Here is a 57,101-nt window from a genome sequence, read left to right as displayed (position 1 = left end):
CTTGGTGGAGACGATGCTCGCGTAGTCGACGCCGGGCGGCATCTTGTACGAGGAGATCGGGGCGCCGTCGGCCGGGTTCAGGGCCTGGATGACGAGTTGCGGGTCGTCGTACTTGCCGCAGGAGCGGACCACGGCGAGTGCCTCGCCGCCGCCGTAACCCCGGTCGAAGCAGCCGTCGGTGCTGGCCTTCGGCTTCCAGAGCTCGGCACCGGTGTTCAGGTTGAAGGCGGCGCCGCCCTCGCTCCCGCCCGCGGCGACCGTGGTACCGCTGACCGTCACCTCCTCGAACCTGACCGGTGCGTCGCCGCTGGTGGCGGCGTTCACGGACTTGCTCCACAGCAGTTTGCCGGTGCTCAGGTCCAGCGCGGCGACCTGGTTGCACGGCTGGTACTTCTTGGCCTTGGTGGGCTTGCCCTGTTCGAAGACGATGGCCGTCTTGTAGTCGGCGGTCATGTGCCGGGAGGCGGCGCAGAGCTGTCCGGCGAGCGGGATGGACCAGAGCTTGGTGCCCTTGACCGCGTCGTAGCCGACGATCTCGTTGATGCCGGTCTTCACGTACGCCTTGTCGGTCAGCCAGGAGCCGGAGAGCGTGGTGACCTCGGTGACCTTCGGTATCGGCATCTGGAAGGCGACCTTGGACCTGGGGTTGTCCGGTGCCTTCTCCTTGCCCGCGCCGTCGGGCGCGCTGCCGCTCTCGCCGCTGTCCTTGCCGTCGGAGGTGCCGCCGCTGGACTGGGACGCCTCTTCCTTCTTCTTGTCGTCGCCGCCGCCGCTCTTGGCGTACCAGATGCCCCCGCCGACGATCAGCACCACGGCGACCGCGGCGGCGACGATGATCTGCATCTGGGTACTGAACTTCTTGCCGCCGTTCCCGTTCCCGTTCTGCTGCGGCGGGTACTGCTGCTGCATCGGGGTGGTCGGGTAGCCGTAACCCTGCTGCGGCGGCTGGCCGGGCGGCATGGCGTGCGGGAAGCCATAGCCCTGCTGCGGCGGCTGGCCGGGCGGCAGTCCCTGCGGGTAGCCGTAGCCGGGCTGGGTCGGCTGCCCCTGCTGCGGGTAGCCGTATCCCGGCTGGGCCGGCTGTCCCTGCGGGGCGCCGTAACCGGGCTGGGTCGGCTGATTCTGCGGGGCGCCGTAACCCGGCTGCGGGGGCTGACCCTGCGGGACTCCGTGGGCCGGGCCCGGCTGCTGCGGCGGACCCGCCGGCGCAGTGGTGTCGGCGGGCGGCGGGGTCGGGGCACCGAAGCCGCCCTGCGGCGGACCTTGTGGGGCGCCGAAACCGCCCTGGGGCGGATCCTGCGGGGCACCGAAACCGCCCTGGGGCGGTTCGTTGGGCGGCTGCTGGGGCGGCTGCGTCATGGCGTACGTACCTCTGGGGGGAAGGGAGGGAAAAGGAGTGTCGGTGGGTCGAACGGGGCCGGCGGCGGTGGCGGATGCCGGGCCGCCGCCGGTCGTGATCCGGCGGACGCCGACGGCCCGATACCGCCGGACGCCCTCGTGATCCGTCAGTTGCCGAAGGCCATCATGGTCTTCGTCTCCAGCTCTTCCTTGTCGTTGCGCGCACTGACCCGGCCGCTCGCGATGAAGCAACGGCCGTTCGCGTAGAGAACCTTCGAGTTGTAGAAGGTGCTCTCGATCTGGGACGTCGACTCCGGGTGCTGCAACAGCATCTTCGGGGTGCCGCCGGTCGGGGCGAGGGTGGCGATCCCGCCGCCCTTGTTGTATCCGGCCTCCACGTAGAGCAGCACGTCGCCGCCCTCCATGCGCAGCGGCTTCACCACCCGCTCGGCCGGGGCCGCGGCCTTCCACTTGGTCTTCCCGGTGTTCAGGTCGAACGCCACGACCTTGTTCGTGCGGGCGAGGCCGCTGCCGTCCGACGCGGTCGCCATGTAGAACGTGTTGGCGTCGGCGGCGACACCGGTGCAGCCGTCCAGGGACTTGCCGAAGACCGCGAAGGTGCTGCCGCAGTCCGGCGCGAACTTGTCGTCCTTGTCGCTGTTGAGTCCGGAGCGGAGCGTGCCGTTCTCCCTGAGGGAGAGGATGCTCCACTCCTTTTCCTTCTTCAGGGAGACGACCAGCGGGCTCACCGAGTAGACCCGGTCGATCTCCCAGCCGCGCTTGGGCTGGTACGTCCACCGGGGCTTCCCGCTCACCGGGTCGAGTTCCTGGATCTGCTGCTGCGGGTTCTCGACGTCATTGGTGCGGCAGTTGGAGGCGGCGATCAGTTTCGTCCCTCCGGCGAAGGCGAACGGCTGGCAGTTGCCCGGTTGCTTGCCGAACAGCTCCTTCCCGTCGCTGACCCGGAAGGCGTTGGAGTTGCCGGTGCGGCCGACGGTGACCGTGTCGCCGCTGATGGCGAGCGAGATGTCCGACATCAGGTCCCAGATGCCGTTCTTCGTGATCGACTTCTTCCAGCCGGCCTTGCCGGTCTTGAGGTCGATCATCTGGAGGTCCGAACAGTCCGCCTTGCTGGTGGTGCCGTTCTTGACCCCGACGACGATCTTGCCGTCGGTGGTGGTCTGCGCGGGGGCGGCGCACAGGTCCGCGGGCAGCTGCACGTTCCACTTCGGCTTGCCGTCGGTGGCGGAGTAGCCGGATATCCCGCGGTACATGCCCTTGACGATCATGTCGCCGACGATCCAGGGACCGTACACGTCCGAGCCGTTGCGCGGCAGGTCGACGTCGTTCTTCATCAGCCAGAGGACCTTCGCCTCGCCCTCGCGGCGTCCGACGTTGAGGTCCTCGTCGACATCGCGGCCGTCACCGTCGCCGCCGCCCTGGTCGACGGAGGCCGAGCCGCTCGGCTTGACGTCCTCGCTCTTCCCCGCGACGGGCTTCTTGTCGTCGTCGCCCGGGTTCACGGCGAAGAAGACGCCGGTACCGACCACCAGCAGCGCGGCGGCCGCGGCACCGATGATCACCGCGGGCTTGCGCTTGGCCCCGCCGCCCCCGCCCGGGCCGTCGGGAAGCGGTGCGCCGGGGTACTGCTGCGGGTAGCCGTAACCGGGCTGCGCGGGCTGACCGTACGGGCCCGGCTGCTGGTTGTACGGACCCGGCTGCTGACCGTAGGGACCCGGCTGCTGGTTGTACGGACCCGGCTGCTGACCGTACGGGCCGGGCTGCTGGTTGTACGGGCCGGGCTGCTGGCCCGGCTGCTGCGGGTAGCCGTAACCGGCGGCCTGGCCCGGTGCCTGGCCGGGCGGCTGCGGGTAGCCGTAACCGGGCGGCGCGGACGGCGGAGCCTGCGGCGGCTGCGCGGGAGGCGGGGTCTGCGGCGGGGTCTGCGGTGCCGAGGGGGCCTTCGAGAACGAGGGCGCCTGCGGCGGCTGCGCGGGCGGCGGGCCCTGGGGCGGCTGAGGACTCCCCTGCGGCGGCTCCTGCGGCGCGCCGAAGCCTCCCTGCGGCGGTTGCTGACTGGGCGGCTGGCTCATCAGCACGTCCCCCTTCGTGCGGTCCGGTACCCGTTCCGGTCTCCCCCGCGATTCCGGGGCGCACAAAGAGTCCGACAAGACCCCCTGAACTCCACGGAAAGGAGCGAATCGGGCATGGATCCCGCGGTGTTACGACAGTCGAGCGGGGCTTCTTTGTACCACCCTCAACACCTCGGCCACCGGGTCGGTCCGCTCCCTGTTCCCAAGGGAGAACCGCCCTGTGATGCCCCCGTTACGCCTCGGACGACGCCCCGGTCGCCTCCCTCGTCACCGGCCGGTCATGTTCCGGACCGTCAGTTCCCGAAGCCCGCCATCGACTTCACGGACATCTCCTCCGGGTCGTCGATACCACTGATCCTCGCGCGCACGAGGAGGCTGTGTCCGTCCCGGTGGGCGACCCCTGAATCGAGGAAGCCCCGCTCGACCGCGACCGCGGCCACCGGGTGCCGGAGCACCGTCCGCGGCGTTCCGCCGCCCGTCGGGAGGGACATGATGCCGCCCGCCCCTGCCCTTCGCCGCGGTCGGGCACATCAGCAGCCGTCCGTCCTCCACCCGCATCGGCAGGGCCCGGCCGGTGCCGGACCGTACGGGCCGGGGTACCGGCCGGGCGGCGTGGGCGGCGCACCGTACGGTCCGGCGGGTGGTCGCGCGGGCGGGCGCCCAGGACCCGAGGGACCCGAGAGGTCTCGCCCGTGGGACGTGCGACGGCTACGACGGTCAGGCGTCCTCGGCCAGTTCCAGCCAGCGCATCTCCAACTCGTCGCGCTCCGCGACGAGTTCCCGCAGTTCGGCGTCGAGCTTGGCCACCTTCTCGAAATCGGTGGCGTGTTCCGCGATCTGGGCGTGCAGCGCGGTCTCGCGCGTCGACACCTTGTCGAGCTGCCGCTCCACCTTCTGCAGTTCCTTCTTCGCCGCGCGGGCCGCCTGCGGGGAGAGCGCCGCGGCCGGGGCGGCCTGCTCACCGGCCTGCACCGGGGCGGCGGCGGAGGGGGTCGCGGACTCCTCCATCCGCTGCCTGCGCTCAAGGTACTCGTCGATGCCGCGCGGCAGCATCCGCAGCGCGCGGTCGCCGAGCAGGGCCATCACCCGGTCCGTGGTGCGCTCGACGAAGAACCGGTCGTGCGAGATCACGATCATCGACCCGGGCCAGCCGTCGAGGAGGTCCTCCAGCTGGGTAAGGGTCTCGATGTCGAGGTCGTTGGTGGGCTCGTCGAGGAAGAGGACGTTCGGCTCGTCCATCAGCAGGCGCAGGATCTGGAGCCGCCGTCGCTCACCGCCCGAGAGGTCGCCGACCGGAGTCCACTGCTTCTCCTTGGTGAACCCGAACTTCTCGCAGAGCTGCCCGGCGGTCATCTCCCGGCCCTTGCCCAGGTCGACCCGGTCCCGTACCTGCTGCACGGCCTCCAGCACCCGCAGGTCCGGGTCGAGTTCGCGGACCTCCTGGGAGAGGTAGGCAAGCCGGACGGTCTTGCCGACGACGATCCGCCCGGCGGCGGGCTGGGCCTCGCCCTCCGTGCGGGCCGCCTCGGCGAGGGCCCGCAGCAGCGAGGTCTTGCCCGCGCCGTTGACCCCGACCAGACCGATCCGGTCACCGGGGCCGAGCTGCCAGGTGAGATGTTCGAGCAAGGTCTTGGTGCCCGCCCGGACGGTCACGTCCTCCATGTCGAAGACGGTCTTGCCGAGCCGGGCGCTGGCGAACTTCATCAGTTCGCTGGTGTCGCGCGGCGGCGGGACGTCGGCGATGAGCTCGTTGGCCGCCTCGATGCGGTAGCGCGGCTTGGACGTGCGGGCGGGGGCGCCGCGGCGCAGCCAGGCCAGTTCCTTGCGCATCAGGTTCTGCCGCTTGGTCTCCTCGGTCGCGGCGATCCGCTCCCGTTCCGCCCGGGCGAAGACATAGTCGCTGTAGCCGCCCTCGTACTCGTGGACGGTGCCGCGCTGGACGTCCCACATGCGGGTGCAGACCTGGTCGAGGAACCACCGGTCGTGGGTGACGCAGACGAGCGCCGAGCGGCGGGCCCGCAGATGCCCGGCGAGCCAGGAGATGCCCTCGACGTCGAGGTGGTTGGTGGGCTCGTCGAGGACGATCAGGTCCTGTTCGGCGATGAGCAGCTTGGCCAGTGCGATGCGGCGCCGCTCGCCGCCGGAGAGCGGGGCGATGACGGTGTCCAGGCCGTGCTCGAAGCCGGGCAGGGCGAGCCCGCCGAAGAGGCCGGTGAGCACGTCGCGGATCTTGGCGCTGCCCGCCCATTCGTGGTCGGCGAGGTCGCCGATCACCTCGTGGCGGATGGTCGCCCGCGGGTCGAGCGAGTCGTGCTGGGTGAGGACGCCCAGGCGCAGCCCGCCACTGTGGGTGACGCGTCCGCTATCCGCGTCCTCCAGCCTGGCGAGCATCCGGATGAGGGTCGTCTTGCCGTCGCCGTTGCGGCCCACGACACCGATCCGGTCCCCCTCGGACACCCCGAGGGACACCCCGTCGAGCAGGGCACGGGTGCCGTACACCTTGCTGACCTGCTCGACATTGATCAGATTGACGGCCATTTCGCTCCTGCCCCGGGGACTCGTTCGGCTTCCCAGGGTACGGGGCCGGGGCGGTACGCCGTCCGCGTGCCCTCGCCTCCCTGCTCACCCCGGACGGATCAACACCTTGCCCCGGGACGGAATTCAGGTGTTCCGCTTCCGGTCCCGACGGATCGCTGACGAGCACCGTCCGGTCCGCGGGGTCGAGGGCCGGGAGGTCCGCGTCGCCGCCTGCCGCTGCCACTACAGTCGGTGAACGGCGGTGATCTCGGTCGGAAGGCGACCGGACGCTCAGAGCCTGTCGGATGGCCTTCGGCCGGAAAGCGGACGTGGCATGGTGCGTGCGGTTCCAGGGCGCCGGGACGGCCCGGTAGCGCGGAGCTGCTCGGTCATGCCGGCAACGCCGGAAACGTGCGTGCCCGGACGTGACCGCCCGGTCAGAGGTCACACGACAGGCTCTCAGGGGCAGGGGAACTCATGAGGAACTCGATCGGGCGCGGCACTGTACGGAATGCCGTCCGAAGACCGTGGCGGCGGGCGGTGGCCGGGACGGTGCTCGCGGCGGCCGTGCTGACGGGCTGCTCGTCGGAATCGGGGGACGCCGGGACGGGGTCGTCGGGTGACGGGGCCGGGAGCGCGAAGCTGTCCGGTGAGCGGGCCGAGAGGACGGGGGCAGCGGCGGGAACGGGGACGGGGACGGCCGGGAAGGTCGCCGCGAAGGGCGGCACGGTCGGCGGTTCCGGTGCGGCGTGCAGGCTGCCCGTCACCTTCGACCTCGCGGCGTCCTGGAAGCCGAAGGCCGTCGACGTCGATCCGGGCTCCGAGCTCGGCGCCGCGCTGGGCGTGCAGGGCGGGATCACCATGGTCTGCGAGATCGACGCGAAGCCTGCCGGGCACATCGGGTTCCTGCGGGTCTGGAAGGGCGAGAAGTCCGACCGCACACCGCGCCGGGTCCTGGAGGCGTTCATGGCCGAGGAGCGCGGGGCCGAGAAGGTCACGTACACCGAGGGCACGGCCGGTGACCAGCCCGCGACCGAGGTCGGTTACACGGTCGTCAGCGAGCTTCTGGACGAGCCGAAGAAGGAACGGGCCTTCGCCGTCTCCACCCCGGACGGGCCGGTCGTGATCCACCTGGGCGGGCTGGACACGAAGGAGCACGAGGCGATGCTTCCGGCGTACGAGCTGGCGAGGAAGAGCCTGCGCCTGGGCTGACGGCCCGCCGTGAACCCGGGGGCCGCACCCGGTCCGGGCCGCATGCGCCGTGCCCCGGTCCGGGCGGGACATGCCCCGGTCCGGGGCCGGGTCGGGTCGGGTCGGGTCGGCACAGTGGCGCCCGGGGGCCAAATCCGGGTCGGGCCGGCAGGGTGACGCCCGGCGCCCGGGTCCACATCCGAGTCCGGGTCAGGCCAGCACGGTGGCGCCCGGTGCCGGGGACACCGCCGGCCGGGCGTCACGGCACGTCCCCGAGGCGAGCAGCGCCTCGGCCACCTTCCGCGCCGACTCCTCGTCCGCCGCCAGGAACGCGGTGGTCGGTCCGGAGCCCGAGACCAGGGCGGCCAGCGCACCGGCCGCGGTGCCCGCGGCGAGCGTGTCGGCGAGTGCGGGGCGCAGGGAGAGCGCGGCGGGCTGGAGGTCGTTGCCCAGGGCGCCCGCGAGGGCGGTGGCATCACCGGACCGCAGTGCGTCCATGAGCGCGGGGGACGCGGCGGGGGCCGGGATGTCGGTGCCGGCGGTGAGCCGGTCGAACTCGCCGTAGACGGCCGGGGTGGAGAGCCCTCCGTCGGCGACCGCGAAGACCCAGTGGAAGGTGCCACCGACCTCGACGGGGGTCAGCCGCTCGCCCCGGCCGACGCCGAGCGCCGCGCCGCCGACCAGGCTGAACGGGACATCGCTGCCGAGCTCGGCGCAGATGGCGAGGAGTTCGTCCCGGTCGGCGCCGGTGGACCAGAGGGTGTCGCAGGCGAGCAGCGCGGCGGCGCCGTCGGCGCTGCCGCCCGCCATGCCGCCCGCGACGGGGATGTCCTTGGTGATGTGGAGGTGCACGTCGGGCGCGATGCCGTGCCGTTCGGCGAGGGCGATCGCGGCGCGGGCGGCGAGGTTCGTCGCGTCCAGCGGGACCTTCGCCGCGTCCGGCCCGGTACAGGTGACGCGCAGCCGGTCGGAGGGGGTGGCGGTGACCTCGTCGTAGAGACCGACGGCCAGGAAGACGTTGGCGAGGTCGTGGAAGCCGTCGGGGCGCGGGGCGCCGACGGCGAGCTGGACGTTGACCTTGGCGGGTACACGGACGGTGACGCTCACTCGGCGCTCCCGGAGGCAGGGTTCCCGGCCGACCGGCCGGGCTTGTGCTCGGCGATGGCGGCGAACTCCTCGACCGTCAGTGCCTCGCCGCGTGCCTGCGGCGAGATCCCGGCCGCGACCAGGGCCGCCTCGGCGGCGGACGCGGAGCCCGCCCAGCCGGACAGGGCCGCCCGCAGCGTCTTGCGGCGCTGGGCGAAGGCCGCGTCGACGACCGCGAAGACCTCGGTCCGGCTCGCTCCGGTCGAGACCGGTTCGGCGCGCCGGACCAGCGAGACCAGGCCGGAGTCGACGTTCGGGGCGGGCCAGAAGACGTTGCGGCCGATCGACCCGGCGCGCTTGACGTCCGCGTACCAGTTGGCCTTCACCGACGGCACGCCGTAGACCTTGTTGCCGGGCCGGGCGGCCAGCCGGTCGGCGACCTCGGCCTGAACCATCACGAGGGTCCGCTCGATGGACGGGAACCGCTCCAGCATGGTCAGCAGCACCGGCACCGCGACGTTGTACGGCAGGTTCGCGACAAGCGCGGTCGGTGCCGGGCCCGGCAGCTCCCGGACCAGCATCGCGTCGGAGTGCACCAGCGCGAACCGGTCGGCGCGCTCCGGCACCCGGGCGGCGATCGTGCCCGGCAGGGCCGCCGCCAGCACGTCGTCGATCTCGACGGCGACGACCCGGTCCGCCGCCTCCAGCAGCGCCAGGGTCAGCGAGCCGAGCCCCGGGCCGACCTCGACGACGACGTCGTCCGGGCCGACCTCCGCCGTGCGCACGATCCGGCGGACCGTGTTGGCGTCGATGACGAAGTTCTGGCCGCGCTGCTTCGTCGGGCGTACGCCCAGCGCGGCGGCCAGCTCGCGGATGTCTGCGGGGCCCAGGAGGGCATCGGGCTCAGTGGTGCTCACCCGGTAAGCGTAAAGCGCTTCGCGGCGCGTGCCCGACGAGCGGCGTCCGTCAGCGGTCACCGGCGTCCGTCAGTAGTCGAAGGCGCGCGCGGTGTTGTCGGCGACGGCCGCCGCCAGGGTGTCCTCGTCGAGGCCCTTCACCTCCGCCATGGCCCGCAGCGTGACCGGGACGAGGTAGGGCGCGTTGGGCCGCCCGCGGTAGGGGGCGGGGGTCAGGAACGGCGCGTCCGTCTCGACAAGGACCAGCTCCGTCGGGGCGACCGCCAGCGCGTCGCGCAGCGGCTGGGCGTTCTTGAAGGTGACGTTGCCGGCGAAGGACATGAAGTATCCGGCGTCCGCGCAGATCCTGGCCATGTCGGCATCTCCGGAGTAGCAGTGGAACACCGTCCGCTCCGGCGCGCCCGCGTCCGCGAGAATGCGCAGCACGTCCGTGTGGGCCTCGCGGTCGTGGATGACGAGCGCCTTGCCGTGCCGTTTGGCGATCTCGATGTGGGCCCGGAACGACTCCTCCTGGGCCGCCATGCCCTCCGGGCCGGTACGGAAGTAGTCGAGTCCGGTCTCGCCGACTCCGCGTACGTGGTCGAGTGCGGCGAGTGCGTCGATCTCGGCGAGCGCCTCGTGCAGCGCGGCGGTGCCGCCGCCCTCCCGTACCCCCTGGCGCGACCGGCCGACCGGATCTCCGTGCACGATGCGCGGTGCCTCGTTGGGGTGGAGGGCGACCGTCGCGTGCACGTTCGGGTGCGCGGCGGCGGTCTCGGCGGCCCACCGCGAACCGGCGATGTCGCAGCCCACCTGGACCACGGTGGTCACGTTGACCGCGGCGGCCCTGGCCAGGCTCTCCTCGACGGTCCCGTCCTGCATGTCCAGATGGGTGTGCGAATCGGCGACCGGTACCCGGAGGGGTTCGGGCAGCGGCGGGGCTTCGGTACGGCTCATGCCGACGATCGTACGAGGACGGCGCCGGGTGCCCGTGCGGGGCCGGGCCGCGACCGGGCGGGGGCGCTACTTGCGGTGGAAGGGGTGCAGCAGATCGGACAGGTGCCAGTGGCGCTCCGCACCTGTGGACGCGGCGGTCGCGGCAACGACCCCGTCCTCACCGGGGTCGGCGTTCCCGGCCGCCGACGGGGTCGGCTGGGCGTGGCGGAGGAGCTGCTGAACGGTCGACACCCGGCCGGCCCGCATGATCCGGACCACATGGCCGCCGCAGTTCGTGCAGGTGGGCCTGGAAAGGGGGGAGGGCACCTGTTCCCCGTCCGCCTTGTAGATGATGAAGGGGTTGTGGGAACCGTCGACGTGATGCTCTATCTCGTACGCCTGTTCCCAACCGTATCCGCACCTCATGCAGGCGAAGGCATACGCCTCGTGCACGGTGGTTGCTGCGATCTCACTCATGCCTGCTCCTTTGTCCGCCGGACAATCACCCCTGAGAGTGCGTCCCCGAACCAGTGGACGCCCGCACCGGCGGGAGCGCACCAGGCCCTGTCGAGTGTTGGAGCGTTTTTGGCCTTCTCGTGGCAGAAAGGCCCTGTACGCGGCTTGCGCTTTCCTTCTTTTACGATAGTCCTTTGCTTTACGCGGGGCTGGTCCACAGCGCCGAGCGATACGCGGAGCCGTTCACGCGGAGCCGTTCCGCGCCCCGCCCTTCTCCGCATCCTCCGCCGCGCCCTTGCCTGCCCCCTTCGCCGCGCCCTTCCCTGCACCCTTCGCCGCGTTCTTCGCCTCCACGACCGCGTCGAAGACCTCGCGCTTGGGCAGTCCCGCCGCCGCGGCGACGGCCGCGATCGCCTCCTTGCGTCGTTCACCCGCCTCCTCGCGCACCCGCACCCTGCGCACCAGTTCCTCGGCGTCGAGTTCCTCGGGACCGGTGTCGGGGGCGCCCTCGACGACGACGGTGATCTCGCCGCGCACGCCTTCCGCCGCCCAGGCCGCCAGCTCGCCCAGCGGGCCGCGCTTCACCTCTTCGTACGTCTTGGTCAGCTCCCGGCACACGGCCGCCCGGCGGTCGGCGCCGAAGACCTCGGCCATCGCCGCGAGGGTGTCGTCGAGCCGGTGCGGGGCCTCGAAGAACACCATGGTGCGACGCTCGTCGGCGACCTCCCGGAGCCTGCCGAGCCGCTCCCCGGCCTTGCGCGGCAGGAAACCCTCGAAGCAGAACCGGTCGACGGGCAGCGCGGACAGGGCGAGCGCGGTGAGCACCGCGGACGGGCCGGGCACCGCGGTCACCCGGATGCCCTGCTCCACGGCCGCGGCGACGAGCCGGTAGCCGGGGTCGGAGACGGACGGCATCCCGGCGTCCGTGACCAGCAGCACGCGGGCGCCGCCGGTCAGGGCCTCGACGAGTTCGGGGGTACGGGCCGACTCGTTGCCCTCGAAGTAGGAGACGACACGCCCCGTGGTGTGGACGCCGAGCGCCTGGGTCAGGCGGCGCAGCCGTCGGGTGTCCTCGGCGGCGACGACGTCGGCCGACCCCAGTTCGGCGGCGAGGCGCGGCGGGGCGTCCGCCACGTCACCGATGGGGGTTCCCGCGAGTACCAGCGTTCCAGTCATTCCAGTCGTTCCAGTCACATGAGTCATCCTCGCAGCACCGGCGACAGCGCCCGCACAGACGCGTTCCCTACGATGGCGCGGTGACGAGTACTGCGCCCGAGGCCCGGCCGGGCCAAGACGCCGGGAATCCGCACGGCGAAGAGCCGCCCGCATGGCAGCGGCGGCTGCGCCGCTTCGGCCATGTGCCACAGCCCGGGATCGGGCTGCGCGAGCGGCTGGTCCCGCCGTACACCCGGCCCGGCCCCCAGCTGTGGGCGGTGCTCGGAATGTCCCCGAGGACGGCCGACCGTCTGGTGCGCTGGTCCGCGTGGGGCGGTCCGCTGCTGGTGGCGCTGGTCGCCGGGGTGCTGCGGTTCTGGAAGCTGGGCAGCCCGCACGCGCTGATATTCGACGAGACCTACTACGCCAAGGACTCCTGGGCCCTGGTCAACCAGGGCTACGAGGGCAACTGGCCCAAGGACGTCGACAAGCTGATCCTCGCCGACCCGTCACAGGTGCCCGTCCCGGCGGACCCGGGCTATGTGGTGCATCCGCCGGTCGGCAAGTGGATCATCGGCTTCGGTGAGCAGCTCTTCGGCTTCACACCGTTCGGCTGGCGATTCATGGTCGCGGTCCTCGGCACGCTGTCGGTGCTGATGCTGTGCCGGATCGGGCGGCGGCTGTTCCGTTCGACGTTCCTGGGGTGTCTGGCGGGCACACTGCTGGCCTTCGACGGCCTGCACTTCGTGATGAGCCGCACCGCGCTGCTCGACCTGGTGCTGATGTTCTTCGTGGTGGCGGCGTTCGGCGCGCTGCTGATCGACCGCGACTGGGCACGGCGCAGGCTCGCCGCCGCACTGCCGGTGGACGAGGAGGGCGTAATGCGCCCGGACGCCGAGGTCGCGGAGCACCTGCGGCTCGGTCTGCGCCCGTGGCGGCTGGTCGCCGGCCTGATGCTGGGGCTGGCCTTCGCCACCAAGTGGAACGGCCTGTACATCCTGGTCGGCTTCGGCCTGATGACGGTGCTGTGGGACGTGGGCGCGCGGCGCACGGCGGGCGCGGTCCGCCCGTACGCGGCGGTGCTCAGGCGGGACCTGCTGCCGGCCTTCGTCTCGACGGTCCCGGTCGCGATCGGCACCTACCTCGTCTCCTGGACCGGCTGGATCGTCACCGACCGCGGCTACTACCGCGACTGGGCCGAGGGCGACGGCAGGGGCGGCAACTGGACCTGGCTGCCGGACTGGCTGCGCAGTCTGTGGCACTACGAGTACCAGGTCTACGAGTTCCACGTGAACCTGACCTCCGGCCACACGTACCAGTCCAACCCGTGGAGCTGGATCGTGCTCGGCAGGCCGGTCTCGTACTTCTGGGCGGAAGAGCCGGGTTGTGCGGCCTCGGCGACCGGCAAGTGCTCCCGCGAGGTGCTGGCCATCGGGACGCCGCTGCTGTGGTGGGCGGCGTGCTTCGCCCTGGTGTACGTGCTGTGGCGGTGGATCTTCCGGCGCGACTGGCGGGCCGGTGCGATCGCCTGCGGCGTCGCGGCGGGCTGGCTGCCCTGGTTCCTGTACCAGGAGCGAACGATCTTCCTCTTCTACGCGGTGGTGTTCGTGCCGTTCCTGTGCCTGGCGGTGACGATGATGATCGGCGCGATGCTGGGCCCGGCGGCCGGTACGGGACCGGCCCGGGAGATCGGCCTGATGACCGGCGACCCGTCCGGCGAACGCAGACGCACGCTCGGGGCGGTCGCCGCGGGCGTCCTGGTCCTGCTGATCGTCTGGAACTTCATCTACTTCTGGCCGATCTACACCGGCAGCCCGATCCCGGACGACTCCTGGCGCGAACGGATGTGGCTGGACACCTGGATCTGAGGGCGAAGATCGCCGCCCGGCGTCTTCACCGCGGCGGGAGGAAGAAGGTGGAAGGGGCGAGGCCACGTGAGCCCACGGCATCGCCCCGAGCGTCTTTCGAGCACGACGGTCGCGAGTGCGGCGAGCACATCCGTGAGACCGTCCGAGGAGATACCGCGTGACCCAGAAGGAAACCATCGCCGTCGAACGCCTGGACGGGCCGGCCACCGCGCGGGCCGAGGACGCTTTCATGCTGGTCTACGCCGAGGCGTTCGCTGAGCCGCCCTACAACGAGACCGCGGACGACATCGCGGCCGCGTTCCGGCGCTTCCGCTCGCAGACCCGTAGACCTTCATTCGTCGGTGCCCTTGCCCGCACCGGGGAGGGCGAGCCGGTCGGTATGGCGTACGGCTGCCCGCTCGGGCCCGACACGGAATGGTGGAACCAGCTCACCCGGCCGGTGCCCGACGACATGAGTCGTGAGGACGGGCACCGGACCTTCGGCCTCATGGAGATCGCCGTGCGTGGACGGTGGCGCGGTCGGGGCATCGCAGGCCGGCTGCACCGGACCCTGCTCTCCGGCACCGAGGCCGAACGCGTGCTGCTCAACGTCCACCAGGACAACACGTCGGCGCGGGCTGCGTACCGGGCGTGGGGGTATCGGACGGTCGGCGAGGCACATCCGTGGGAGGGTGCGGACGTTCACGACGTGATGGTGCTCGATCTGGGTCGGACGACCCCATGGGCGGTGCCCCGAGCGGCAATCCCCGAAATCGACCGAAGTGAAACGGTACCGAGCAATCGATCGAAGTGAACGGCACCGAGCAAACAGCAGAAATAAATCGGTACCGAACAATCGATCAGCGCAAATCGGTACCGGAGGGCACCGCGCACCGCGCGCATTTCCCGCCGCACGGGCAAGGGGCAAGAAATTCCCGCGACGCGAAATCCCGGGATCACACTCCGTACCACCCGGCATTTCGCTCCGTACAGTGATAATCGCGCCACGGCCATTCCCACGCACTGCACGGGAGGCGGACCCGGACCCGTCCCGGCGACGTAAGCAGACGCCCCGGCCGTCGTGGACCGTCAGCACCCGCCCCCTCACCTCGGACGAAGCATCCTGGTCAGACGGGCCCGGAGGCGGCAGAGCGCGGCGCGGACACGGAGAAACCGTCGACACCGCGGTGACATGAGTCACAGAAGAATGCAAACCTTCCGAACAACCATCCTTATTTGCCCCTTTTATCTGCTCACGCGCCCCCTGCGCGGAACCGCAGGACGGAAAAAGCAGCGGGTCATTCTCTGGCCGAGCTATAAAATCGGCGCCGTTCGGGCCTGCTCACACACACATCGGAGCGCCCGTTCCTCTATTCTCCGGTCAGAAAAGGAACCACGTGAGACTTTGCCGTTCCCTTGCCGTCGCAGCCGTCGTCGCGGTGTCCGCTCCGGTCGCGTTGTTCGCCACCGCTCCGGCATTCGCCGCCACCGGACCCGCCGCGGCGCGGTCACAGGACCGGCCCACGTACGAGGAGCTGGTGAAGGCCGCCGCCGAGGCGAAGAAGGCGCACGAGGGCGCCGTCGTCGCCAAGGAGGAGGGGTACAAGGAGCTCATGGCCGCCTTTGCCGCCCTGGACTCCGACACGCATCCGCTGAAGGCGGCCACCGCCGCCGCGGACAAGGCGGCCAAGGAGGCGGCCGGCACCAAGGAGGCGGCCGAGAAGGCCGTCGCGGACGCCGGGGCCACGCTCGAAGCCGCCCAGGGCGACGCCGAGAAGGCCGAGGCTCAGCGGGCCCTCGATGTCGCCGAGGCGGAGCTGACGAAGGCGGTCGGGGCCAAGAAGGAGGCCGACACCGCGGCCGAGGCGGCCTCCGCCGCGTGGATCGACGCCAGGGTCGCGGCGGTCCGCAAGTACAGCCTGGTCCAGGACGCGCCCGCGAAGGCGCTCAAGGCCAAGGAGGCCGCCGATAAGGCACTCGCCATCGCCAAGGAGTGCGTCAGGGAGACCGGGTTGACCTCGCACCTGGTGGGACTGCCGTCCCAGGTCGTCGTCGGAACCACCGTCGACTTCACCCTGCGGGTGACCAACGGGACCGGGCGCACTCTGGCCGTGGACCCCCTGGTGTTCTTCCACGCGGTCCAGCAAGGCAGCAAGACCGAGGGGCCCTTGAAGGTGGAATGGTCCAACGGCTCGCAGTGGCAGGCCCTCAGCGGCTACGGGTCCGAGCACATCGCGCACATCGACACCATGAAGCCGGGCGAGCACAGTGATGTGAAGTTCCGGATGCGGGTCGACCCCGCGGCCAAGAAGGGCGACGCCTTCGCCCTGTTCGCCGGCGACGCCTCCGACGCGTACAACCCGTGCGTCCTGGGCCCGATGAAGCGCTACGACTTCGAGCTGCTGCCCGCGGGCAGCAAGCCCGGCACCGACGAGGCCGAGCCCGGCCTGCCCGGCAAGGACGACGACGAGCGGCCGCAGACCACGAAGCCCGGCACGAACACGGGTACGGGCCCCTCGGCGCAGGGCGGCGCCTCCGAGCAGACGGTACGGACGGCGGCCACCGGAACCGGGACCGGTACGGACGGCGGCCTCGCCGCGACGGGTACGTCCTCCGCGACGGCGCCGCTCGCGCTCGCGAGCGTCGCCACGGTCGCGCTCGGCGCCGGAGCGGTGTTCGCCGCCCGTCGCCGCAGGGCCGCGGGCGGCATCTGACCCCGCGGAGCGCCACGAGCGGTAACGGGGAGGCCCGTGGTCGACGACCACGGGCCTCCCGGGCGTCGTTCCGGGACGGCCGGGCGTCGATCCGGACTCACCTCATGTGTTCAGACCACACACATCCCGTTCCGATAACGACGGGCCCGGCTGTCACCGGGGTCCCGTAGTGTGCCCAGCGGCATTCGTTTGAACATGTTCAAGAGGGACTCCTGGGGAGGGGACTGCAAGACATGCGCAGTGGAGCGAAGGTCGCGATAGTCGGCGGGGTGTTCGCGGTCGTGGTCGGCGGGGTGGGCTACGGGGCGTACAACATCCTGGGCGCGCTCAAGGACGGCGGCGGCGGTGGCGACACGGGAACCACGTCCGCCTCCGCCGAGGTGAAGACGGGCCCGGTCACCGAGGCCGAGATCGCCGACGTGTCGAAGAAGTTCCTCGACGCCTGGGCGAAGGGCGAGGCCTCCGTCGCCTCGCAGCTCACGAACAACGCGGCCGAGGCCGAACCGGCCCTCGCCGGGTATCAGGAGGAGGCCCACGTCACCGAGGCGGTGATCACTCCGGGCCTCGCGGTCGGCGCGAAGGTGCCCTACACGGTGAAGGCGACGGTGTCGTTCGAGGGCACGTCCAAGCCCTGGTCGTACTCCTCCGCACTGACCGTGGTGCGCGGCCTGACCACGGGCAGGCCGCTGGTCGACTGGGCCCCCACGGTGATCCACCCGGAGCTGAAGCCCGGCACGAAGCTGCGGACGGGCGAGGCGTCGACGCCGTCGATCGAGGCCGTCGACCACAACGGCAAGGTGCTCACCAAGGAGAAGTACCCGTCCCTGGGCACGATCCTGGACGCCCTGCGCGAGAAGTACGGGCAGAAGGCGGGCGGCAGCGCGGGCATCGAGACCGTGATCGAGAGCGCGGACGCGGGCAGCCCGGACAAGAGTCTGCTCGTCCTGAGCAAGGGCAAGCCCGGCAAGCTGCGGACCACACTGGACGCGGACGCCCAGGCGGCGGCCGAGACGGCGGTGAAGAAGTTCAGCCAGGCGTCCGTGGTCGCGGTCAAACCGTCCACGGGCGCGATCCGCGCGGTCGCCAACAACCCGGCCACCGGCTTCAACACCGCGTTCCAGGGCAAGCAGGCCCCCGGCTCGACGATGAAGATCGTGACGGCGGCGATGCTGATCGAGAAGGGCTTCGCCTCGGCGAACCAGAAGATCGAGTGCCCGCCCACCGTGATGTACATGGGGCGCACCTTCAAGAACCTCGACGGCTTCTCCATCCCCGACGGGACCCTGACCACCAGCTTCGCCCGGTCCTGCAACACCGCCTTCATCAAGCAGATCGACGACGTGGACGACGACTCGGCACTCGCCAAGGAGGCGCGTGACGTCTTCGGCATCGGGCTGAACTGGCAGACCGGTGTGCTGACCGTCGACGGCAAGGTCCCGGAGGCCGTCGGGGGCGAGGCCGCCGCCCAGTACATCGGCCAGGGCACGGTCCAGATGAACGCGCTCAACATGGCGTCCGTCACCGCAACCGCGCGCACCGGCACCTTCCGTCAGCCGATCATCGTCGACCCGGACCTCGACGGCAGGCCCATCGCCACCGCCGCCCGGTCGCTTCCCCGGTCCGTCTCCCAGCAGCTCACCAACATGATGCGGCAGACCGCGAGCTGGGGTACCGGCAGGGCGGCGATGGCCTCGGTCGGCGGCGACAAGGGCGCCAAGACCGGCTCGGCCGAGGTGGACGGCCAGGCCACGTCGAACAGTTGGTTCACCGGATTCAGCAACGACCTGGCCGCCGCGGCGGTCGTCCAGGCCGGCGGCCACGGCGGCGACGCGGCGGGCCCGGTGGTGGCGGCGGTGCTCCGCGCGGGCTCCTGACACCACGAGGTTCATGACGCCGCGCGGTCTCCTGACACCACGCGGGCTCGTAGCAGCGCGCGGGCTCCTGACACCACGAGGTTCGTGACACCGCACGGGCCGATGACAGCACGGGAGGGGCGGGCGGCAGCGGCCGGGAACGTGCCGCCGCCCCTCGGCGTGGGGAACGCACCGCCTTCGGTAGCGTGCGGAGCATGAGCATCCCTGACGCCGCCCCCGGCACCACCGCAGCCACCCCGTCCGGGACCCGTCCCCGATTCACCGAACCCCTCCGGGAGTTGGGCATCGACGTCGAAATACGGCGGACGCGGACGAGGACCCGGGGGCCGGCCGGCCGGGGACTGTTCGGCCGTGACGTGGTGCGGGCGGTGGCGGGCACCCCTCGCACGGTCTTCCCGCTCGGCCCCGAGCCGCTGATCGGGCGGGCCGACGGCACCACTGTGGACGTGCGCGAGCGTTCCGCGTGACGCCGCTGGTCGCCCTCGCCGTACTCGTCGCCGCGGTCACGCACGCGAGCTGGAACGCCCTCGCCAACGCGATCGAGGACAAGCTCGTCTCCCTCACCCTGATCTCCGGGGGCGCGCTGCTGATCAGCGCGGTGGCGGCCTGCTTCGTCCCGTTCCCGGCCGCCGGGGCCTGGCCGTACCTCGTGGTCTCGGCCGTGCTGCACGTGGTGTACATGCTGTTGCTGATGCGGTCGTTCACCCTGGGCGACTTCGGCCAGATGTACCCGATCGCCCGGGGCACGGCCCCGCTGGTGGTGACCGTCCTCGCCGCCGTCTTCGTGGGCGAGCGGCCCGACGGCTGGGCCACGGCGGGGGTCGCGGTGGCCTCGGCGGGACTCGTGGGGCTGGCGCTCTGGGGCATCCGGGGGTCCGGCGGGCGTCCGGACTGGCCCGCGCTGCTGGCCGCCGTCGCGACCGGCCTGGCCATCGCCTCGTACACCACCGTCGACGGGGTGGGGGTGCGGGCCTCGGGGACCCCGCTCGGCTACATCGCCTGGCTGATGATCCTGGAGGGGCTGGCCGTCCCGGCCTACGCCCTCTACCGGCGTCGGGGCGAACTGGTCGCCCAGTTGCGCCCGTTCGCCGCGCTGGGGCTGCTGGGGGCGGCCCTCTCGGTGATCGCGTACGGCCTCGTCCTGTGGGCGCAGACCCGGACGGCCCTGGCCCCGATCGCAGCCCTCCGGGAATCGTCGATCATCGTCGGCGCGGCCATGGGAACCGTGTTCTTCAAGGAACGGTTCGGCGCTCCGCGCATCGCGGCGGCGGGGCTGATGGTCGTCGGCATCGGACTGATGCTGCACACGAGTTGAACGGGTGGCGAAAACGGCATCCGATGGGGTGAAACGGGGTGTCTCCCGCCCTGTCTGATCGTTTCGGCGGGGGTCGGGGCTGTTTGGATGCCCAGGGCTCGCGTTCGCGCACCCCCCGGTCCGAAGAACTCCCCCGCACCGAGAAGGACACCGCCATGCCCAAGCGTCACCACCCCGCCCGGGTTCTCGCCGCCGCCGTCCTGGCCGTTGCCGGTCTCGCCGCGGCCGGTCAGACACCGGCCTCCGCCGCGCCCACCCCGAACCAGGACCTGATCAACAAGATGGACGGGAGCCGTCTGGCCCTGCTCAACAACAGCACCGCCGAGGGCGCCACCGGCATCACCCTGCGCGACCCGGCGTGGAAGTACAGCACCGAGCGGTGGGAGATCGACCTCTCCGCCTGGCAGGCGGACGCCCCCAACACCTACACCGCCACGCTGCGCAACGAGGCCGCGAACAAGTGTCTCCAGCCCGGCGCCGCGACGCCCCAGCGCGGAACCACGGTCGTCGTGCGGACCTGCGACGGCTCGCGGCTCCAGAAGTGGAGCCTGTACCCGGAGAAGGCCGGTGACGCCTACACCGGCTGGTGGATGTACCGCCCGATGGTGAACAAGGACCTGGCGCTCAGCCTGAACCGGTACAACGACGGCAGTTGGGACACCCTCTACCTGAACATCGCGCAGCCGAGCTCCGACCGGCTGTGGCGCCGGACGGAGAACGACAGGCCCGTCGCCAACGGCTGACCGGCCGCACACACGCCGACGGCCGATGCCCGTCCCGCCGCCCGACGCGGCCGGGCGGGCATCGTGCCGTGCGGGACCGGGCGGGCGCCGCCGGACCACCCGGCACCGCGCCTCGGAGTGAACCCGTCGTCCCCCGTCACGCGCCACCTATACTCCGCGCCATGCCGAAGACGAGCTGGGACGAACTCCCCGACGAGGTCCGTGTGGCGGTGCGCGAGCGGACGGGCCCGGTCGGACGGGTCGAGCCGGTCGGGCAGGGGTTCAGCAGTCAGTTCGTCGCCGTCCTGGACACCGCCGCGGGCCGGTGCTTCGTCAAGGGGGTGCGGCGGGATCAGCCGCTGGTGTGGACGCAGGCGCGCGAGGCGGCGGTGAATCCGTACGTCGCCCCGGTCACGCCGAAGCTGCTGTGGCGCGCCACGACCGCCGACTGGGACCTGCTCGGCTTCGAGTACGTTCCCGGCCGCAGCGCCGACTACGCGCCGGGTTCCGCCGATCTTCCCCTGGTCGTCGAGGCCATGACGGCGCTCGGGCGGATTCCGTGCCCGGGCGTCGAGGTGGAGGACGCCGCGGAACGTTTCGGCGGCCTGCTCGACGACCCCGCCGACGCGGCGCTGCTCGCCGGTACGGTGCTGCTGCACACCGACTGGTTCCACACCAATGTGCGCATCGCCGACAGTTCGGTGGCCGACCGGCCCGTGATCGACCGGCCCACGGCGGACGGCTCTGCCCGGGACGGCCGGGGCGGCGTCCATGTCGTCGACTGGGCGTGGGCCACCCGGGGCGCCGCATGGATCGACCCGGCGTGCTGGGTGGTGTGGCTCGGCTTCGCCGGACACGGCCCGTACGAGGCCGAGCAGTGGGCCGCGAAGGTGCCCGCCTGGTCCACCGCCTCCGCCCGCGAACTGGACGTCGCCGCCGTCGCCCTTCAGCGCTACTGGCGGTCCACCGAGGAGGAACACCCCAACGACTGGACGCACCGCTTGCGGGGCTCGGCGGACCGCTGGGCCGCGTACCGGCTGGGCCGCTGACGGCCGTCGGGGCGGCCCCGCTCCGGCCGTTACGACCCGGGGAGCAGGAGAGGGGCGGGCTCGCGACGCCCCGCCGTTCCCCGGACCGTCACTGCCCGTCTCCCTGCCAGGCCCCCGAAATGAGCTTCTGGAAGCCGTAGTTGGTGGCGGTGAGGCCGCCGTCGACCCGGAGGGTCGTTCCGGTGATCCAGGACGCGTCGGGGGAGGCGAGGAAGGCCACGGCGGCGGCGACGTCGTCCGGCTCGCCGACCCGGCCGAGCGGGTAGATGCCGCTCACCCGGTCCAGTGCCGCGTCCTCGCCCGCCCAGTTGTCCGTGCGGATCGTGCCGGGGGCGATCATGTTGACGCGTACGCCGCGCGGTCCGGCGTGGCCCGCGAGGGTGCGGGTCAGGCCGCCCATGCCGGCCTTGGCCGCGCTGTAGCCGTGATTGCCGAAGTCCTGTTCGCCGTTGACCGAGCCGATGTTCACGATGGCGCCCCGGCCGGAGGCCACCAGGTGCGGGAGGGCGGCGCGGGAGCACCGGTAGGCGCCGGTGAGCGTGATGTCCAGGTCGCGCTGCCAGTCCTCGTCGATGCTGTCCTCGAAGAGCGGGACGTCGGGGGAGTCCGCGAACGCGTTGTTCACCAGCACGTCGAGCGCGCCGAACGTGGCGACGGCGTGCGCGACCGCGGCCTCGACGGACGCCCGGTCGCCCACGTCGCAGATCAGCGGCTCGGCCGTCGCCCCGGTCTCGCGTATCGCGGTGGCGGTGCGCTCGGCCCGTTCGCCGACCAGGTCGGTGACCAGGACCCGGGCGCCCTCCGCGGCGAGTCGGCGGGCGATGGCCGCGCCGATGCCCCGGCCCGCGCCGGTGATGAGTACGCCGTATCCGTCGAGCCGTGAACACGCGGCAGGGGTAGGAGTCATGGGGCCGACCGTACTGCCCTGACCAGTGCCTGGGCACGGGGATCGGCGGTAACTCCCTTCTGGAGACCATTCGTCACATAGCCGAGCGCGATGCCCGATTCGGGATCGGCGAAGCCGAGCGAGCCGCCCCGGCCGGGATGCCCGAAGGAGCCGGGCGCGAGCAGCGGGGCGGCCGGTCCGTGCAGCATGTGGCCGAGTCCGAAGCGGGTGTTGACGACCAGGACCCGGTCCGGGCCCGCCGATTCCTCGGTGCGGGCGAGGGTGAGGGTGGCGGGGGCGAACAGGCGGTGCCCGTCGACCGGGCCGATCATCGCGGCGTAGCAGCGGGCCAGGGCGCGGGCGGTGGCGATGCCGTTGGAGGCGGGGAGTTCGGCGGCCCGGTAGCCGGGGTCGTTCTCGTCGGGCAGCGGGTCGATGGCTCCGAAGGCGCGGCGGGTGAGGGACCCCGGGTCGCGGTACGCCTCGGCGACGGACCGTTTGGGGCGTACCCGCAGGGCGCCGCCGTTGCCGGGTCCTGCCGGGGGTTCGACGGGTCCGATCCGGCCCACCCGGTGGGCCTCCTCGTCCGGGAGGCCGAACCAGAAGTCCAGGCCGAGCGGGCGGGCGATCTCCTCGGCGATCCAGCGGCCGATGGTGCGGCCGGTGACCCTGCGGACCAGTTCGCCGACGAGGAAGCTGTAGGTCTGGGCGTGGTAGCCGTGGTCGGTTCCGGGCTCCCACTGGGGGCGCTGGGCGGCGACGGCCTGCGGCCCGGAGATCCCGTCGGCCGCCTCGGAGGGCGTCAGCGGGCAGTCGAGGGCGGGGATTCCGGCCCGGTGGGCGAGGAGGTGGCGGACGAGGACGCGTTCCTTCCCCGCCGCCTTGAACTCCGGCCAGTAGGTGCCGACCGGGGCGTCGAGGTCCAGCTGGCCTCGCTGGTGCAGCATCAGCGGTACGGCGGCGGCGATGCCCTTGCCCGCGGAACGGACGATCTGGACGGTGTCCACGGCCCAGGGTTCGGTCCCGTCGACGTCTCTCGTACCGGCCCACAGGTCGACGACCTTGCGGCCGTCCCGGTAGACCGTGACGGCGGCGCCGCGTTCGCCGCGCTGCTCGAAGTTACGGACGAACGCGTCCCGGACCGGTTCGAATCCGGCCGCCACCGTGCCCCGTACGTCCACGCCTGCTCCCGCGCTCCCGCTCATCCCCCCATGGTGCATCGCCGTGCGGGTGGGGCGGGGGCCGGGTCACGTGTTGTCGACGGTGACGGAGCGCGGGTCGAAGCCGAAGGGCAGTTCCAGGCGGTGGGCGCGCATGAGTTCCTCGTCGCAGAGCAGGTCCTGGGTGCGGTCGTCGGCGGCGATGACGCCGTCGCTCAGGACGACCGCGCGCGGGCAGAGTTCCAGGGCGTACGGCAGGTCGTGGGTGACCATGAGCACGGTGACGTCCAGGGACCGCAGGATGTCGGCGAGTTCGCGCCGGGAGGCCGGGTCCAGGTTGGAGGACGGTTCGTCCAGGACCAGGATCTCCGGCCGCATGGCGAGGACGGTGGCGACGGCGACGCGGCGGCGCTGGCCGAAGGAGAGGTGGTGGGGCGGCCGGTCCCCGTATCCCTCCATGCCGACCTGTTTCAGTGCCTCGGTGACGCGCTCCTCCAGTTCGGGGCCGCGCAGCCCCGAGGAGGCGGGGCCGAACGCCACGTCCTCGCGGACGGTGGGCATGAAGAGCTGGTCGTCGGGGTCCTGGAAGACGATGCCGACGCGGCGGCGGATCTCGGCGAGGTTGCGTTTCCCGACCGGGAGACCGGCGACGCGGACGGTGCCCGCGCCGGCGTCGAGGATGCCGTTGAGGTGGAGGACGAGGGTGGTCTTGCCCGCCCCGTTCGGGCCGAGCAGGGCGACGCGTTCGCCGCGGCCGACCGTGAGGTCCACCCCGAACAGGGCCTGGTGGCCGTCGGGGTAGGCGTAGGCGAGGCCGTTGACCTCCAGGGACGGCGCGGACGCGGTGGGGGTGTTCATACGGTCCATCCCAGCAGACACACGACGAGGGCGAGAACGGGGAGTGCCGAGGCGTACGCCCACTGGGTGCGGGACGCCGTCACCTCGTCGATGACGGGCATGGAGCCGGTGTAGCCGCGGCTGACCATGGCGAGGTGGACGCGCTCGCCGCGCTCGTAGGACCGGATGAAGAGGGCGCCCGCCGACTTGGCGAGAACGCCCCACTGACGTACTCCGCGCGCCTCGAAGCCCCGGGAGCGGCGGGCGATCGACATCCGGCGCATCTCGTCGGTGATCACGTCTCCGTACCGGATCATGAAGGAGGCGATCTGGACGAGCAGCGGCGGCAGCCTGAGCCGTTGCAGGCCGAGCAGCAGTGCGCGCAGTTCGGTGGTGGTTGCCAGGAGTACGGACGCGGCGACGCCGAGGGTGCCCTTGGCGAGGACGTTCCAGGCGCCCCAGAGGCCGGGGACGCTGACGGAGAGGCCGAGGACGTGGGTCTGTTCGCCGGGCACCACGAACGGCATCAGCAGCGCGAACGCGACGAACGGCACCTCGATCAGCAGGCGCTTGAGCAGCAGGCCGGCCGGGACGCGGGCCGTGGCGGCGACGGCGGCGAGCAGGACGGCGTACAGCGCGAACGCCCACACCGCCTCGCGGGGTGTCGAGACGACGACCACGACGAAGCAGAAGGCCGCGGCGAGCTTGCAGTGCGGAGGCAGGGTGTGGACCGGCGAGTTCCCCGGCCGGTGGAGCAGGTGCGCGTGCCCGGCGCCCATGTCAGACGCTTTCGCCGGCGCGCGGGGCGTCGGCGGGGGTGCCGGCCCCGGTGTCCTGGGTACGACGGCGGCGGAGCACGTAGAAGACGCCGCTGCCCACCACGACGGTGACGCCGACGCCGATCACTCCGGCGAGTCCGCCGGAGAGCCGGGCGTCGGAGATGTCCTTGACGCCGTAGTCGGCGAGCGGGGAGTCCTTGGAGGCGTGTTCCTCGGTCTTCTTGTCGATGCCCTGGTCGGCGGCGACCTTCTCCAGGCCGTCGGGGGAGGCGGAGGCGTAGAAGGAGACGAAGCCCGCCAGGACGAGGGCGGTGACCAGGCCGACGGCCCAGAAACCGCGGGTGGAACGGGCGGCGGCCGGGGCCGGGGCGGGCTGCCGGGCCGGGGCGTCGACGAGTTCGCCGTCGACCCGCAGCTTGAGCGGGGCGGCGAGGCCGCGGGCGCCGTGCACGAGGTCGGGGCGGACGGCGAGGACGGCGCCGACCGTGAGCGCGGTGATCAGGGCCTCGCCGATGCCGATCAGGACGTGGACCCCGACCATGGCGGTGAAGACCTTGCCGATCGGGATGTCGGTGGTGCCGCCGATCCAGTAGAGCAGGGTGAAGACGCAGGCCGCGGCCGGTACGGAGACCAGGGCGGCGACGAAGGACGCGACGGTCGTGGAGCGACGGGTCCGGGGCAGCACACCGGTGAGGCCGCGGAAGATCGCGTAGGCGACGACGGTGGTCGTGATGCCCATGTCGAGCACGTTCACACCGAGCGCGGTGAGGCCGCCGTCGGCGAAGAGGATGCCCTGCATGAGCAGGACGACGGAGACGCAGAGCACCCCGGTGTACGGGCCGACGAGGATCGCGGCGAGCGCGCCGCCCAGCAGGTGTCCGCTGGTGCCCGCCGCGACCGGGAAGTTCAGCATCTGCACGGCGAAGATGAACGCGGCGACGAGGCCGGCGAGCGGTGCGGTGCGCTCGTCCAGTTCCTTCCGGGCACCCCGCAGGCTGACCGCGACCGCGCCCGCGGCGACCACTCCGGTGACGGCGGAGACGGGCGCGTCGATGAATCCGTCGGGTACATGCATGAGGGCTCCGCTTCCTGCGGCCCTGTACTGCCGCGGACGGGTGCTGTTGACCGATGTGGCGCTGTGACCGTTGTGGCGCTGTGACCGACGTGGCGCACGGGACCGAACCGGCGCGCGGACCAATCTGTCGTGAACCGCTCAATGATAGGACCTTGTTGCGAAGCGTTCGCAAGAGCGAGCGGGTCACAGCTGCGGAAAGGTCTCACCCGTTGCGCCACTCGGCGGCATCCGTGACGGACCGGACGCCCCACGTGCTCCGCATGGAAAATGTGCGACATTTGATGACAAAGAGGAATAATGATCTCCCCCACCGCCCCCTCGTGGGCGAGGTCATGAACAGGAGGAGTCGGTCATGTCCCCCGTGATCCATGAACAGGCCGAAGCCTGGCTCGTCAACGACACCGACCCCCTCCCGGCCGTGCCGGTCGACCTGGTGTACGACGCCGACGCCGACCCGCGTACGGTCCACCTCGCCTTCCCCGGCGGAATCGAATGGGCGTTCGGTCTCGACCTGCTGGAGCGCGGCCTGCGCTCCCCCGCCGAGCGCGGCGGTGTCCGGGTGTGGCCGTGCGGACGGACCCAGCTCGTCGTGGAACGTCATTCGGAGGAGGGCGTGGAGGTGGTGCAGTTCGACAGCGCGCCCCTGGTCCGCTTCCTCTACCGCACCCGCGTCGGCGACAACGCCGACGACGAGGGCGTCGGCGCCCACGCGACCCCCTGACGCGCCGGGCGGTGCCCGCCGTCGAGACGCCCCTCCCGCTCCTGGGCCGCGGCCCCTCCCGGACGCGTCCGCGAAGGCGCCGGGAAATCCCGGTGCGGCGCGGAGGACGGCAGGCCATGATGATGATCATGACTGGCGAAGCGCACGGAAGAGGCCCGCTGGACGGGGACGGGGCGGCGCGTCCGCTCGCCCTGGTCACGGGGGCGGGACGTTCGGCGGGAATCGCGGCGTCCGTGGTGGTGGACCTGGCCCGGACCGGGTGGGACGTGGCCTTCACCTACTGGACGCCGTACGACGCGCGGATGCCGTGGGGCACGGAGCCGGGCGCCCCGGAGGAGTTGCGGAAGAAGGCGGCGTCCCACGGGGCGAAGACGCTCGCGGTCGAGGCGGACCTGGGCGACCCGGCCGTACCGGCCCGGCTCTTCGACGGCGTCGAACGCGAGCTGGGCCATGTCACCGCGCTGGTGCTCTGTCACGCGGAGTCGGTCGACTCCGGTCTGCTGGACACCACGGTGGAGAGCTTCGACCGGCACTTCGCGGTCAACGCGCGGGCGACCTGGCTGCTGATCCGGGAGTACGGGACGCGGTTCCGCGGAGCGCACGGCAGCGGGCGCGTCGTCAGCCTGACCAGTGACCACACCGCGGGCAACCTCCCCTACGGGGCGAGCAAGGGGGCGATGGACCGGATCACGCTGGCCGCCGCCCAGGAGCTCGCCCATCGGGGGGTGGCCTGCAACGCGATCAACCCCGGACCGACCGACACCGGGTGGATGTCCGAGGAACAGAAGACGGACCTGATCCGCGCCACGCCCCTGGGACGCCTCGGCATGCCGCGGGACTGCGCGAACCTCGTCTCGTTCCTCTGCTCGGCGGAGGGCGGCTGGGTCAACGGCCAGCTCCTGCTGAGCAACGGAGGTCTCGCCTGAGGGCCGTCGCGCGCCCGTCGGGGAGCACGGAACGGCCCCGGGAGCCCCGGACGACGCCGGGGCTCCCGTCGGATCGGACCCGGCTCAGGCCCGGATCAGGCTCAGGCCCGGATCAGGCTCAGGCCCGGATCAGGCTCAGGCCCGGATCAGGCTCAGGCCCGGATCAGGCTCAGGCCCGGATCAGCTCGCGCTCGCCCCCCGCGTCACCGTGTCCGTCGTTCCCGTTGCCGTTCCCGCCGCGATCGGCGTCGTCCGCGCCCGTCTCGCCGAGCTGCTTGCGCAGGCCCTCGCCCTCGACGTCCACGTTCGGCAGCAGCCGGTCCAGCCAGCGCGGCAGCCACCAGGCACGCCTGCCGAGCAGGGCCAGGACCGCGGGCACGATCGCCATGCGGACCACGAACGCGTCGAAGAAGACGGCGATGGCGAGCGAGAAGCCGATCATCTTGACCATCTGCTCGCTCGATCCGATGAAGCCCGCGAAGACCGCCATCATGATCACGGCCGCGGCCGTGACGACCCGGGCGCCGTGCCGGAAGCCGGTGACGATCGCCTGGCCCGGCTTCTCGCCGTGGACGTACGCCTCTCGCATCCGGGTGACGAGGAAGACCTCGTAGTCCATCGCGAGGCCGAAGACCACACCCACCATGAAGATCGGCATCATGGACATGATCGGACCGGTCTGTTCCACGCCGAAGAGCGAGCCGAGCCAGCCCCACTGGAAGACCGCGACGACCGCGCCGAGGGCCGCGACGACGGAGAGCAGGAAGCCGAGGGCCGCCTTCAGCGGCACCAGCACCGAGCGGAACACCAGCATCAGCAGCAGGAACGCCAGGCCGACGACGAGTGCCAGGTACGGCAGCAGCGCGTCGTTCATCTTCTGCGAGAAGTCGATGTTCATCGCGGTGGAGCCGGTGACCAGGACCTCCGCGCCGGTGGAGGACTGGATGTCCTTGCCGGTGTCGCGGATGGCGTGGACGACGTTCTCCGTCTCGGTGGAGCTCGGCCGGTCCTTCGGGACGACGGTGATCATCGCGGCGTCGCCGGCCTTGTTGAACTGGGCCGGGGTGACGGCGACGACGCCCGGGATGCCGGAGATCTCGTCGGTGACCTGCTTGGCGGCGGTCTTGCCGTCGGAGCTGTTCGCGGTGTCGACGACGACCAGCAGCGGCCCGTTGAAGCCGGGGCCGAAGCCGTCCGAGAGCAGGTCGTAGGCGCGTCGCTGGGTGGTGCTGGTCGGCTGGGAACCGTCGTCGGGCAGGCCCATCTCCAGGGACGTCGCCGGTACGGCGACGGCGCCGAGGCCGATGACCCCGGCCAGCAGCACCCACACCGGCTTGCGCAGCACGAACCGGGCCCAGCGGGTGCCCATGTTCGGCTTCTCCTCGGCCGGGACGCAGGCGTCGGCGGCCTCGCGCGCCTTGCGGCCCATGATCCGCTTGCCCGCGAAGCCCATCAACGCCGGGACCAGGGTGAGCGCGACGAGGACCGCGATCACGACGGTTCCGGCAGCGGCGAAGCCCATCTTCGACAGCATCGGGATGTTCACGACCGCGAGGCCGACCAGGGCGATGACCACCGTGAGCCCGGCGAAGACCACCGCGGAGCCCGCCGTGCCGACGGCCCGGCCCGCCGCTTCCTCGTGCTTCCGGCCCTCGGCCAGCTCGGCACGGTAGCGGGAGACGATGAACAGCGCGTAGTCGATGCCGACCGCGAGGCCGATCATCATCGCGAGGATGGAGGTGGTGGAGCCGAGGTCGAGCACGTTCGCCAGCGCCGTGATCGTCGAGACGCCGATCCCGACCCCGATCAGGGCGGTGAGCAGCGGCAGCCCGGCGGCCACCAGCGAGCCGAAGGTGATGACCAGCACCACGGCGGCGATCGCGACACCGATGACCTCGGTGGCGCCCGTCTCCGGCATCACCTGGAGCGCGTCACCGCCGATCTCCACGGTCAGCCCGCTCTTCTGCGCCGCGTGACCCACGTTCTCCAGGGAGTCCCGGGTCGCGTCGGTCAGCTCCATCGAGTTGACCTTGTAGGACACCGAGACGTACGCGGTGGTGCCGTTCTTGCTGACGGCGTTCGCGGTGTACGGGTCGGTGACCGAGGCGATCTGGTCCGAGCCCGACTTCAACGCGTCGACGGTCCTGTTCACCTCGGCCTTGTTGGCCGGGTCGGTCATCTTCTGCCGGTCGGGGGCCTTGAAGACGACCCGGGCGCTGGCACCGTCGGCACTGGCCCCGGGAAAACGCTGTTCCAGCAGGTCGAAGGCGCGCTGCGCCTCCGTCCCCGGTATGGAGAAGGAGCTGGAGGTGGCGGTGGACGCGGAGGCCGCGCCGAATCCGGCGAGCGCCAGCAACGCCACCCAGATCAGGGCGACGTAGCGGCGGCGCCGGAAGGCGAGCCGTCCGAGCTTGTAGAGGAATGTGGCCACGGAGACGTACTCCCGGGTCGGGTCGTTGCGGAAATGGGCGTGAGGTGCCGGCCCGACGACGAGAGCGGCGTGTCAGGTGGGGCTCGGGGAGAGGGTCGTGCGCGGGGACGCGGGAGGGTCAGACTCCGAGAGCGGGGAGAACCACGGAGTCGACGTAGTCGATCAGGAACGCCCGGTCGACGGAGCGGTCCTCGACCAGTTGCCGGGCGGCGAAGGCGCCGATCAGCATGTGCGGTACGTACTTCAGTGCCGGATGGTCCGGCGGCAGTTCACCCCGGTCCACGGCTCGGCGCAGCAGCGTTTCGAGACCGGTGATCTCCGGTTCGACCAGCAGCTCCCGCAGGGCCTGGAGCAGATCGGGGTTGTTGTGGACGGCATGGCTCAGGCCCCGCAGCAGTGCGGAGTCCTTCTCCATCTGGCAGTCGTCGGTGAGGCTCAGCATGGTGTGGAAGTCGCCCCGCAGGGATCCGGTGTCGATCTCCGCGAGGGAGACCGGTTTGTTGTGCCGGAGAGCCCTGACGACCAGCTCGGGTTTGCTCCCCCACTGGCGGTAGAGGGTGGCCTTGCTGGAATGGGTGCGGGCGGCGACGGCGTCCATGGTCAGGGCGTCGTAACCGACCTCGCGGAGGAGGTCGAGGACGGCGGCGTACAGCTCGCTCTCGCGCTCGGGCGTGAGCCGGGTGCGTGCCACGGGCCGACCTCCGTTCGCGTCCGTTCGCGCCACTGGCGCGGCCACCGGTTCGGTTCCGCCCGCGCACCGGCCGGAACACCAGTCCACCGAACGAAACTGTTTCGTACACATCGACGCTAACGCACCCATCGAGCGAAACGAGAACGTTTCGCTTGTGTTCCGCACCACAGACGACCCGCCGCAGACGCCCCGCCACGGACGCCCCGCGGTCGACGGACCACCACGGACGCCCCACCGCCGACGAGCCCCTCCCGTCACCACGAGTTGCCGGGGTCCTCCCGCGCGGAAAGCATGGAGGGGTGAGTGACGACGTCGCGTATCTCCGTTTCCCGCACCTCCACGACGATCTGATCTGCTTCGCGGCCGAGGACGACCTCTGGGTCGCACCCCTCGCTCCGGAGGGACAGCGGCCCGGCCGGGCCTGGCGGCTGACCGTGGACCGCACCCGGGTCGGCCACCCGCGCTTCTCCCCCGACGGGACCCGCGTCGCCTACACGACCTGGCGCAGCCTGGACCCCGAGGTCCACCTCGTGCCGGTCGAGGGCGGACCGGCACGGCGGCTCACCTACTGGGGGTCGACGGACGCCCGGGTCTGCGGCTGGACCCCCGACCCGGGCGACGCCGCGCAGATCCTCGCCGTGTCCTCGCACCGGCAGCCGTTCCCGCACGTCTCCTGGGCCTACACCCTGCACACCGACGGCGGCCCCGGCGGCAAGCTGCCCTGGGGCCCGGTGGCCGACATCGCGGTCGCCGACCTCGACGGGAAGCGCCGCACCCTCCTCCTCACCGGGAAACCACCGCACGAGCCCGCCTCCTGGAAGCGGTACCGGGGCGGCGCGACGGGCCGCCTGTGGCTGCACGGCGAGCGGCTGCTCCCGGACATCGGCGGTCATCTCGACTCCCCCATGTTCGTCGCCGGCCGGATCGCGTTCCTCTCCGACCACGAGGGCGTCGGCAACCTGTACTCCTGCCGCCCGGACGGCACCGGCCTGCGCCGCCACACGGACCACGACGCCTTCTACGCCCGGCACGCGTCCAGCGACGGACACCGGGTGGTCTACCAGTGCGCGGGCGATCTGTGGCTGGTCGACGACCTCGCCTCGCCGGACGCCACGCCCCGGAAGCTTGAGGTCCGGCTCGGCGGCCCGCGCGCCGGACGCCGGACGTACCAGGTGCCGACGGCCAGCAACGTCGACTCGCTCTCGGTGGACGAGACCGGCCGGGCCAGTGCCGTCGCGGTACGCGGCAGCCTGTACTGGCTGACCCACCGCGACGGCCCCGCCCGCACCATCGCCGACACCCCCGGCGTCCGGGTCCGGCTGCCCGAGATGCTCGGCAGCGGCGGCAAGGTCGCCTACGTCACGGACGCGGACGGCGAGGACGCCGTCGAGATCTCCTACCTGCCGCGCGCCAGTGGCGACCGTCCGGCGATCCGGCTGGCGTCCGGCCTGATCGGCCGGGTCCAGGAGCTGATCGCGGACCCGGACGGCGAGCGCCTGGCCATCGCGACGAACGACGGGCGCCTGCTCCTCCTCGACACGGACGAGGAGACCTCCACCGGTGTGCCCGTGGAGCTGATCCGCTCCGTCAACGGCCCGGTCCGTGACATGGCGTTCTCGCCGGACGGCGCCTGGCTCACCTGGTCGCACCCCGGAATCGGCCGTTCGCTGCGCCAGATCAAGCTGGCCCGCATCCTGGGCACCGGCTCCCCGGTGATCGCGGACGTCACCAACGGCCGCTTCGAGGACGAGAACCCCGTCTTCACCGGTGACGGCCGCTACCTCGCGTTCCTCTCCTGGCGCGGCTTCGACCCGGTGTACGACGTCCACACCGGCGACCTGTCCTTCCCGCTGGGCTGCCGCCCGTACCTGGTGCCGCTGTCCTCGGCGACGCCGTCCCCGTTCGCCCTGTCCCCCGAGGGCCGCCCGGCGGCGGGCGGGCTCGATCCGCTCGACGAGATCACCACACCCGCGACGGGCGAGGGCCCGTCGACGGTCGGCGTCGAGTTCGAGGGGCTGGAGAGCCGGGTGACGCCGTTCCCGGTCGCCGCGTCGAAGTACTCGGGCCTGCACCCGGTGAGCGGCGGCGGGCTGGTGTGGCTGCGCTGGCCGATCTCGGGCGCGCTCGGCGAGACGTTCGCCAACCCGGCGGACATGTCGGGCCGCCCCACCCTCGAACACTTCAACATCTCCAAGGCCCGCAAGACCGAACTCGTCCCCCACCTCGACTGGTTCGCGGTCAGCGGCGACGCCACCCGGCTCGTCGTCATGGACGAGGGCGAACTGCGTGCGGTGCCCGCCACCGAGATCGCCGACAGCGACACCACGGTCTACCTCGACCTGCGCCGCATCCTGCACGAGGTCGACCCCGCGGCGGAGTGGCGTCAGGCGTACGCGGAGGCCGGCCGCATCACCCGGGCGTACTTCTGGGAGCCGGACATGTGCGGCATCGACTGGAACGGGGTGCTCGACCAGTACCGCCCGTTGGTCGAACGAGTCGCCTCCCCCGACGAGTTCGCCGATCTGCTGCGGGAGGTCCTTGGCGAACTGGGCACCTCGCACGCCTACGTGTCGCCCTCCCGCCGCAACGAGGGCCCGCCGCACTACCAGCGCGCGATCGGCCTGCTCGGCGTCAACTTCCTGTGCCGGGACGGCGACTGGACCGTACGCCGGATTCTCCCCGGCGACTCCTCCGACTCCAAGGCCCGTTCCCCGCTGGCCGGTACCGGCATCCGGGAGGGCGCGGTCCTCACCCATGTCGACGGGCGCCCGGTCGACCCGGTGGCGGGCCCGTACCCGCTGCTGGCCGCGGCCGGTGGCACCACCGTCGAACTCACCTTCCGGCCCGCCGAGACCGGAGGCCGCTCCCGCCGCGTCGCGATCGTCCCCCTCATCGACGAACGCCCCCTGCGCTACCAGGACTGGGTGGCCAAACGCCGTGAGGTCGTGCGGGAGCTGAGCGGCGGCAAGTGCGGCTACCTGCACATCCCCGACATGGGCGGCTCCGGCTGGGCACAGTTCAACCGTGACCTGCGCATGGAGGTGTCCCGCCCGGCGCTCATCGTCGACGTGCGCGGCAACGCGGGCGGCAACATCAGCGAACTCGTCGTCGAGAAGCTCACCCGCACCATCCTCGGCTGGGACCTCACCCGCAACGCCCAGCCCGTCTCGTACGCCTCCAACGCCCCGCGCGGCCCGGTGGTCGCCCTGGCCGACGAGGCGACGGCCTCCGACGGCGACATGATCACCGCCGCGTTCCGACTGCTCAAGCTGGGGCCGGTGGTGGGCCAGCGGACCTGGGGCGGCGTCGTCGGCATGACCGGCCGTCACCGGCTGGTCGACGGCACGGTCATCACGGTGCCGATGAACGCGGCCTGGTTCGACACCTACGGCTGGTCGGTCGAGAACTACGGCGTCGAGCCGGACGTGGAGGCCCTGCGCACCCCGCTCGACTGGGCCGAGGGCCGGTACGCGGTACTGGACGACGCGGTACGGGTGGCCCTGGAACTGCTCGCCGCGCACCCGGCGGCCAACCCGCCCTCGTACGAGACGGTCCCGGACCGCCGCCGCCCGCCCCTGCCGCCCCGCTGAGGGCGGTTCAGTGGGCTGCGGCGCCGCCGCTCGGTCATCGCCGACGGCGCTCATGGCCGGAGCGACAATCCGGTGGCCTACCCGCTGGCGCACCTCCCGGGTCATCTCCCAAGCGGTAGCAACGAGCACCCAGCCAACGATCCCGACGGCAGTTGTTAACAGTTCCGCGCAGGGCAGTTTGGAGCAGCCCACCGCCTGGTCGCGCTACATGAGAAGCCATCACCGCTCAGGACCGCATGCCCTGGAGATTAACAAGGTCTCCCAGGCCGCTGCGACCCTGCCCGGGGCAAGGCGCGCGGCACCTGCCTGGCCTGCGCGGGCCATGGCGGTGCGACGGGTGGGGTCGGTCAGGAGGCCGATAGCAGCGGTGGCGAAGGCGTTCTGGGTGTCGTATTCGTCGATATCGCCTGCGATGAGGATGCCGGTCTGGTCGTGGTGGACACGTTCGGTGAGGGCGTCGACGGGGCTGGTGATGACGGGGGCGCCGGCGGCGGCGGATTCGGCGGCGGAGAGGCAGAACATCTCCGGGAAGCGGCACGGGTAGAGGGTGAGGGCGGCCTGTTGCTGGATCTCGATCAGTTCGGCGCGGGGGCGGGTGCCGAGGAGGCGGACGCCGTCGGGGAGAGGTCGGCCACCGAGGAGCTGGTGCCAGCGGTCGTCGGACTCGGAGTTGGTGAAGCCCCAGAGCTGCCAGCCACTGGTGACCCAGAGTTCGGCGTCGGGGACGGCGGCGCGGATGCGGGGCCAGAGGGCGAGGGCGGAGTCGAGGCCGCGATTGGGCATGCTGGCGAAGAGGCAGATGGGGGCGCGGCCGGTGAGAGGTCGGGTGTAGCGCTCGGTCTCGACGGGGAGCGGGATCAGGCGGGTGGAGATGTCCACGGAGGCCGCCCCAAGCCGCTGCTGCATGGCTTGGGAGGCGAGGACGACTTGGCCGCCCCGGCCGCGGAAGGTGTCGGCGAAGGCGGCCGGGCCCCGAGCTCGGTCGTCGAGCATCCAGAAGAGGTGGTGTCCGGCCTTGGAGCCGGCTGGCCACAGGGCCTCGTCGAAGCGGACCGCGACGGCTACGTCGGGGGCCGGGGCGGTGTCGAGTTCCCAGGTCATGCGCCAGGTCACGCCGTCGTAGATGCCGGGGCGATAGCAGCAGTTGAAGACCTCGACGTGGTGGCCTCGGGCGGCGAGGGCGCGGGTGAGGAGGACCAGGGAGGCTTCGCAGCCGCCGAGTCCGGGGTTGTCGTAGTCGGGCGGGTAGAAGCTTGTGCGCTTGGGGTAGTGGAACTGCCATCGCATCGGGGCTCCCTGGGTTCCTCGGTGGGTGTGGGTCAGTTGCGCCAGGTCTCCTCACGGACCGCTGCCGGGTCGAGGCCGAGCCGGTAGGCGGCCTGGACGGCGGCTGCGGACTGGAGGAGTCCGTCGATGCCCCAGTCGAGAAGCGCCGGGGCCTTGTTGAGCGGGGCGATCAATCGGCCGTAGGTGCGGCCTGTGTCGGGGTCGGGCTCGCGCGGGAAGAAGTCGATGATCCTTACGGCCAGGCGGAGCTGGGCGTAAGGCGGCAGCCCGTCCTCGGTGACTTCCTGGTAGCCGAGGTAGACCGGCTCGCCGATGGTGATCTGGCTTTCCTCGCGGCACTCGCGGGCGAGGACGGCCGGGGCGTCCTCGCCGTGTTCGGGCTTGCCGCCGGGCAGGCCGTAGCGGCCGGCATCGTCGCGGAGCAGTACGCGGCCGGTTTCGTCGAAGCAGAAGCCGTACACCTGGCGGACAGGGATGTCGTCGGGCAGGGGGGCGGTGATCCAGCGGAAGGAGACCACGGGGTTTCTCCTGGTGGTGAGTCGAGTTCTCGGAAACGGCTTGCCCAGCGGTGGAGTTCGGTGTGGAGTCCTGGGCATGCCTGTGGTGTTCTGCAAGCCTGACGCACTCGACGGACCGCACAGCACGGTGCGCGGTCACCGCGCCGCTGGTTTCTACGCGGCTCTGGCGGCCCAGTGCGCTGGCGAGGGCCCGGAGGGCCTGGTCGAGCCGTGGCGTACGAGCGCGCGGCGGGCCGCCACCCAGATTGCTGAACGAGCGCAGACCGAGGAGGCGTTCAGGGGCATGGTGGTGGCTCCCGATGCTGCTGCCGAACGGCTCCGGCAGGCATCGCGGTTGCTGGCGGACGGGCCGGAGCAGACCCGTGGCGTCGTACGGCGGGCCGTTCGACTGCTGGGGTTCGAGGTGGAGGCCGAGCGGCAGGTCGTGCTGGGCGAGGCCGGAGTCGAGGAGGTGTACGGCGGGGCCACCACCACGGTGGAGTTCGAGCGGGTTCGCGCCGATCTCGTGAACTACCTGGCCTCCGATCCCGTGGAGGTCTGGCTGCTGTCCGGACGGCAGGACCCGTGCGTGCTTCAGTGGTGGAAGACGTACGTCCGGCACATGCTCCTGGACCGCAAGCCCGGCGAGTACTTGCTGCGGAACCTGGTCCACGTGTGCGACGGGCCGGACGCTGCCTACCTGGCCGGCCTGCTGCACGGCTGACCTCACCGGCGGGCCTCCCAACACGAGGCCGCGTGCGAGGCGATCTTCGCGGCGAGTTCGCCGGGGTCCGCGTCGGTGCTGTCCAGACACAGCAGGTGCGGAACCTGCGCAGACATGAGGCGGTCGAGGGTGGCGTGCCAGGCGGCGAAGGCCGTGGGGTCCGGTCCGAAGAACCGGCGGCGCTCGACCTTGGTGGTGCGGTCGGCGGCAACATCGGCCCGGTGCCGGGCCAGGCGAGTGCTGAAGTCGGTATGGAGGAGGGTGGCGCCCGCGTACCGGAGGTGGGCGGCGCGGGTGTAGCGGTAGCCGCGGGCCATCCACCAGTCGTTCTCGACTGCTGCGCGGGCCCAGGCACGAAAGTGGGTGCTGACCTTCAGAGCCCGGACCGGCCCGGGGCGGAACAGGAGCCCGTCGAGCGCGGGCTCGGCCACGTACAGCCCGCGGCGAAGTAGATCGGTCGGGGTGCCCCTGGGGACGGCGGTGGTGATGTTGGCGAGCCGGGCGTCGAGGCGGCCGAGCCCGCCTCCGAGGAGGGGGCCGATCACTATCCGCGTGTCCAGCCCCTGCTCGCGCAAGTGCTTCTGGACCAGGGCGGCGATCGTCTTCTTACCGGAGCAGTCCAGCCCCTCCAGCGCGTACGGTCGCATCCAGGTCTCCTCCCTCCAGCTCCAGGGGGATGGGGGAACCTTTGGCCAGCGAAGCCTTGATGAGCGCTTCGGCGGCGGCGTGGGCCTCGATCGTGCAGGCGGCCAACTCGACGAGGTGGAGCGGGTAGCGGTGGTCGTCGCCGTGCGGCAGGTCGGCGTAGTGCCAGGAGTCCTCGTCGTCCGGGCAGCAGGGAATGTCCGGCGCTTCCGGAGCTGAGAGCAGGGTGCTCGCGATGTCGAAGGCGCCGTATGTGTTGCCGAAGTGGCGTACGGGGGTGTCGCCAAGGTGCAGGGAAGCTTCCGCGAGCGCGGTCAGGCGGGAGCCGGGAACCAGTCGGCCGGCGTCGAGGAGGTTGATCAGTTCGTCCTCGCCGAGCGGGACGGGTCGTCCCGGGGGGCGGGCGTCGCTGGTCGTCGGCAGGGGCGACAGGTCCAAGCGACCGTCCACGGCGTGGAGACGAACGCGCAGCGGCACGCCCTCGGGGCTGATGGCCACAGCGAGCAGTGGCCACATCGGCCGCCGCTCCTGCTCGGCCCAGCGCACGAGAGCAGTGAGCAACCCGCCGGGCACATGTCCGAGCGCCCGGGCCAGCGTGTGCCGTGCGTCGGAGCGGGTGAGGCTGGTGAGGGTCAGGCGAGGCAAGGACGGGGTGATCCTGCGGTGGAGGGCGTCAGTGGCCTGCCACAGCGCCTCGCCGATCGTGAGGCCGTTGCTGCCTTCCGCGCACCGTGCTGCGAAGTCGTCTCGTACGCCGGCGAATACCCGGCGCTCCGCTCTCGTCGACTCCGGGTGCCGTAGCGCCGTCTCGTACACATGGGTGATGTGCCGTACGGCGTCGGGCTCGGAGGCCGGGAGCCACCACGGGGCGAAGACGCTGTCGCCGCCCAGCTCCATAACGTGGAGGCGTCCGTCCCGGAAGCGCGGGAGGCGGATGGTGGTGCCGCCGCGATGGCGCGGGAACTCGTTGAGAAGCCCGTCGCAGTGGCCGAGGACAGCGAGGTGGCGATGGTGGTGGACGGGCATACGGGCGGACGGGTTGACCGTGGGGTGCCACGCGTCCGTGACGTCGAAGGTCATCGGCGCACCCCGACCGGATTCGACACCTGCCAGGGCAGCGCGGCGCGTCCGTCCAGGTGGTGGGCGTAGCGGTCGAGGTTGGCGGCGAGTTCGGCGTCCCGGCGTGCGGCGCTGCCCGAGCGGGGCGGATGCTCGCGGTGGAACACCCCGGTGGACAACACGGGTACGACGTACGAGCCTCGGGCGATGGCCTTGGCGGCGAAGCACACGTCCTCCGGTCCCCAGCCGGTGAAGTCGGGCGGGAAGCCGATGGAGCGGGCGGTCGCGGCGGGCAGGGCCAGGTTGTTGCCCTTGACCATGAAGGGCAGGTCCACCGGGCCGAGGCGTCGGCCATTGCCGAGGTCCCGGAAGCCGCGCGTCTGCCGGATCGGGTGGACGGTGACCGGCTCAGGCACGGGGACCAGGCCGAGTCGCCCCGGCTTGTAGTGCGCGGAGACGCGGGAGTCCCTGCTGCCGTCCGGTGCCCGAGCCGGGACGGGCAGGTGTCCGGGAACGTGGTCGCGCAGCGAGACGGTGATCAGGTTCGGGGCGAGTAGGTGGCGGGCGACATGCTCGGTCAGGTAGTCGGGCGCGAGGTGAGTGTCCGCGTCGCAGAAGAGGACCAGGCCGTAGCGGCTGCGGGCCATGCCGTGGTTGCGGGCGCCGCCACAGTGGAGCTGAGTGTCGGAGCGGACCAGACGGATCTGGCGGGGCAGCCCGGACGGAAGGCTGAGCAGCGGGTCGCTGGCGTCGTCGACAACGATCGCCTCCCACGGGGTGCCGGCCGGGAGGCGGGCAGCGGCGTCGGCGAGCGCGTGTAGAACGCCTGGCAGGACTTCGTGGACTCCGCGGGCCGGGATCACCACGCTGATGCCCGCCCACCAAGGCAACGGCAGGGCATGAGCCACGTCCATGGGGTCGAATCCGACGGCACGGGCGGCCAGGTCCAGCGTCCAGTAGTCGTTGCTGCGGGCCGCGAGCGCTTCTCGGATCCGAAGCCCTTGGCTGCCGATGGGCTTGGTGTCGGGCCAGCCGAGCCAGCCGGTCACCACCCAGGGATGTGAGACGTCGGCCTCGCCCAGGATCGCCAGGACGCGTCGACGACCACGCTCGGCCAGAAGCAAACGGACGGGTCCTGCGGCCTGGTTCGTGTCCGCGAGGACGGCCAACGCGTGCCGGGCTGGCGCGTGCCGCCAGGTGTCGCCCCGGCCGATCCAGCTCGGCCGTCCCGGCGCGGCGAGGCGGACCGTGGCCGACGGCATCGGGACCTCGACCAGTACTTCGAGCGGGGCATGTCCGCACCGCGCCCACAGTGGGGCAGCTTCGCCGGATCCGCTCATCAGGCGGAAGTCCTGTGGCGCGGTCACGACGCGAACTCCGCGCCGACCAGATCCGTCGCTTCGGGCAGTCCCGGCAGGTCGTGACCCATGCGGTCCCGCTTGGTCCGCAGGTACTCCAGGCTGTGGATGTTGGCGTCCACCAGCAGCGGCAGCCGCTCGGCCACGTCGATGCCGAGTGCGGTGAGGGCCTCGACCTTGTCCGGATTGTTGGACAGCAGCCGTACCGACCGCACACCGAGATCCGCCAGAACCCTGGCGGCGACCCGGTAGTCGCGGGCATCCGCCGGCAGCCCCATCGAGGCGTTGGCGTCGACCGTGTCGAACCCGGCGTCCTGTAGCGCGTAAGCCCGCAGCTTCGCCAGCAGCCCGATCCCCCGGCCCTCGTGTCCGCGCAGGTAGAGGATCACCCCGACGCCCTCGGCGGCCACCGCGGCCATGGCCGCGTCCAGCTGCGGCCCGCAGTCGCACCGCAGTGAGCCGAGGGCCTCGCCGGTCAGACACTCCGAGTGCACCCGTACGAGCACCCGCTCGGCATCCCGGACTCGGCCGAGGGTGAGCGCCAGATGTTCCCCACCCTCCAGCACATTGCGGTATCCCCAGGCGGTGAACATGCCATGAGCGGTGGGAATACGGGCCTGGGCGGCGCAGCCGAGAGTGCCGGAAAGGTCGGTCGTCCGCGCCTCGCACGCCTCGTGGGACTCCGAGGTCTCCCGCCGGGCCTGCTCGCGTAAAGCCATGAGGATCAGCCCCATCGTGTTCTGACCGTGCCCGGCGCACACGCCCCAGAACTCGTCGCCCCAGTCGTTGCCCTCCACCAGCTCAGCCGTGCCCGTCGCAAGGAGCCGCTCGCGCAGCTCCGAGTCCTGGAACTTCTGCTCGACCAACGAGCGCATTACGGCCACCTTCGCCTCCTCCCAGTCGGGGCGGTCGGCGTGGCGTCGGCCCAGGCGCTTGGCCTCGTCCGGGTCCGGCTCTCCAGCAATCCGCGTACGGATGGAACGGTCGAGGGTCTTGGCGGCCTGGTAGGCGTGCTCGACCGTGGGGTATTCGATCCCGTCGAGCCGGACCGTGGCGGCCGAGTAGTTCGACAGGAACTCCCACGGGCCGGTGAACCGGTCGATGGCACGGGGAGTCGGGGTGGGCATAGCCGGTGCCGGAGTCATGACACCCTCCTCAGTGTTGGATGACGGGGAAAGGTCGAACGCGGCCCAACAGCGCTTGCCGCACGCCGTCGGCTCGGTTCCGCAGCGATCGGCGTACTCGGCGACCAGCAGCAGTCCGCACCCGGACTCGGCCTCCGGACCAGCGGTGGTCGTCCGGGGAAGAACCGGATCCGCGTCGTGAACGGCGACGACCAGTTCCGTGCCGTCCAGCCGGACGTCCACGGTGATGGGACCGGCCCCGGCGTAGCACCGCGTTCGCGATCAACTCGCCTGCCACCAGCTCGATCCCGACCAGCCGCTCCTCACCGAGCCGTATGTCCCACGCGCTGACCGCGGCCACGAGGCGGTGGCGCGTTTCACGGACGGCGTGCGTGGTACCGACGACAGGGAACGAGAGCTGATGGTGCGCTGCCATGAGCGGGCCTCCTGAGCTGCCAAGGCGTGCGAGACCACGGCGGCGAAGCCTCCGAAGCGGAGAAGACGAACCGTCGGGCGAAGACGCAGTGTTCTCCGTTCCCCGTGCCTGAACGAGACCCTTGGCGATGTCTGACGCAGCCCTTTCGTGCCCAACCGATGTCTAATCGCCGCACGGCAGCGATTTCCGGCGAACTTGGCTTCATCGGCCACTGATTGATGTCTAGCGTGGGTGGCAAAGCGGGCGCCGACACCAGGGAGACGCCGTGCACGCAACAGGAAAGACCCTCTTCCAGACCCTGATCAACCAGCGCGGCTGGCAGGACCACCAGGTCTTCAAGAGGCGCTACGAACAGGCGGCCCGGCAGTTGGCCGAACTGGAGGGTCCGCCCTCGATCGCGACCGCAACGATCGAGAAGCGGCAATTCTTCCGGTACGCGCACGGCGAGGTCCGCACTCCTCAGACCGTCGCGCGCCGGGTCCTGGAGTTCATGTTCCCCGGCATCCCGGCCACCCGCCTCCTCGGCCCCGCACCGTCCGAACCACAGCCCGAGACCCCACGGTCCGCAGCGAGCCGGGGCAGTTCAATGAAATCGTCCGAGTACGGCCTTGAGGACGTGGTCACCGTGGCGGCCAACGAGTCGGCACGGTTCGCGGCCCAGGCAGAAAGCAGCAACGTGGGACCGCACGCGCTGGAACAGATGGAAGCCGACATCCGCCGCATCGTCGACTCGTACCCCAACCGGCCCGTGGGACCTTTGTTTCACGAGGTGCGGGCCCTGCGCGACCGCGCCTTCGAACTCCTCGAAGGCCGCCAGCCGCCGAAGTACACCCGCGACCTGTACGTCGGCGCGGGCGTCCTGTGTGGCGTGCTGGCCAACGCCAGCTTCGACCTGGGCCGTTACGACGCGGCCGAGACCCAGGCCCGCACGGCCTTCCTCTTCGGTGAACTGGCCGGTCACAACGGTCTGTGCGCCTGGGTACGCGGGCTCCAGGCACTCATCTCGTACTGGGACGGCCGTCCGGCCGACGCCGTACGCCTTGCCGAGTCCGGCACCGGCTTCACCCCCGAATCCGGAACGGCCCACATCCGGCTGGAGAGCATCAAAGCCCGCGCATACGGCCAGCTGGGCAGGGCGGACGACGCTCTCGGCGCCCTCGCCACCGCCGACCGGCTGCGCGAACGGCTCACCAACGCCGACGAGCTGCCCGGCGGCATGATGGCCTTCCCCCTGGAGAAGCAGCTCTTCTACGCCAGCAGCACCCACCTCTGGCTCGCCGGCCCCCAGCACCTCAGCGACGCCGAGGCCCGTGCCGACGAGTCCGTGGAGATGTTCGAGGCCGCACCGCCCGAGCGCCGACGGCTCGGTGAGATGTCCCTGGCCCGTATGGACCTCGCCATGGCCCGCCTCGGCCGCGGCGACCTCGACGGTGCCGCCGACCAGATCCAGGAGGTCCTCGCCATCAGCGCCCAGCGCCGCACGGAGAGCGTCGACCGCCGCGTCGGCCACTTCGGCCGTCAGCTCGCCCTGCACTCGGGAGCCGGATCCCCTGTCGCGGTCGGCATGCGGGAGTCGATCATTGCTCACCAGGAACGCACCATCGCCGAGCTCCCGCCAGGAGGCAGCCCGTGACCACCGTGACCCTCTTGCACCCCGGCTCCATGGGCGCCGCCGTCGCTGCCCAGGCCGTCGCCGCCGGCCACGAGGTGCTGTGGGTACCCGAGCGCCGCAGCGAGGCCACCCACCGCCGAGCGAAGGAGGCTGGAGCCACGGCCTGCGGCTCTCTCGCGGAGGCCGTGTCCCGGAGCACGGTCGTCCTCGCCGTCTGCCCGCCCCAGGCTGCGGAGGACGTGGCGGCGACCGTGGCCGCACAGGACTTCCCCGGGGTGTACGTCGACGCCAACGCCATCAGCCCCAAGCGCATGCAGCGCATCGCCGAGAAGATTCACCCGGGCTCCGCAGTCGTCGACGGCTCGATCTTCGGCCCCCCGCCGGGTGACGAGCGCTCGGCCCGCCTCTACCTCGCCGGGGACAGCCCCGCTGTCGACCAGGTGGAACCGCTGTTCGCGGGCACCGCCCTGCACGTTCGCAGGACGGGCGACGCCACCGGCGCGGCCTCCGCCCTGAAGATGGCCTTCGCCAGCTACCAGAAGGCCGCCCGCACCCTCGCCGGCGTCGCCCACGCCCTGGCCGACGCCCACGGGGTCGGCGACGAGCTCACGGCCGAGGCCGAGGTCATGGTCTCCGCCATCCTGTCGGATCCGGGGTACCTGCCGAGCGTGGCCGCTCGTGCCTGGCGCTGGGCACCCGAGATGGGCGAGATCGCGGACACCCTCCGCACAGCCGACTTGCCGACCGATCTGGCTGACGCAACGGCCAAGGTGATGTCCCGCTGGGAACGGGACAAGGACCAGCACGACCTGCCGGTGGAGGAGGTACTGGCCCACCTGCGAAACCAGGACCTCTGATCAGCGAACGCGGCATGGTGTCACGCCATCCGATGGCTCACCCACCACCTCAACCACCCCGCCGAAAACGCTCACACCCGCGAGTCGTCAAACGCAAGGTCCTGAAGTGGGCCGCGAAACGCTCCCACCACACACACCGGACCCAGCCGAAACACAGCCCCCACCTCACCATCCGAGACCACCAACTGAACGGTATTGAGGCTGACCACCATCACCTCCCGCGTCGATTCCGAGACCCGCCTCACCCTGCGGTGAACTCCGCCCTCGCCGGGCTCATCCACAGCGCGGGCCAGGGCCGCCCGGCCACCCCACAAGACCCACCCGAACAGCCGGGGCAGACGGGACGGACGGGCGGCCCGAACGGGCAGAGCAGGCCGAGCGCTGCCGGGCGATCACACTCCGATGAAGCTCACGGTCTCGGTCACGTCCGCCCGCCCGGTCCGCAGCCGCGGCACGCCCTTCGGTCCGGCAAGGGGTTCGCCGGTGACGACGTACACGTGCCACGGCTGGAGGTTCCCGCTCGACGGAGCTCGCGCGGCCGCGGACAGCACCCGTTCGAGCACGTCCACGGGTACCGGTTCGTCGCTGAACGCCCGCACGGCACGACGGCTGTCCACGGCTTCGTACACGTCCACGTTCCCTCGCCCCACTTCTTTCGTTCCGCAGCACACTGTCTCCGCCCCGACCGCACTGCGGCCGCCGCCGGGTCCGTGTCAGCGCCGACGCAGGTCGGGAAGGGCAAGGCACAGAATTCCGGCGATGAAGGCCATCTGCGCGCTTGCGACGAGAGTGACGCGCGTGCCGAACCATTCGGCGGCGGCGCCCGTCACGGCTATCGCCAGAGGGGTGATGCCCAGGCTCGCCAGTGAGTTCACGCTGCTCACACGGCCCCGGAATTCATCGGCGGTGTCCTCCTGCATGACCGCGGCAGCCGCTATCCCCAGGGGGGCACTGACCAGACCGATGAAGGTGGCGGTGACCACGGCCACCCAGAGGTCGGAAGCCAGGGCCAGACCGGTGAGGCCGACGCCTTCCATCACGGACGCCGCCGCTATCAGCAGACCGGCCCGGTACGGCCGTCGGGACCTGACCATGACGACTGCCCCCATGGCTGCCCCGATGCCGAATCCGGCAAGCATGTTGCCGACTCCCCCGGCGCCCCAGTTCTGCGATCTGGCGAGCAGCGCCAGACCGATGTTCATGGGTCCGACGAACGCGAAGTTCACCAGGAACGTCGTCACCAGCAGGCCACGGAGCACACGGTGGCGGGCCATGTACCGCAGTCCGCCCCGGAGCGAGGCGATGTAGGACTCGCTCTCCTGCCCGTTCTCCGCGGACTTCAGCGGGCGCGGCCGGAGGGTGCGCACGGCCATCATCGATATCAGGAAGGTGATGCCGTTGGCCGCGCAGGCGACCGGTATGCCTCCGGCGGTCATCAGCAGCCCTCCGAGGGGGGCGCCGAGAGTGACCGCGCCGCGCATGCCCAACTCCCTGAGCGCGGCGCCGGACGAGAGCTGTTGGGGCTGGAGCAGACGCGGGCGCACGGACCCGGCGGCGGGCAGGAAGACCGCGTCCACGATCCCGAACACGAGGCTCACGAGCACCAGCAGGAAGATTCCCTCCTGCCACAGGGCGATCCCGGCCGCCGCGAACATCACCGCGGCCCGCAGGAGATCGCTGCTCACCATCAGTTTCCGGGCGTCGTACCGATCGGCGAGCATTCCGCCGAAAAGCATCAAAATCAGCCTGGGTATCGCGGATATGCTGAGGATCAGACCCGCCGTGGACGGTGAAGTGAGTTCCGTCGCCTTCCAGGCCAGTGCGACGAACCAGATCTGGTCTCCGAGGACCGAGAAGACCTCTCCGACCAGGTACCGGCGATAAGCGGGTTCACGGTACGCGGGCCGTACGGCGGCCTCGGTTGACTCTGACGGTCTGTCGTGGGGATCGGTGTCCGGGATCTCCACTGCGCGGTCGGCCGGCTCGGCGGTCATGGATTCTCCGGAAAAGCGTGGAAGAAGACGAATACGTGCTCCAGATCCGCTTCGTCGGGTCCGGTCGTGCCGTCGTGCTGTTCCGCAGGTACCGGGGCGCTCGTCCTCCGTCGGCTGATTTCCCTCCAGCGTTCGAGGACTTCGAGGAGTTCCGCCGACACGGTCCCCAGTTCCTCCGGGGTGAGGCGCAGATGCGACTCGCCGCAGATCGCCGACTTCTGCCAGGCTTCTCCCCACGCATCACGTTCGCTCTCGAAGTGCTTGAGGCGCGCGAACTCCTCCCTGATCATCTGCGCCTTGACCATATCGGCGACCATACGGCCGTCCGGCTCGTGGAAATCCAGACTGGACCAGGTCATCGAGACCGCCGGTACCCGCCACCAACGCTCTCGCCGGTCGCGTGCGAGTTCCTCGGCGACTTCGATGATCCCTCGGCGCGCGAGCTCGCGCAGGTGGTAGCTCACGAGACCGGGATCCAGGTTGGTGTGCTGCGCCAGTCCGGTCACTGTCGACGGCCCCAGCTGAAACAGGAGCCGGAGAAGCCGTCGGCGCGTGGGGTGAGCAAGTGCCCTTAACGCAAGGGGATTTGTGATGCGGTTCCGTGTTGTCATGTCCGCAGACTAGATGAAGAAGATTCGTTCCGGAAGAAATCTTCTGCAACTTCCGGGGCCGGGTACCACCGCACCGGCAGCACCCGCGCCGCCGATGCCGACGCGGCGACGGGACCGGTCACCCGGGCCGTTCGCCTCGGATCGGACCGGCCCCACGAGCCCGGCAGGATCCGAAGGAGGCGGCCCAGCCCCCTCCGGGGCCGATCGCGGGACAGCCCTCGGGGTCCCGGGATGAGCGACGAGCTGTTCCGCCTCACCGTCCCGGGCTCCACGGTGCCCTGCCCGAGCGTGGACAATCCGTGCTCCGGCTGCCCCGTGCCGAACGGGACCACTCGTATCCGGGTGCTGGCACGGGCCGGACGGATCCGGCCCGTGGCTTCCGGTTCCACGGATGCACACATGAAACCTGTCGGCCCGGCCTCCTACGCGGGCGCTCCCGCTCCCCCGGCACCGACGGCGACCGGTTTCTCCACCGCCCCGCCCCCGTCCAACCCCGCGGGCAGTGGCAGCTCGCACCAGATCGTCTTGCCCCGCACCCCCTGGTCGACCCCCCACCGCGACGCCAACGCACCGACCAACGACAGCCCCCGCCCCGACTCCTCGTCGTCCTCGGCGGAACGCGGTACCGGCCAGGCGCCCGGCTCCGGGTCGGTCAACTCGACCCGGACGTGCCCCGAGGACGTGCCGATGACCCGAAGCGTGACCGGTGTGCCCGTGCCGAGATGCACGATCGCGTTGGTCAGCAACTCGCTGACGCAGATGAGCAGATGGAGCGCCTCCTCGTCCCGGCACCAGGCACGCAGCAGACGGCGCACCTCCGGGACGGCCCTCGGCACGGCGACCAGGTCCATGGTGAGCGCGACTCCGGTCATCCCCCGGCCGCCGTACGCAGCACCTCGGCCAGCCGACGCGCGGTCGCCACGTTGCAGTTGCCGAGCGCGACCAGCGGCGTCCGGGGCGCCCACCAGGCGAGCGTCAGCGGGTCGACGCCCAGCGAGGGCAGCGTGATGCCGTGGTCCGAGAGAGCGGCACGAAGCGCGTTGATGTCCACATTGATGTCCACGTCGGTATGGATGTCCACATCGGTGTCGACGGCGTCGTCGCGGCCGGGTGCGCCGCGGAGGTCGTGAGTGTCGCCCATGAGGGGCCGCCCACCTTTCGTTGCTTACGGTGACGAACCCTGCACACGCTGCCGCATCGAGGCCGGTCGGCAAAGGGATTCCCGCTCCGCAACGCGCGACGTGGAAGATGGCCGAAAGCGCCCTCCGCCGCTCGTTCCCGAGCGGCGGAGGGCGCCCGTTTCACCGGTCCCGGTCGGGATCGAACTGAAGTCTCGTCAGCGCGAAGACGATCACCAGGTCGAGCGTCATCACCGGGATGGCCCACATCGGGTAGTACGGGACGAACATGAACTGGGTGATCAGGCTGATTCCCGCCGCCGCCACGCCGGCCCCGCGGCCCCAGCTCTTGTTCGTCAGGATTCCCAGGGCGGCGACAACGAGCGCCACTCCGATGACGAGGTGGATCACGCCCCAGGCCGTGAGACCGAACCGGTAGGCGTAGTGGGACGAGGAGAAGAACAGGCTGTCCCGCGCGATACCGGCGGCGCCCATGAGGATGCTGAGCGGCCCGCTGAACATCAGCGCCGCCCCGGCGAACTGGGAGGCGCCGTTGACCTTTCCACCGTCGGGCAGCCTGTGCCCCGACCGTGTCCTGTCCGACATCACTGCCATGACCGTGGCCTTCCTGTGCGGCGCGGTCACCGACGCACACGGTCCGCGCGAAGCCAACCACGCTCCCCTGCCAGGATCACCGCAATCCGTCGGCACCGCGACCGCAGCCCTCCGCCCGGCGCCGGGACCGCCCGCCCGCGCCTCGCATGGGGGTGGTGCGGTTCGACCACACTGCATGCTCATGCCGGAGAGGGCTCCGAGGGTATGGACGGCGGCTTGCGGGACATCATCACGCGTGTGCGGGCATCGCCAGCCACAGCAAGGGCGCCCGGCCCTTCGCGTCCGACTGCCCGGGGGGCCACAGGGACCCCGGGGCCCGCCGCCCCAGCACCTGCGCCGCGTCCACGAAGGCGACCTGCGGCGAGGTCAGCCTGTCGGCCGCCCGCACCCAGAACCGGTTCCGGCCGGAAAGCAGCATCGCCGACCGATCGAGGTCGCCGCCCGGGGACGCAGCGGGGGGCCTGCCCGACGGGGTCGCGCACACAGTCCGTCGGGCCGCCTCAAGAATCGTGCCGCCCCGCGGCCCGCCACGCCCCGATCGCCGCCCGCCGCGCGGCATCGACGGACCTCTGCGCCGCCGGGGAGGAACCTCCGAAGCCCGTCCCGTGACCGGCGTAGTGGTGTGCCAGTACGTCGTGGACCCGGGCCACCGGCAACCAGCACCACGAGGGGACAGCGCCCCGGCTGCCACGCGTTCCGCGTTCAGGCGCTCGAAGATCCCCGGATACCTCTGCTCCGCCTCGCGCTCCAGCCTCTCCAGCCGCGCCGCGGCGGCCCTGTACATCAGTGCTCTCCACGACGCGGCATCGGCAACGCGGCGGCTCCGGTCGGCAGGAGCTGCCCGTCCCGCCACTGTGCCCCATGCAACCGCCGGGGCAGGCAACCGGAGGCCGCGGACGGTCCGCCCGAACCGTCCGCCTTTCGTTGCGTACTGTGACGAACGCCTCACACGCTGCCGCCCGACGCTCTACCGTCGGAGGGATTCCCGCTCCACACCGCACAGCAGAAAAGGTGGTCACGCGTGGCTACGCGCAAGGAGATCGACGGCTCGGCAGGCGTCCCGCAGTTCTACGGCAAGGAACTCCGCTACCAGCGGGAGAAGGCCGGGCTGACCCTGGAGAAGCTGATCGAGGGCAGCTACTACGGCATCACGTTCCTCAGCGAGATCGAGCACGGCAACCGCCGCATCCCGCTGGACCTCGCCAAGCACGCCGACCTGGTACTCGGCACGGACTACTTCGCGCGGAGCTGCGACGACGTACGGAAGGCAAAACGGGGGGCGCATGCGCCGTACTTCGCCGGAATCGTGGAGGCGGAGAAGCGGGCCCGGACCATCAACCACTGGTCCAACGCCCTGTTTCCGGGTCTGCTCCAGACCCGGGCGTACGCACACGCCATCATCCGCTCCACCCACCCCTTGGACACGCCGGAGGAAGCCGAGGCCAAAGTCAATGCCCGAATGCAACGGGCCAGTCTCTTCGACGACCCCAAGAAGCCCGAGTACTGGGCGGTCCTGCACGAGTCCCTGGTACGGCATCCCCCTCTGCTTTCACCCGAGGAAATGGCCGAGCAGTTGGAACACATCGCCGCCCTGGTGCGGCGCAATCGGATCGTCACTCAGATTCTTCCATGGAACGGCCCTACACGAGCCTTCACCGAGATGCCGCTGTTCTTCATGAACTTCGACGACGAACCCCCGCTGGTCTACACCGAGGGTCCGTACCACGGACAGACCATCGACGATCCATCTACCGTGACGAAGTACCGCAAGGCATACGATCGATTGAGGGCCGCCGCCTTGCCGCCGGAGGTGTCCCTCGAACTGATCGAGAAGGCGGCTGAGGAGTACCGGCATGGGCCGCATCGGTCTTGATCTCCGCCTGGCCACCTGGCGCAAGAGCAGCTACAGCAACGGCGATGGCGGCGAATGCCTGGAAGTCGCGGAGGAGTTCGCCCACTGGCGCAGGAGCAGCCACAGCAACGGAGACGGCGGGAACTGCCTCGAAGTCGCGGACGGCACCCCCGGTCTCGTCCCCGTCCGCGACTCCAAGCGCCCCGAAGGCCCGGCCCTGATCGTCACCGCGTCCGCCTGGACCCCGTTCGTCGAGTCCGTCAAGGCAACGGCCTGAACACTTCCGTTGTGCTCCGGGCGGCTTCGGAGCGCGCACGGTTTCGGCGGACCCCCGCTCGCAGCCTTCTCGGCCGACTCGGAGTGCCGTTGAGGAACAGGGCGGCGTGATCCGCCACTGCATCATCCGGCGCAACCGCCACGCGGACGACCGACGTCTACGCGCTGTCGTCGACCGTGCCGACGTTGCCCAATCCGCCGCTATACACCGGTGGTGCCATCGATGCGTTCCCGGACCAGGTCGGCGTGGCCGTTGTGGCGGGCGTACTCCTCGATCATGTGGACGTAGATCCAGCGGAGGTTGACGTCCTGGTCCATGAAGCGACCCGTATCGGACAGAGCGCGGTCGGCGCAGTGCTCGCGGGCGCGGGCAATCTCTGCTTGCCAGGTGGCGAGGGCGTCGCCCAGAGTGGCACCCTCCGCCAGTTCGAAGCCGCCGTCGGGGGCGTCCGGGGCGGCCTGCGGGTCGTAGATGGGCGGGGCCTGCTCCCCGGCGAACACGCGACGGAACCAATTCCGCTCCACCTCCGCCATGTGCTGAACGAGACCGGTCAACGTGAAGCCGGACGGAGGCACGGACGCGACGGCGGCCTGCTCGTCGTCCACACCCTCGCACTTCATGGCGAGTGTGATGCGATGGAAGTCGAGCCAGCTTTCGAGCGTGGTGCGCTCATCGGCGTCAAGGGGCGGCATGGGACGTTCGAGAGCGCTCATCATTCGATGATCGCCGGTGCTGCGGTCGAAGCCCTCAGCGGGCGGGGCCGAGGCCTCACAACAGGACGAACGCAGCCTGATACGGCAATAGTTGGCACCTGGTGCGGACCACGACGATTGGCATCGCCCCCGCCCAGCTGTGCCAGGATTCACGGATGGACATGCCCGACGTCACGCGTGCGATCGCGGCTGCGACTTCGGTCGCCGCATCGCTCGACCTGCCGGCCAACGACGCAATCGTTCTCCATAACTCGAACAAGCTTGCACTGAGACTGACGCCGTGCGACGTCTTCGCCCGGGTCGCCCCTGTGGGGGAGGAAGTCGCGCAGTTCGAAGTCGATCTCGCCCAACGGCTCACCGCGGTCGGATGCCCCGTGTGTCCCCTGGAGCCTCGGGCGGACCCGCGTGTGTACACGCGCGATGGCTTCGCAGTGACGCTGTGGACCTACTTCGAGCCCGTGACACCTCACACCTCACCGAGCGACTACGCCAAGGCGCTGGAGCAACTGCACATCGGCATGCGCGAGGTCGATGTGCCGAGCCCGAGGTTCACGGACCGGATCACGGAGGCGGAAGAAGTTGTCTCCGACCCGGATCGCTCGCCGGACCTCAGCGACACGGACCGCGTGTTCCTCAGCGGCAGGCTGGCGAGCCTGCGACAGGCGATCGACGACCGCGGCGCCGTGGAGCAGTTGCTCCACGGCGAGCCTCATCCGGGCAATGTGCTCAGCACGAAGAACGGCCCGTTGTTCATCGATCTTGAGACGTGCTGCCGTGGACCCGTCGAGTTCGACCTCGCCCATGTTCCCGAGGCGGTCTGCGCGCACTACCCAGACGTTGACCAAGGGCTGCTGGACGAGTGTCGGCAGCTCGTCATCGCGATGGTCGCCGCGTGGCGTTGGGAGCTCGGCGACCAGTTTCCGAAGGGGAGGCGATTCGGAGAGGAATTCCTGCGCTTGCTGCACGAGGGGCCTCCCTGGCCGACACTCGACACAGTGACCAGGCGACTGGATGGTCTGTAGAGCTTGTCCCTGGCCAGGTCCAAGACGGAGTCGGCCGGCCTGATCGGGGTCTCGGGCTCCCGATCGGGAACGGGACCGGCATCGTCGGCGCGGTCCGCGGCGGACTCACCTGCCCGGGCGGCCACCGATGTCCGCGGCCAGCGCCGCGTAGATGGGTCATGTCCCGTGATGTGGTGTAGGTGATCAGTGGTGCTGCCGGGCGGGAGGGTCGTGCTGTCCGGATAGAGGCTGTCCATGCTCTCGGTGGACAGCCAACGGCGAGGGGAGACAATCCACTCGGCGTGGAGTTCGGCGAGGACTGCGGTGGCGAGCCGGTTGACCGCTGCGGTGTCCTGGAAAACCTGGACGACGTCGGACCGACGTTTGATCTCCCGGTTGAGCCGTTCGAGCGGGCTGGTCGACTGGGTCTCTTTCCAGTGCTGGTGGGGGAAGTCCGCGAAGGCGGTCAGGTTTCCCTTCGCGGACAGGAGCATCTCTTGTGACTTGGGGGGACTGCTCGCCGAGCATGTCGGCGGCGGTGTCAAGATGATGTCCGGACGGTTTCGGCGGTGGGCTGAGCGAAGAGTGTGCGGACCGTCGCGGCGCCTGTCTCGGTCGCCCCTTTGGGGATCGCGGAGAACACGTTGCGGACGAAGTGAACCCGGCAGCGTTCCAGGCGGCGCCGAGCATGACCTTGCGGATTGCTTTGACCAGGTCGCTACGGCTGTCGGAGATGACCAGGCCGACCCCGCCCAGGCCGCGGTCGCGCAACGAACGCAGGAACGTGGCCCAGAAGACTTCCGTCTCGCTGTCGCCGACCATGACGCCCAGGACCTCGCGGCCGCCGTCCTCGGTGACACCGGCGGCGTGGACCACCGCCTGCGAGACGATCCGGTGGTCCACGCGAGCCCTGACGTAGGTCGCGTCGAGAGACACGTAGGGGAATCGGGTGTGGTCCAGCGGGCAGGTGCGGGCACGTCGAGTTGTTCGTCGAGCTCGCCGCAGGTCCGGGAGACCTCGCTCTTCGCTACACCGGTGTCCGAGCCGAGCGCCTTGACCGGGGCGTCGACGTTGCGGATGGAGACCTCGCGGACATAGACCTCCATGATGACGGCGTAGAGCATCTGATCGATGCGGCGCCGGCGCTCCAGCAGGCTCGGGAAGAAGCCGCCGGCCAGCAGTTTCGGAATCGCCGGCTCCAGGTCGCCGGCCTGCGTGGTCACCGTCTTGCCCCGGTGCCCGTTGCGGTATCCGGTCCGCCCGGCCGTCCGCTCGTTCCACTCGGCGTCGATCTTCGCGGGGGGCTCGGCCTCGATCAGCTCCTGCAACAGCCGCTCGGCTACCTCACGCACGAGTTCAAGACCATCTGCCGAACGCAGTGACGCCAGCAGGCGAAGTAGGTCATGCCGAAGACACCGATCGCCCACACAAGTGGCCCAGCGGCTCTACGGTATGGGAAGTGTCGGTTCGTCAGATCGGGGTGGAGTCGGTGGATATTCCTCTGGTGGATGCGGTGGCGGCGGTGCGGGACGAGCTTGTCGCGGCGGCGGCGCGGGGCGGGGCGCATCCCGATGTCGTGTTCGCGGTGGGACCTGTGGAGATGGATTTCGAGGTCGAGCTGCGGGCAGACGCGACAGCGAAGGCAGGATTCAAGCTGTGGGCGGTGGGCGCGGAGACACAGGCAGGAGTGTCGCGTGGCCGCACGCACCGGGTGTCGTTCACGCTCACGCCGAGGAACGTACGCGGCGGGGACCTGCTGGTCAGCGGGTCCCCGGACCGTCCCGCCGGTCCGGGGGACCTGTCGGGCCGCATCCCGGAATGAGGGCCCGAGACGGGCTGCGCCGATCTGTCGCCCGTGGCAGCTGACCGGCAGCGCACAGGCGTACAAAAATGCTTGGGAGGGGCGAGGTGGAGAAAAATCGTGTGCTGGGTGTGGCCGGTCCGGGCGGTCTGGGGTCGGGGTACGGGGTGGGCGGGGATCTGGTGCTGACGTCCGCGCACGTCGCAGGGCGGGCCGGTGAGCAAGCCTACGTGTACCGACCCGGCTTCGCCGGCGTGCGCGGCGGCCCGGTCGTGTGGTGCGGCACGCCCGGCGGGCGGGACGACGCCGCGCTGGTCCTGCTCGGCGAAGGCCCCCCATGGCCCTCGCCGAGGATGGTGCGCTGGGGACGCATGGTCACAGACCGGCCAGGCGCCGCGTGCCAGACGTGGGGCATCCCCGACGTCGCCCAACGGCACGGGCAGCCGACGGAGGCCGCCCAGGTGGCGGGGCGGATCAACCCGGGCAGCGGGTTCGTCGGCAACCAGTACGTGATGGACCTGCGCCAGCACCGTCCGCAGTGGCCTCAGGAGGGCACCTCGCCGTGGGGCGGCCTGTCCGGGGCGGCCGTGTTCTGCGACCGGCTGCTGACGGGGGTGGTGGCCTCCGACCGGGCGCATTCCGGAGGCGGCCAGCTGAACGTCGTCCCCGCCTACGTCCTGCACCACGACCCGACGTTCCGCGCGGCACTGGCCGAACACGGCGGACCCGCCGTCGGCCTGGAGGCGGTGGAGTTACAGCACCTGGCCGAAGCCCCGGCCGACAGGGGCCGGACGGGGGAGGCTTCACCCGCGATGTTGCTCCAGGCAGGCTGGCAAACGGTGCCCTTCCATGGCCGTGACGACCTGCTCACCAACCTGCGCACGTGGTGTGGCCAGGAGGACGGGTCCGGGGCATGGCTGCTCCACGGGCCTGGCGGGCAGGGCAAGACCCGGCTCGCCCACCACTTGGCCGGGCTGCTGGCGGCCGACCACTGGACCGTGCTGTGGCCACGCTCGGACACCGACGCGTCCGAGCTGCGCGAACTGCGGCATGTGGCCAAACCTCTGCTGATCATCCTTGACTACGCCGAGACCCGCACCGGGCAGCTGACCGCGCTCATCGAGGCCGCCACCGACCACCCCGGCGGCACACCCTTCAAGGTGCTGCTGCTGGCCCGCACCGACGGCGATTGGTGGACCCAGGCAAAGCACGTCACCCGCCTCGCCGAGGACTACCTCAACGAGGCGCCCTCCACGCTCCTGGAGCCGCTGGAGCAGGCGCCGGCCTCACGCGCACAGGCTTACCGCAGTGCCGCCCGCGCCCTGGCCTCCGCCCTCCCCCACATGCGCGACTGGCCTGCCGCCGCCAACGCCCTGCCCATCCCGCGACTCGACCACTACGCCTTCGCCAACGCGCTGACCCTGCAAATGACCGCCCTCGCCGACCTCCTCGACACCGCCATCGCGGACGGTGACGCGGCGCCGGCGCCGGCGCCGGCGGCCGAGCGTGCGCATGCCGTGGAGGACCGGCTGTTGGGGCACGAACGCCGATACTGGCAAAACAACGCCGCAGCGTGCGGCCTCACCCCGGCACTAAGCAGCGCCACGCTGGAAACGGCCCTGGCCGCCGCCCACCTGATGGGCGCGGCCAACCGGAAACAGGCCGACCTCACGTGGTCCAGGCTCCCGGCCCTGGCCGACCAACCACGCGACCGGCGCGACCAGGTCACCGCCTGGATCGCCGCCCTTTACCCACCCACCTCACCAGGCCGCCCGTGGGGCGCGTTCCAGCCCGACCGAATCGCCGAACGCCACATCGGACGCGTCCTCAACACCGACCCCGCCATCGCCGAACACCTGATGTGCGGCGCTGACGACGCGCAGACGGCCCAGTTCCTGGCCGTTTACAGCCGTGCCGCTGCCCATCCGGTCTTCGGTGGCTGCCTCGACACCCACCTCACCCACCTGTGCACACACCTGCCGACGGAGCTGGCCCCCCACCTCATCATTGCCGCCATCCAGGCCGACCGCCCCCAACCCCTCATCACCGCCCTCAATGCCCACGCCACCGACCCCACTGCCGCACTCGGTAACCTCATCACCCTGCACGACCAGTTCCCGCTCTCAAGCCAGCGCCTCTCCCTCACCGCTGCCCACCTGTCTCAGGCCATTACCAGCCGCTACCGCGAACTCGCCGAAGCCAACCCGGACGCCCACCTCGCCGACCTCGCCTCAGCCCTGAACACTCTCTCCAACCGGCTGGGAGACGTGGGGCGGCGGCAGGAAGGCCTGAAGGCGATCGAAGAAGCCGTGCGCCTCTACCGCGAACTCGTCAAAACCAACCCGGACGCCCACCTCCCCGACCTCGCCTCAGCCCTGAACAACCTCTCCAACCGGCTGGGAGACGTGGGGCGGCGGCAGGAAGGCCTGAAGGCGATCGAAGAAGCCGTGCGCCTCTACCGCGAACTCGCCGAAGCCAACCCGGACGCCCACCTCGCCGACCTCGCCTCAGCCCTGAACACTCTCTCCATCCGGCTGGGGGACGTGGGGCGGCGGCAGGAAGGCCTGAAGGCGATCGAAGAAGCCGTGCGTCTCTACCGCGAACTCGCCGAAGCCAACCCGGACGCCCACCTCGCCGACCTCGCCTCAGCCCTGAACAACCTCGCCATCGACCTGGGAGACGCGGGGCGGCGGGAGAAAGGCCAGGATGCGATCGGACAAGCCGCGCGCACCCACCTCACCAACCTCGACTCAGCCCTGAAGGCCGTCACCAACCGGCTGGAGGACGTGAAGCAGCGAAAGAAAGACCTGGAGGGCGCGATCGACCGAGCCGTGCGCATCCACGTCGCCAAGCCCCTGAACGCCTTTCATGACATCGCCAAGCCCCTGAAGGCCGTCACCAACCGGCTGGAGGACTTCAAGCGGCGAAAGAAAGACCTGGAGGGCGCGATCGACCGAGCCACGCGCATCCGCGCCGCCAACATCACCTCAGCCCTGAACGCCCTTTCCAGCCAGCTGGAGGCAGTGGGGCGGCGGCAGGACGGCTTGGACGTGATCGAAGAAGCCGTGTGCCACTACCGCGAACTCGTCAAAACCAACCCGGACGCCCACCTCCCCGACCTCGCCTCAGCCCTGAACACTCTCTCCATCCGGCTGGGAGACGTGGGGCGGCGGCAGGAAGGCCTGGAGGCGATCGAAGAAGCCGTGCGCCTCTACCGCGAACTCGTCAAAACCAA

Annotated in this window: 50 protein-coding genes and 1 pseudogene (1 of these 51 running past the window's edge); 20 read left to right on the top strand and 31 right to left on the bottom strand. The window is 71.0% G+C overall.

What is annotated here, in order from left to right:
• The 4 genes from ACF1CT_RS20295 to ACF1CT_RS20280 all read right to left on the bottom strand — a co-directional run.
• On the bottom strand, positions 1–1,359 hold the 5' portion of the coding sequence (locus ACF1CT_RS20295; protein WP_391785271.1) for a PQQ-binding-like beta-propeller repeat protein. The gene continues 603 nt to the left of window position 1, outside the view; 1,359 of the gene's 1,962 nt are visible here — the first part of the coding sequence; its start codon is at positions 1,357–1,359; its stop codon lies off the left edge, out of view.
• 146 nt (positions 1,360–1,505) lie between these two features.
• The gene (locus ACF1CT_RS20290) at positions 1,506–3,431 is read right to left on the bottom strand and encodes a PQQ-binding-like beta-propeller repeat protein (RefSeq protein WP_391785270.1); all 1,926 of its coding nucleotides are present in this window, start codon (positions 3,429–3,431) and stop codon (positions 1,506–1,508) included.
• Between the two features lie 293 nt (positions 3,432–3,724).
• Positions 3,725–3,922 carry a hypothetical protein gene (locus ACF1CT_RS20285; protein ID WP_391785269.1) on the bottom strand — a complete coding sequence of 66 codons (198 nt, stop codon included), beginning with the start codon at positions 3,920–3,922 and terminating at the stop codon, positions 3,725–3,727.
• A 226-nt stretch (positions 3,923–4,148) separates the two neighbouring features.
• Complete coding sequence (locus tag ACF1CT_RS20280; RefSeq protein WP_391785268.1) at positions 4,149–5,969, bottom strand: ABC-F family ATP-binding cassette domain-containing protein; 1,821 nt, start codon at positions 5,967–5,969, stop codon at positions 4,149–4,151.
• 456 nt (positions 5,970–6,425) lie between these two features.
• Here ACF1CT_RS20280 and ACF1CT_RS20275 point away from each other — a divergent pair, with 456 nt between their 5' ends.
• On the top strand, positions 6,426–7,160 hold the full coding sequence (locus tag ACF1CT_RS20275) for a lipoprotein (protein ID WP_391785267.1): 735 nt from the start codon (positions 6,426–6,428) through the stop codon (positions 7,158–7,160).
• 189 nt (positions 7,161–7,349) lie between these two features.
• Here the strand turns inward: ACF1CT_RS20275 and ACF1CT_RS20270 are convergent, their stop codons facing one another.
• From ACF1CT_RS20270 to rsmI, 5 genes are all read right to left on the bottom strand, one after another.
• Positions 7,350–8,246 (bottom strand): 4-(cytidine 5'-diphospho)-2-C-methyl-D-erythritol kinase, encoded by an 897-nt coding sequence (locus tag ACF1CT_RS20270; RefSeq protein ID WP_391785266.1) that lies wholly within the window; start codon positions 8,244–8,246, stop codon positions 7,350–7,352.
• A complete protein-coding gene (gene rsmA / locus ACF1CT_RS20265) occupies positions 8,243–9,142 on the bottom strand; it encodes a 16S rRNA (adenine(1518)-N(6)/adenine(1519)-N(6))-dimethyltransferase RsmA (RefSeq protein WP_391785265.1) in 900 nt (299 codons plus the stop codon). The genes ACF1CT_RS20270 and rsmA overlap by 4 nt, the downstream gene beginning before the upstream one ends.
• A gap of 69 nt (positions 9,143–9,211) precedes the next feature.
• The gene (locus ACF1CT_RS20260; protein WP_391785264.1) at positions 9,212–10,078 is read right to left on the bottom strand and encodes a TatD family hydrolase; all 867 of its coding nucleotides are present in this window, start codon (positions 10,076–10,078) and stop codon (positions 9,212–9,214) included.
• Positions 10,079–10,144: 66 nt separating this feature from the next.
• Positions 10,145–10,534: a hypothetical protein gene (locus tag ACF1CT_RS20255; RefSeq protein ID WP_391785263.1), complete on the bottom strand. Its 390-nt coding sequence runs from the start codon at positions 10,532–10,534 to the stop codon at positions 10,145–10,147.
• A 222-nt stretch (positions 10,535–10,756) separates the two neighbouring features.
• A complete protein-coding gene (gene rsmI / locus ACF1CT_RS20250) occupies positions 10,757–11,689 on the bottom strand; it encodes a 16S rRNA (cytidine(1402)-2'-O)-methyltransferase (protein WP_391785262.1) in 933 nt (310 codons plus the stop codon).
• A gap of 80 nt (positions 11,690–11,769) precedes the next feature.
• Between rsmI and ACF1CT_RS20245 the strand changes: the two genes are divergently transcribed.
• From ACF1CT_RS20245 to ACF1CT_RS20210, 8 genes are all read left to right on the top strand, one after another.
• Entirely contained in the window at positions 11,770–13,536 is a 1,767-nt protein-coding gene (locus ACF1CT_RS20245; RefSeq protein ID WP_391785261.1) for a dolichyl-phosphate-mannose--protein mannosyltransferase, read from the top strand.
• 229 nt (positions 13,537–13,765) lie between these two features.
• Complete coding sequence (locus tag ACF1CT_RS20240; protein WP_391785401.1) at positions 13,766–14,329, top strand: GNAT family N-acetyltransferase; 564 nt, start codon at positions 13,766–13,768, stop codon at positions 14,327–14,329.
• A 583-nt stretch (positions 14,330–14,912) separates the two neighbouring features.
• Positions 14,913–16,229: a hypothetical protein gene (locus ACF1CT_RS20235; RefSeq protein WP_391785260.1), complete on the top strand. Its 1,317-nt coding sequence runs from the start codon at positions 14,913–14,915 to the stop codon at positions 16,227–16,229.
• 233 nt (positions 16,230–16,462) lie between these two features.
• Positions 16,463–18,103, top strand: coding sequence for a penicillin-binding transpeptidase domain-containing protein (locus tag ACF1CT_RS20230; protein ID WP_391785259.1), 1,641 nt, complete (start codon positions 16,463–16,465; stop codon positions 18,101–18,103).
• Positions 18,104–18,297: 194 nt separating this feature from the next.
• Positions 18,298–18,570, top strand: coding sequence for a hypothetical protein (locus ACF1CT_RS20225; protein ID WP_391785258.1), 273 nt, complete (start codon positions 18,298–18,300; stop codon positions 18,568–18,570).
• Positions 18,567–19,418: an EamA family transporter gene (locus ACF1CT_RS20220; RefSeq protein WP_391785257.1), complete on the top strand. Its 852-nt coding sequence runs from the start codon at positions 18,567–18,569 to the stop codon at positions 19,416–19,418. The genes ACF1CT_RS20225 and ACF1CT_RS20220 overlap by 4 nt, the downstream gene beginning before the upstream one ends.
• Positions 19,419–19,573: 155 nt before the next feature.
• Positions 19,574–20,161 (top strand): hypothetical protein, encoded by a 588-nt coding sequence (locus tag ACF1CT_RS20215; RefSeq protein WP_391785256.1) that lies wholly within the window; start codon positions 19,574–19,576, stop codon positions 20,159–20,161.
• Between the two features lie 161 nt (positions 20,162–20,322).
• Positions 20,323–21,189: an aminoglycoside phosphotransferase gene (locus ACF1CT_RS20210; RefSeq protein ID WP_391785255.1), complete on the top strand. Its 867-nt coding sequence runs from the start codon at positions 20,323–20,325 to the stop codon at positions 21,187–21,189.
• Positions 21,190–21,277: 88 nt separating this feature from the next.
• On the opposite strand, the gene ACF1CT_RS20205 is transcribed toward ACF1CT_RS20210, so the two are convergent.
• From ACF1CT_RS20205 to ACF1CT_RS20185, 5 genes are all read right to left on the bottom strand, one after another.
• Complete coding sequence (locus ACF1CT_RS20205; RefSeq protein ID WP_391785254.1) at positions 21,278–22,096, bottom strand: SDR family NAD(P)-dependent oxidoreductase; 819 nt, start codon at positions 22,094–22,096, stop codon at positions 21,278–21,280.
• On the bottom strand, positions 22,093–23,256 hold the full coding sequence (locus ACF1CT_RS20200) for a serine hydrolase domain-containing protein (protein ID WP_391785400.1): 1,164 nt from the start codon (positions 23,254–23,256) through the stop codon (positions 22,093–22,095). Before ACF1CT_RS20200 ends, ACF1CT_RS20205 begins: the two co-directional genes overlap by 4 nt.
• Positions 23,257–23,322: 66 nt before the next feature.
• Entirely contained in the window at positions 23,323–24,093 is a 771-nt protein-coding gene (locus ACF1CT_RS20195; protein ID WP_391785253.1) for an energy-coupling factor ABC transporter ATP-binding protein, read from the bottom strand.
• Positions 24,090–24,851: a cobalt ECF transporter T component CbiQ gene (gene cbiQ / locus ACF1CT_RS20190; RefSeq protein WP_391785252.1), complete on the bottom strand. Its 762-nt coding sequence runs from the start codon at positions 24,849–24,851 to the stop codon at positions 24,090–24,092. The genes ACF1CT_RS20195 and cbiQ overlap by 4 nt, the downstream gene beginning before the upstream one ends.
• A gap of 1 nt (position 24,852) precedes the next feature.
• On the bottom strand, positions 24,853–25,926 hold the full coding sequence (locus ACF1CT_RS20185; protein WP_391785251.1) for an energy-coupling factor ABC transporter permease: 1,074 nt from the start codon (positions 25,924–25,926) through the stop codon (positions 24,853–24,855).
• Positions 25,927–26,278: 352 nt separating this feature from the next.
• Here ACF1CT_RS20185 and ACF1CT_RS20180 point away from each other — a divergent pair, with 352 nt between their 5' ends.
• Complete coding sequence (locus ACF1CT_RS20180; protein ID WP_391785250.1) at positions 26,279–26,647, top strand: SsgA family sporulation/cell division regulator; 369 nt, start codon at positions 26,279–26,281, stop codon at positions 26,645–26,647.
• Positions 26,648–26,775: 128 nt separating this feature from the next.
• Positions 26,776–27,573 carry an SDR family oxidoreductase gene (locus ACF1CT_RS20175; protein ID WP_391785249.1) on the top strand — a complete coding sequence of 266 codons (798 nt, stop codon included), beginning with the start codon at positions 26,776–26,778 and terminating at the stop codon, positions 27,571–27,573.
• 169 nt (positions 27,574–27,742) lie between these two features.
• On the opposite strand, the gene ACF1CT_RS20170 is transcribed toward ACF1CT_RS20175, so the two are convergent.
• Both ACF1CT_RS20170 and ACF1CT_RS20165 read right to left on the bottom strand, forming a co-directional pair.
• Positions 27,743–30,004 (bottom strand): MMPL family transporter, encoded by a 2,262-nt coding sequence (locus ACF1CT_RS20170; protein ID WP_391785248.1) that lies wholly within the window; start codon positions 30,002–30,004, stop codon positions 27,743–27,745.
• Positions 30,005–30,122: 118 nt separating this feature from the next.
• On the bottom strand, positions 30,123–30,695 hold the full coding sequence (locus tag ACF1CT_RS20165) for a TetR/AcrR family transcriptional regulator (protein WP_391785247.1): 573 nt from the start codon (positions 30,693–30,695) through the stop codon (positions 30,123–30,125).
• A gap of 299 nt (positions 30,696–30,994) precedes the next feature.
• Here ACF1CT_RS20165 and ACF1CT_RS20160 point away from each other — a divergent pair, with 299 nt between their 5' ends.
• Positions 30,995–34,285 (top strand): S41 family peptidase, encoded by a 3,291-nt coding sequence (locus tag ACF1CT_RS20160; RefSeq protein WP_391785246.1) that lies wholly within the window; start codon positions 30,995–30,997, stop codon positions 34,283–34,285.
• 219 nt (positions 34,286–34,504) lie between these two features.
• On the opposite strand, the gene ACF1CT_RS20155 is transcribed toward ACF1CT_RS20160, so the two are convergent.
• Positions 34,505–35,572 carry a glycosyltransferase family 4 protein gene (locus ACF1CT_RS20155; protein WP_391785245.1) on the bottom strand — a complete coding sequence of 356 codons (1,068 nt, stop codon included), beginning with the start codon at positions 35,570–35,572 and terminating at the stop codon, positions 34,505–34,507.
• A 32-nt stretch (positions 35,573–35,604) separates the two neighbouring features.
• Positions 35,605–36,090: an NUDIX hydrolase gene (locus ACF1CT_RS20150; protein ID WP_391785244.1), complete on the bottom strand. Its 486-nt coding sequence runs from the start codon at positions 36,088–36,090 to the stop codon at positions 35,605–35,607.
• A 76-nt stretch (positions 36,091–36,166) separates the two neighbouring features.
• Here ACF1CT_RS20150 and ACF1CT_RS20145 point away from each other — a divergent pair, with 76 nt between their 5' ends.
• Positions 36,167–36,793: a hypothetical protein gene (locus tag ACF1CT_RS20145; protein ID WP_391785243.1), complete on the top strand. Its 627-nt coding sequence runs from the start codon at positions 36,167–36,169 to the stop codon at positions 36,791–36,793.
• Between the two features lie 2 nt (positions 36,794–36,795).
• Here the strand turns inward: ACF1CT_RS20145 and ACF1CT_RS20140 are convergent, their stop codons facing one another.
• The 4 genes from ACF1CT_RS20140 to ribA are packed head-to-tail and all read right to left on the bottom strand — an operon-like array spanning position 36,796 to position 41,000.
• Entirely contained in the window at positions 36,796–37,440 is a 645-nt protein-coding gene (locus ACF1CT_RS20140) for a hypothetical protein (protein WP_391785242.1), read from the bottom strand.
• On the bottom strand, positions 37,400–38,518 hold the full coding sequence (locus ACF1CT_RS20135; RefSeq protein WP_391785241.1) for a hypothetical protein: 1,119 nt from the start codon (positions 38,516–38,518) through the stop codon (positions 37,400–37,402). The genes ACF1CT_RS20140 and ACF1CT_RS20135 overlap by 41 nt, the downstream gene beginning before the upstream one ends.
• Positions 38,515–39,864: a glycosyltransferase family 2 protein gene (locus ACF1CT_RS20130; RefSeq protein ID WP_391785240.1), complete on the bottom strand. Its 1,350-nt coding sequence runs from the start codon at positions 39,862–39,864 to the stop codon at positions 38,515–38,517. Before ACF1CT_RS20130 ends, ACF1CT_RS20135 begins: the two co-directional genes overlap by 4 nt.
• Positions 39,861–41,000 carry a GTP cyclohydrolase II gene (ribA, locus tag ACF1CT_RS20125; protein ID WP_391785239.1) on the bottom strand — a complete coding sequence of 380 codons (1,140 nt, stop codon included), beginning with the start codon at positions 40,998–41,000 and terminating at the stop codon, positions 39,861–39,863. The genes ACF1CT_RS20130 and ribA overlap by 4 nt, the downstream gene beginning before the upstream one ends.
• Positions 41,001–41,680: 680 nt before the next feature.
• On the opposite strand from ribA, the gene ACF1CT_RS20120 reads away from it, so the two are divergent.
• Complete coding sequence (locus ACF1CT_RS20120) at positions 41,681–43,048, top strand: hypothetical protein (protein ID WP_391785238.1); 1,368 nt, start codon at positions 41,681–41,683, stop codon at positions 43,046–43,048.
• Positions 43,045–43,884, top strand: a complete 840-nt coding sequence (locus ACF1CT_RS20115) for a DUF1932 domain-containing protein (RefSeq protein WP_391785237.1) — start codon at positions 43,045–43,047, stop codon at positions 43,882–43,884. The genes ACF1CT_RS20120 and ACF1CT_RS20115 overlap by 4 nt, the downstream gene beginning before the upstream one ends.
• Positions 43,885–44,276: 392 nt before the next feature.
• Here the strand turns inward: ACF1CT_RS20115 and ACF1CT_RS20110 are convergent, their stop codons facing one another.
• The 7 genes from ACF1CT_RS20110 to ACF1CT_RS20080 form a co-directional block, all read right to left on the bottom strand.
• Positions 44,277–44,519, bottom strand: a complete 243-nt coding sequence (locus ACF1CT_RS20110) for a nitroreductase family protein (protein ID WP_391785236.1) — start codon at positions 44,517–44,519, stop codon at positions 44,277–44,279.
• A gap of 78 nt (positions 44,520–44,597) precedes the next feature.
• Positions 44,598–45,878 carry an MFS transporter gene (locus ACF1CT_RS20105; RefSeq protein WP_391785235.1) on the bottom strand — a complete coding sequence of 427 codons (1,281 nt, stop codon included), beginning with the start codon at positions 45,876–45,878 and terminating at the stop codon, positions 44,598–44,600.
• Positions 45,875–46,489, bottom strand: coding sequence for an ArsR family transcriptional regulator (locus ACF1CT_RS20100; RefSeq protein WP_391785234.1), 615 nt, complete (start codon positions 46,487–46,489; stop codon positions 45,875–45,877). Before ACF1CT_RS20100 ends, ACF1CT_RS20105 begins: the two co-directional genes overlap by 4 nt.
• 422 nt (positions 46,490–46,911) lie before the next feature.
• Complete coding sequence (locus ACF1CT_RS20095; protein ID WP_391785233.1) at positions 46,912–47,361, bottom strand: ATP-binding protein; 450 nt, start codon at positions 47,359–47,361, stop codon at positions 46,912–46,914.
• Complete coding sequence (locus ACF1CT_RS20090) at positions 47,358–47,564, bottom strand: hypothetical protein (protein ID WP_391785399.1); 207 nt, start codon at positions 47,562–47,564, stop codon at positions 47,358–47,360. Before ACF1CT_RS20090 ends, ACF1CT_RS20095 begins: the two co-directional genes overlap by 4 nt.
• A 226-nt stretch (positions 47,565–47,790) precedes the next feature.
• Entirely contained in the window at positions 47,791–48,222 is a 432-nt protein-coding gene (locus ACF1CT_RS20085; RefSeq protein ID WP_391785232.1) for a hypothetical protein, read from the bottom strand.
• A gap of 229 nt (positions 48,223–48,451) precedes the next feature.
• Positions 48,452–48,640 (bottom strand): hypothetical protein, encoded by a 189-nt coding sequence (locus tag ACF1CT_RS20080; RefSeq protein ID WP_391785231.1) that lies wholly within the window; start codon positions 48,638–48,640, stop codon positions 48,452–48,454.
• 603 nt (positions 48,641–49,243) lie between these two features.
• On the opposite strand from ACF1CT_RS20080, the gene ACF1CT_RS20075 reads away from it, so the two are divergent.
• On the top strand, positions 49,244–50,095 hold the full coding sequence (locus ACF1CT_RS20075; protein ID WP_391785230.1) for a Scr1 family TA system antitoxin-like transcriptional regulator: 852 nt from the start codon (positions 49,244–49,246) through the stop codon (positions 50,093–50,095).
• Complete coding sequence (locus tag ACF1CT_RS20070) at positions 50,076–50,351, top strand: DUF397 domain-containing protein (RefSeq protein ID WP_391785229.1); 276 nt, start codon at positions 50,076–50,078, stop codon at positions 50,349–50,351. Before ACF1CT_RS20075 ends, ACF1CT_RS20070 begins: the two co-directional genes overlap by 20 nt.
• Positions 50,352–50,551: 200 nt before the next feature.
• Here ACF1CT_RS20070 and ACF1CT_RS20065 read toward each other — a convergent pair whose 3' ends face one another.
• The gene (locus ACF1CT_RS20065) at positions 50,552–51,064 is read right to left on the bottom strand and encodes a DinB family protein (RefSeq protein WP_391785228.1); all 513 of its coding nucleotides are present in this window, start codon (positions 51,062–51,064) and stop codon (positions 50,552–50,554) included.
• Between the two features lie 155 nt (positions 51,065–51,219).
• Between ACF1CT_RS20065 and ACF1CT_RS20060 the strand changes: the two genes are divergently transcribed.
• Positions 51,220–52,086 carry a phosphotransferase gene (locus ACF1CT_RS20060; protein ID WP_391785227.1) on the top strand — a complete coding sequence of 289 codons (867 nt, stop codon included), beginning with the start codon at positions 51,220–51,222 and terminating at the stop codon, positions 52,084–52,086.
• A 212-nt stretch (positions 52,087–52,298) separates the two neighbouring features.
• Here the strand turns inward: ACF1CT_RS20060 and ACF1CT_RS20055 are convergent.
• A pseudogene (locus tag ACF1CT_RS20055) lies at positions 52,299–53,492 on the bottom strand (IS256 family transposase); the annotation flags it as partial.
• A gap of 32 nt (positions 53,493–53,524) precedes the next feature.
• Between ACF1CT_RS20055 and ACF1CT_RS20050 the strand changes: the two are divergent.
• Both ACF1CT_RS20050 and ACF1CT_RS20045 read left to right on the top strand, forming a co-directional pair.
• Complete coding sequence (locus ACF1CT_RS20050) at positions 53,525–53,887, top strand: trypco2 family protein (RefSeq protein ID WP_391785226.1); 363 nt, start codon at positions 53,525–53,527, stop codon at positions 53,885–53,887.
• 86 nt (positions 53,888–53,973) lie between these two features.
• On the top strand, positions 53,974–57,101 hold a 3,128-nt coding region (locus ACF1CT_RS20045; protein ID WP_391785225.1), incomplete at its 3' end, for a tetratricopeptide repeat protein.

Origin of the sequence: Streptomyces sp. NPDC014734 (genome assembly GCF_043083325.1) — a bacterium.
In the GTDB taxonomy this organism is placed as follows: domain Bacteria; phylum Actinomycetota; class Actinomycetes; order Streptomycetales; family Streptomycetaceae; genus Streptomyces.
The sequence above is the reverse complement of the archived record's forward strand: the minus strand, read 5'-3'. Positions and strand labels throughout refer to the sequence as shown.

Coding starts and splice junctions, on each gene's coding strand:
- ACF1CT_RS20290 (WP_391785270.1), bottom strand. CDS start 3,431: ATGAGCCAGCCGCCCAGTCAGCAACCGCCGCAGGGAGGCTTCGGCGCG.
- ACF1CT_RS20285 (WP_391785269.1), bottom strand. CDS start 3,922: ATGTCCCTCCCGACGGGCGGCGGAACGCCGCGGACGGTGCTCCGGCAC.
- ACF1CT_RS20280 (WP_391785268.1), bottom strand. CDS start 5,969: ATGGCCGTCAATCTGATCAATGTCGAGCAGGTCAGCAAGGTGTACGGC.
- ACF1CT_RS20275 (WP_391785267.1), top strand. CDS start 6,426: ATGAGGAACTCGATCGGGCGCGGCACTGTACGGAATGCCGTCCGAAGA.
- ACF1CT_RS20260 (WP_391785264.1), bottom strand. CDS start 10,078: ATGAGCCGTACCGAAGCCCCGCCGCTGCCCGAACCCCTCCGGGTACCG.
- ACF1CT_RS20255 (WP_391785263.1), bottom strand. CDS start 10,534: ATGAGTGAGATCGCAGCAACCACCGTGCACGAGGCGTATGCCTTCGCC.
- rsmI (WP_391785262.1), bottom strand. CDS start 11,689: ATGACTGGAACGCTGGTACTCGCGGGAACCCCCATCGGTGACGTGGCG.
- ACF1CT_RS20240 (WP_391785401.1), top strand. CDS start 13,766: ATGCTGGTCTACGCCGAGGCGTTCGCTGAGCCGCCCTACAACGAGACC.
- ACF1CT_RS20230 (WP_391785259.1), top strand. CDS start 16,463: ATGCGCAGTGGAGCGAAGGTCGCGATAGTCGGCGGGGTGTTCGCGGTC.
- ACF1CT_RS20225 (WP_391785258.1), top strand. CDS start 18,298: ATGAGCATCCCTGACGCCGCCCCCGGCACCACCGCAGCCACCCCGTCC.
- ACF1CT_RS20215 (WP_391785256.1), top strand. CDS start 19,574: ATGCCCAAGCGTCACCACCCCGCCCGGGTTCTCGCCGCCGCCGTCCTG.
- ACF1CT_RS20210 (WP_391785255.1), top strand. CDS start 20,323: ATGCCGAAGACGAGCTGGGACGAACTCCCCGACGAGGTCCGTGTGGCG.
- ACF1CT_RS20205 (WP_391785254.1), bottom strand. CDS start 22,096: ATGACTCCTACCCCTGCCGCGTGTTCACGGCTCGACGGATACGGCGTA.
- ACF1CT_RS20195 (WP_391785253.1), bottom strand. CDS start 24,093: ATGAACACCCCCACCGCGTCCGCGCCGTCCCTGGAGGTCAACGGCCTC.
- cbiQ (WP_391785252.1), bottom strand. CDS start 24,851: ATGGGCGCCGGGCACGCGCACCTGCTCCACCGGCCGGGGAACTCGCCG.
- ACF1CT_RS20185 (WP_391785251.1), bottom strand. CDS start 25,926: ATGCATGTACCCGACGGATTCATCGACGCGCCCGTCTCCGCCGTCACC.
- ACF1CT_RS20180 (WP_391785250.1), top strand. CDS start 26,279: ATGTCCCCCGTGATCCATGAACAGGCCGAAGCCTGGCTCGTCAACGAC.
- ACF1CT_RS20175 (WP_391785249.1), top strand. CDS start 26,776: ATGACTGGCGAAGCGCACGGAAGAGGCCCGCTGGACGGGGACGGGGCG.
- ACF1CT_RS20155 (WP_391785245.1), bottom strand. CDS start 35,572: ATGCGATGGCAGTTCCACTACCCCAAGCGCACAAGCTTCTACCCGCCC.
- ACF1CT_RS20145 (WP_391785243.1), top strand. CDS start 36,167: ATGCCTGTGGTGTTCTGCAAGCCTGACGCACTCGACGGACCGCACAGC.
- ACF1CT_RS20140 (WP_391785242.1), bottom strand. CDS start 37,440: ATGCGACCGTACGCGCTGGAGGGGCTGGACTGCTCCGGTAAGAAGACG.
- ACF1CT_RS20135 (WP_391785241.1), bottom strand. CDS start 38,518: ATGACCTTCGACGTCACGGACGCGTGGCACCCCACGGTCAACCCGTCC.
- ribA (WP_391785239.1), bottom strand. CDS start 41,000: ATGACTCCGGCACCGGCTATGCCCACCCCGACTCCCCGTGCCATCGAC.
- ACF1CT_RS20105 (WP_391785235.1), bottom strand. CDS start 45,878: ATGACCGCCGAGCCGGCCGACCGCGCAGTGGAGATCCCGGACACCGAT.
- ACF1CT_RS20100 (WP_391785234.1), bottom strand. CDS start 46,489: ATGACAACACGGAACCGCATCACAAATCCCCTTGCGTTAAGGGCACTT.
- ACF1CT_RS20095 (WP_391785233.1), bottom strand. CDS start 47,361: ATGACCGGAGTCGCGCTCACCATGGACCTGGTCGCCGTGCCGAGGGCC.
- ACF1CT_RS20085 (WP_391785232.1), bottom strand. CDS start 48,222: ATGGCAGTGATGTCGGACAGGACACGGTCGGGGCACAGGCTGCCCGAC.
- ACF1CT_RS20080 (WP_391785231.1), bottom strand. CDS start 48,640: ATGCTGCTTTCCGGCCGGAACCGGTTCTGGGTGCGGGCGGCCGACAGG.
- ACF1CT_RS20070 (WP_391785229.1), top strand. CDS start 50,076: ATGGGCCGCATCGGTCTTGATCTCCGCCTGGCCACCTGGCGCAAGAGC.
- ACF1CT_RS20065 (WP_391785228.1), bottom strand. CDS start 51,064: ATGAGCGCTCTCGAACGTCCCATGCCGCCCCTTGACGCCGATGAGCGC.
- ACF1CT_RS20060 (WP_391785227.1), top strand. CDS start 51,220: ATGGACATGCCCGACGTCACGCGTGCGATCGCGGCTGCGACTTCGGTC.